The sequence below is a fragment of the Serratia sp. EC4 genome (genome assembly GCF_059652115.1).
Genome location: NZ_JBNIDE010000001.1, coordinates 1,027,430 through 1,084,694, shown reverse-complemented (window position 1 = coordinate 1,084,694; position 57,265 = coordinate 1,027,430). Strand labels below are relative to the sequence as shown.

General features: G+C 59.3%; 51 protein-coding genes (1 of these 51 only partly in view). 25 read left to right on the top strand and 26 right to left on the bottom strand.

What is annotated here, in order from left to right:
• On the top strand, positions 1-316 hold the final stretch of the coding sequence (gene fruK, locus ACP39K_RS05075; protein ID WP_015378523.1) for a 1-phosphofructokinase. The gene continues 626 nt to the left of window position 1, outside the view; the window shows 316 of its 942 coding nt (coding positions 627-942); its start codon lies beyond the left edge, outside the window; its stop codon occupies positions 314-316.
• An 11-nt stretch (positions 317-327) separates the two neighbouring features.
• Positions 328-2,013 (top strand): PTS fructose transporter subunit IIBC, encoded by a 1,686-nt coding sequence (gene fruA, locus ACP39K_RS05070; protein ID WP_033639847.1) that lies wholly within the window; start codon positions 328-330, stop codon positions 2,011-2,013.
• Between the two features lie 61 nt (positions 2,014-2,074).
• On the opposite strand, the gene nfo is transcribed toward fruA, so the two are convergent.
• Entirely contained in the window at positions 2,075-2,914 is an 840-nt protein-coding gene (nfo, locus tag ACP39K_RS05065; protein ID WP_049205268.1) for a deoxyribonuclease IV, read from the bottom strand.
• Positions 2,915-3,012: 98 nt separating this feature from the next.
• Entirely contained in the window at positions 3,013-4,086 is a 1,074-nt protein-coding gene (locus ACP39K_RS05060) for a YeiH family putative sulfate export transporter (protein WP_016926989.1), read from the bottom strand.
• A gap of 193 nt (positions 4,087-4,279) precedes the next feature.
• Between ACP39K_RS05060 and ACP39K_RS05055 the strand changes: the two genes are divergently transcribed.
• The 3 genes from ACP39K_RS05055 to ACP39K_RS05045 all read left to right on the top strand — a co-directional run bounded on the left by ACP39K_RS05055 (position 4,280) and on the right by ACP39K_RS05045 (position 7,151).
• Entirely contained in the window at positions 4,280-4,477 is a 198-nt protein-coding gene (locus tag ACP39K_RS05055; RefSeq protein WP_016926990.1) for a hypothetical protein, read from the top strand.
• Between the two features lie 107 nt (positions 4,478-4,584).
• Positions 4,585-5,451, top strand: a complete 867-nt coding sequence (gene yieE, locus ACP39K_RS05050) for a DNA-binding transcriptional regulator YeiE (protein WP_016926991.1) — start codon at positions 4,585-4,587, stop codon at positions 5,449-5,451.
• A gap of 221 nt (positions 5,452-5,672) precedes the next feature.
• Positions 5,673-7,151 (top strand): amino acid permease, encoded by a 1,479-nt coding sequence (locus ACP39K_RS05045; protein WP_033639849.1) that lies wholly within the window; start codon positions 5,673-5,675, stop codon positions 7,149-7,151.
• Positions 7,152-7,197: 46 nt separating this feature from the next.
• Here the strand turns inward: ACP39K_RS05045 and ACP39K_RS05040 are convergent, their stop codons facing one another.
• The gene (locus ACP39K_RS05040; RefSeq protein ID WP_115116746.1) at positions 7,198-8,298 is read right to left on the bottom strand and encodes a GGDEF domain-containing protein; all 1,101 of its coding nucleotides are present in this window, start codon (positions 8,296-8,298) and stop codon (positions 7,198-7,200) included.
• Between the two features lie 364 nt (positions 8,299-8,662).
• Here ACP39K_RS05040 and ACP39K_RS05035 point away from each other — a divergent pair, with 364 nt between their 5' ends.
• Positions 8,663-9,745, top strand: coding sequence for a FecCD family ABC transporter permease (locus ACP39K_RS05035; RefSeq protein ID WP_004935667.1), 1,083 nt, complete (start codon positions 8,663-8,665; stop codon positions 9,743-9,745).
• The gene (locus ACP39K_RS05030; protein ID WP_016926995.1) at positions 9,742-10,530 is read left to right on the top strand and encodes an ABC transporter ATP-binding protein; all 789 of its coding nucleotides are present in this window, start codon (positions 9,742-9,744) and stop codon (positions 10,528-10,530) included. Before ACP39K_RS05035 ends, ACP39K_RS05030 begins: the two co-directional genes overlap by 4 nt.
• Before the next feature lie 33 nt (positions 10,531-10,563).
• On the opposite strand, the gene ACP39K_RS05025 is transcribed toward ACP39K_RS05030, so the two are convergent.
• From ACP39K_RS05025 to puuR, 5 genes are all read right to left on the bottom strand, one after another.
• Entirely contained in the window at positions 10,564-11,517 is a 954-nt protein-coding gene (locus ACP39K_RS05025) for a siderophore ABC transporter substrate-binding protein (protein ID WP_016926996.1), read from the bottom strand.
• Between the two features lie 55 nt (positions 11,518-11,572).
• On the bottom strand, positions 11,573-13,561 hold the full coding sequence (locus tag ACP39K_RS05020) for a ligand-gated channel protein (RefSeq protein ID WP_033639853.1): 1,989 nt from the start codon (positions 13,559-13,561) through the stop codon (positions 11,573-11,575).
• A gap of 243 nt (positions 13,562-13,804) precedes the next feature.
• A complete protein-coding gene (locus ACP39K_RS05015) occupies positions 13,805-14,800 on the bottom strand; it encodes an ABC transporter permease (RefSeq protein ID WP_016926998.1) in 996 nt (331 codons plus the stop codon).
• Positions 14,797-16,308 (bottom strand): sugar ABC transporter ATP-binding protein, encoded by a 1,512-nt coding sequence (locus ACP39K_RS05010; protein WP_497008333.1) that lies wholly within the window; start codon positions 16,306-16,308, stop codon positions 14,797-14,799. Before ACP39K_RS05010 ends, ACP39K_RS05015 begins: the two co-directional genes overlap by 4 nt.
• Before the next feature lie 155 nt (positions 16,309-16,463).
• On the bottom strand, positions 16,464-17,021 hold the full coding sequence (puuR, locus tag ACP39K_RS05005) for an HTH-type transcriptional regulator PuuR (RefSeq protein WP_016927000.1): 558 nt from the start codon (positions 17,019-17,021) through the stop codon (positions 16,464-16,466).
• Between the two features lie 395 nt (positions 17,022-17,416).
• Here puuR and ACP39K_RS05000 point away from each other — a divergent pair, with 395 nt between their 5' ends.
• Positions 17,417-18,835, top strand: coding sequence for a glutamine synthetase family protein (locus ACP39K_RS05000; protein WP_028127730.1), 1,419 nt, complete (start codon positions 17,417-17,419; stop codon positions 18,833-18,835).
• Between the two features lie 535 nt (positions 18,836-19,370).
• Entirely contained in the window at positions 19,371-20,738 is a 1,368-nt protein-coding gene (locus ACP39K_RS04995; protein ID WP_004935642.1) for an APC family permease, read from the top strand.
• 71 nt (positions 20,739-20,809) lie between these two features.
• Here ACP39K_RS04995 and sbcB read toward each other — a convergent pair whose 3' ends face one another.
• From sbcB to ACP39K_RS04980, 3 genes are all read right to left on the bottom strand, one after another.
• On the bottom strand, positions 20,810-22,237 hold the full coding sequence (gene sbcB, locus ACP39K_RS04990) for an exodeoxyribonuclease I (RefSeq protein ID WP_016927002.1): 1,428 nt from the start codon (positions 22,235-22,237) through the stop codon (positions 20,810-20,812).
• A 90-nt stretch (positions 22,238-22,327) separates the two neighbouring features.
• A complete protein-coding gene (locus ACP39K_RS04985; RefSeq protein ID WP_016927003.1) occupies positions 22,328-22,516 on the bottom strand; it encodes a DNA polymerase III subunit theta in 189 nt (62 codons plus the stop codon).
• 54 nt (positions 22,517-22,570) lie between these two features.
• A complete protein-coding gene (locus ACP39K_RS04980) occupies positions 22,571-22,777 on the bottom strand; it encodes a hypothetical protein (RefSeq protein WP_072270915.1) in 207 nt (68 codons plus the stop codon).
• A 258-nt stretch (positions 22,778-23,035) separates the two neighbouring features.
• Here ACP39K_RS04980 and ACP39K_RS04975 point away from each other — a divergent pair, with 258 nt between their 5' ends.
• Positions 23,036-24,145: an SDR family oxidoreductase gene (locus ACP39K_RS04975; protein ID WP_033641387.1), complete on the top strand. Its 1,110-nt coding sequence runs from the start codon at positions 23,036-23,038 to the stop codon at positions 24,143-24,145.
• Positions 24,146-24,179: 34 nt separating this feature from the next.
• Here the strand turns inward: ACP39K_RS04975 and ACP39K_RS04970 are convergent, their stop codons facing one another.
• A complete protein-coding gene (locus ACP39K_RS04970; RefSeq protein WP_019453597.1) occupies positions 24,180-24,926 on the bottom strand; it encodes a S24 family peptidase in 747 nt (248 codons plus the stop codon).
• 175 nt (positions 24,927-25,101) lie between these two features.
• Between ACP39K_RS04970 and ACP39K_RS04965 the strand changes: the two genes are divergently transcribed.
• From ACP39K_RS04965 to araD, 10 genes are all read left to right on the top strand, one after another.
• Entirely contained in the window at positions 25,102-25,869 is a 768-nt protein-coding gene (locus ACP39K_RS04965; RefSeq protein WP_089184811.1) for an N-acetylmuramoyl-L-alanine amidase, read from the top strand.
• A 94-nt stretch (positions 25,870-25,963) separates the two neighbouring features.
• Positions 25,964-27,031, top strand: a complete 1,068-nt coding sequence (locus ACP39K_RS04960; RefSeq protein ID WP_197818290.1) for an FUSC family protein — start codon at positions 25,964-25,966, stop codon at positions 27,029-27,031.
• A gap of 160 nt (positions 27,032-27,191) precedes the next feature.
• Positions 27,192-27,509 carry a PTS system regulator TmaR gene (gene tmaR, locus ACP39K_RS04955; protein WP_004935612.1) on the top strand — a complete coding sequence of 106 codons (318 nt, stop codon included), beginning with the start codon at positions 27,192-27,194 and terminating at the stop codon, positions 27,507-27,509.
• Positions 27,510-27,863: 354 nt separating this feature from the next.
• Complete coding sequence (locus ACP39K_RS04950; RefSeq protein WP_016927009.1) at positions 27,864-28,931, top strand: erythritol/L-threitol dehydrogenase; 1,068 nt, start codon at positions 27,864-27,866, stop codon at positions 28,929-28,931.
• A 135-nt stretch (positions 28,932-29,066) separates the two neighbouring features.
• The gene (locus tag ACP39K_RS04945; protein WP_016927010.1) at positions 29,067-29,984 is read left to right on the top strand and encodes an ABC transporter substrate-binding protein; all 918 of its coding nucleotides are present in this window, start codon (positions 29,067-29,069) and stop codon (positions 29,982-29,984) included.
• Between the two features lie 53 nt (positions 29,985-30,037).
• Entirely contained in the window at positions 30,038-31,528 is a 1,491-nt protein-coding gene (locus ACP39K_RS04940; protein ID WP_497008332.1) for a sugar ABC transporter ATP-binding protein, read from the top strand.
• Entirely contained in the window at positions 31,525-32,514 is a 990-nt protein-coding gene (locus tag ACP39K_RS04935) for an ABC transporter permease (RefSeq protein ID WP_079452223.1), read from the top strand. Before ACP39K_RS04940 ends, ACP39K_RS04935 begins: the two co-directional genes overlap by 4 nt.
• Positions 32,515-32,522: 8 nt before the next feature.
• On the top strand, positions 32,523-34,010 hold the full coding sequence (locus ACP39K_RS04930; protein WP_497008331.1) for an FGGY-family carbohydrate kinase: 1,488 nt from the start codon (positions 32,523-32,525) through the stop codon (positions 34,008-34,010).
• The gene (locus ACP39K_RS04925) at positions 33,997-34,866 is read left to right on the top strand and encodes an L-ribulose-5-phosphate 3-epimerase (protein ID WP_497008330.1); all 870 of its coding nucleotides are present in this window, start codon (positions 33,997-33,999) and stop codon (positions 34,864-34,866) included. Before ACP39K_RS04930 ends, ACP39K_RS04925 begins: the two co-directional genes overlap by 14 nt.
• Positions 34,860-35,552 (top strand): L-ribulose-5-phosphate 4-epimerase, encoded by a 693-nt coding sequence (gene araD / locus ACP39K_RS04920; RefSeq protein WP_074055871.1) that lies wholly within the window; start codon positions 34,860-34,862, stop codon positions 35,550-35,552. The genes ACP39K_RS04925 and araD overlap by 7 nt, the downstream gene beginning before the upstream one ends.
• Positions 35,553-35,558: 6 nt before the next feature.
• Here araD and ACP39K_RS04915 read toward each other — a convergent pair whose 3' ends face one another.
• Entirely contained in the window at positions 35,559-36,563 is a 1,005-nt protein-coding gene (locus tag ACP39K_RS04915) for a LacI family DNA-binding transcriptional regulator (protein WP_004935582.1), read from the bottom strand.
• Between the two features lie 556 nt (positions 36,564-37,119).
• Here ACP39K_RS04915 and ACP39K_RS04910 point away from each other — a divergent pair.
• Both ACP39K_RS04910 and ACP39K_RS04905 read left to right on the top strand, forming a co-directional pair.
• Positions 37,120-38,694: an AAA family ATPase gene (locus ACP39K_RS04910; RefSeq protein ID WP_497008329.1), complete on the top strand. Its 1,575-nt coding sequence runs from the start codon at positions 37,120-37,122 to the stop codon at positions 38,692-38,694.
• Entirely contained in the window at positions 38,694-39,584 is an 891-nt protein-coding gene (locus ACP39K_RS04905; protein ID WP_164100255.1) for an HNH endonuclease, read from the top strand. Before ACP39K_RS04910 ends, ACP39K_RS04905 begins: the two co-directional genes overlap by 1 nt.
• Positions 39,585-40,206: 622 nt before the next feature.
• Here ACP39K_RS04905 and ACP39K_RS04900 read toward each other — a convergent pair.
• Positions 40,207-41,133, bottom strand: a complete 927-nt coding sequence (locus tag ACP39K_RS04900) for a LysR family transcriptional regulator (protein ID WP_497008328.1) — start codon at positions 41,131-41,133, stop codon at positions 40,207-40,209.
• Positions 41,134-41,240: 107 nt separating this feature from the next.
• Here ACP39K_RS04900 and ACP39K_RS04895 point away from each other — a divergent pair, with 107 nt between their 5' ends.
• Positions 41,241-42,548: a serine hydrolase domain-containing protein gene (locus tag ACP39K_RS04895; RefSeq protein WP_497008327.1), complete on the top strand. Its 1,308-nt coding sequence runs from the start codon at positions 41,241-41,243 to the stop codon at positions 42,546-42,548.
• 66 nt (positions 42,549-42,614) lie between these two features.
• On the opposite strand, the gene ACP39K_RS04890 is transcribed toward ACP39K_RS04895, so the two are convergent.
• The 8 genes from ACP39K_RS04890 to ACP39K_RS04855 all read right to left on the bottom strand — a co-directional run bounded on the left by ACP39K_RS04890 (position 42,615) and on the right by ACP39K_RS04855 (position 50,056).
• A complete protein-coding gene (locus tag ACP39K_RS04890; RefSeq protein ID WP_043143064.1) occupies positions 42,615-43,364 on the bottom strand; it encodes a glycosyltransferase family 2 protein in 750 nt (249 codons plus the stop codon).
• Positions 43,365-43,467: 103 nt separating this feature from the next.
• The gene (lptG, locus tag ACP39K_RS04885) at positions 43,468-44,547 is read right to left on the bottom strand and encodes an LPS export ABC transporter permease LptG (RefSeq protein ID WP_497008326.1); all 1,080 of its coding nucleotides are present in this window, start codon (positions 44,545-44,547) and stop codon (positions 43,468-43,470) included.
• Positions 44,544-45,614: an LPS export ABC transporter permease LptF gene (gene lptF, locus ACP39K_RS04880; RefSeq protein WP_016927022.1), complete on the bottom strand. Its 1,071-nt coding sequence runs from the start codon at positions 45,612-45,614 to the stop codon at positions 44,544-44,546. The genes lptG and lptF overlap by 4 nt, the downstream gene beginning before the upstream one ends.
• 28 nt (positions 45,615-45,642) lie before the next feature.
• Positions 45,643-46,209 (bottom strand): YtfJ family protein, encoded by a 567-nt coding sequence (locus ACP39K_RS04875; RefSeq protein ID WP_497008382.1) that lies wholly within the window; start codon positions 46,207-46,209, stop codon positions 45,643-45,645.
• 20 nt (positions 46,210-46,229) lie between these two features.
• Entirely contained in the window at positions 46,230-47,099 is an 870-nt protein-coding gene (locus tag ACP39K_RS04870) for a hypothetical protein (protein ID WP_016927024.1), read from the bottom strand.
• Positions 47,096-48,433, bottom strand: a complete 1,338-nt coding sequence (locus tag ACP39K_RS04865; RefSeq protein WP_004935553.1) for a lipopolysaccharide biosynthesis protein — start codon at positions 48,431-48,433, stop codon at positions 47,096-47,098. The genes ACP39K_RS04870 and ACP39K_RS04865 overlap by 4 nt, the downstream gene beginning before the upstream one ends.
• A 72-nt stretch (positions 48,434-48,505) precedes the next feature.
• Positions 48,506-49,300 (bottom strand): nucleoside/nucleotide kinase family protein, encoded by a 795-nt coding sequence (locus ACP39K_RS04860; RefSeq protein WP_048794863.1) that lies wholly within the window; start codon positions 49,298-49,300, stop codon positions 48,506-48,508.
• A gap of 30 nt (positions 49,301-49,330) precedes the next feature.
• A complete protein-coding gene (locus ACP39K_RS04855) occupies positions 49,331-50,056 on the bottom strand; it encodes a nucleoside/nucleotide kinase family protein (protein ID WP_033639870.1) in 726 nt (241 codons plus the stop codon).
• 371 nt (positions 50,057-50,427) lie between these two features.
• Here ACP39K_RS04855 and ACP39K_RS04850 point away from each other — a divergent pair, with 371 nt between their 5' ends.
• The gene (locus ACP39K_RS04850; protein WP_015378484.1) at positions 50,428-51,159 is read left to right on the top strand and encodes a nucleoside/nucleotide kinase family protein; all 732 of its coding nucleotides are present in this window, start codon (positions 50,428-50,430) and stop codon (positions 51,157-51,159) included.
• A 70-nt stretch (positions 51,160-51,229) separates the two neighbouring features.
• Here the strand turns inward: ACP39K_RS04850 and spt are convergent, their stop codons facing one another.
• From spt to ACP39K_RS04830, 4 genes are read right to left on the bottom strand one after another with little or no spacing between them, the layout of a single operon-like run.
• Complete coding sequence (spt, locus tag ACP39K_RS04845; protein WP_033639871.1) at positions 51,230-52,402, bottom strand: serine palmitoyltransferase; 1,173 nt, start codon at positions 52,400-52,402, stop codon at positions 51,230-51,232.
• Positions 52,389-52,649: an acyl carrier protein gene (locus tag ACP39K_RS04840; RefSeq protein ID WP_015378483.1), complete on the bottom strand. Its 261-nt coding sequence runs from the start codon at positions 52,647-52,649 to the stop codon at positions 52,389-52,391. Before ACP39K_RS04840 ends, spt begins: the two co-directional genes overlap by 14 nt.
• Positions 52,650-52,680: 31 nt before the next feature.
• Complete coding sequence (locus ACP39K_RS04835; RefSeq protein WP_497008325.1) at positions 52,681-53,595, bottom strand: NAD-dependent epimerase/dehydratase family protein; 915 nt, start codon at positions 53,593-53,595, stop codon at positions 52,681-52,683.
• Positions 53,592-55,331, bottom strand: coding sequence for a fatty acyl-AMP ligase (locus ACP39K_RS04830; protein WP_033639872.1), 1,740 nt, complete (start codon positions 55,329-55,331; stop codon positions 53,592-53,594). Before ACP39K_RS04830 ends, ACP39K_RS04835 begins: the two co-directional genes overlap by 4 nt.
• 735 nt (positions 55,332-56,066) lie before the next feature.
• Between ACP39K_RS04830 and ACP39K_RS04825 the strand changes: the two genes are divergently transcribed.
• A complete protein-coding gene (locus ACP39K_RS04825) occupies positions 56,067-57,191 on the top strand; it encodes a hypothetical protein (protein WP_016927031.1) in 1,125 nt (374 codons plus the stop codon).
• Positions 57,192-57,265: the final 74 nt, after the last annotated feature.

Genomic DNA, 57,265 nt, shown 5'->3' with positions numbered 1-57,265 from the left:
GCATGCGCTGCGCGAGCAGGGCATTGCCCACGTGGTTATCTCCCTTGGCGCGGAAGGCGCGCTGTGGGTTAACGCATCCGGCGCCTGGATCGCCAAACCGCCGTCCTGTGAGGTGGTCAGCACCGTGGGCGCCGGTGATTCGATGGTAGGCGGTCTGATTTACGGCCTGCTGATGCGCGAATCCAGCGAACACACTCTGCGTCTGGCCACGGCGGTAGCGGCGCTGGCGGTCAGCCAGAGCAACGTCGGCGTGACCGATCGTCCCCAGTTGGCCGCGATGATGGCGCGCGTCGATCTGAAACCTTTCAATCAATAGCAGGAGGCAGAATGAAAACGCTGCTGATGGTAGACAGTTCGCTGGGGCAGGCCCGTGGCCACCTGGCGAAACGCATGCTGGAGGCCGCCGCGGCCAAAACCGGCCTGACGCTGGTCGAGTCGCTGCAGGACGCCGAACTGGTGGCGGTGGCGGGGCAGGCTGCCCCTGCTGACGCCGGGCTGAACGGCAAATTGGTGTATGTGGGCGATGTAGAACAGGCGGTGCGTGAACCGGACGCTTTTCTGGCGCGCGCCAGGGCCGAAGCTGAAACCTATCAGGCGCCGCAGGCGGCGGCGCCGGTGAAAGCCGATGGGCAAAAACGCATCGTGGCGATCACCGCTTGCCCAACCGGCGTGGCGCACACCTTTATGGCGGCCGAAGCCATTGAAAGTGAAGCGAAGAAACGCGGCTGGTGGGTGAAAGTGGAAACGCGCGGCTCCGTGGGCGCCGGTAACGCCATCACCCCGGAAGAAGTGGCGGCGGCGGATCTGGTGATCGTCGCGGCGGACATCGAGGTGGATCTGGACAAGTTTGCCGGTAAACCGATGTATCGTACTTCCACCGGCCTGGCGCTGAAGAAAACCGCGCAGGAACTGGACAAGGCGCTGGCCGAAGCTGAAGTGTTCCAGCCGCAGCAGCGCGGCGGCGCGGCGCCGGCGGCGAAGAAGAAAGAGGGCAACGGCCCGTATCGTCACCTGCTGACCGGCGTGTCCTACATGCTGCCGATGGTGGTGGCCGGCGGCCTGTGTATCGCGCTGTCTTTCGTGTTCGGCATCAAGGCGTTTGAAGTCAAAGGCACGTTGGCGGCGGCGCTGATGCAGATCGGCGGCGGCTCCGCCTTCGCGCTGATGGTGCCGGTGTTGGCCGGTTTCATCGCCTTTTCCATCGCGGATCGTCCGGGCCTGACGCCGGGCCTGATCGGCGGCATGCTGGCGGTGAGCACCGGCGCCGGGTTCCTCGGCGGCATCATCGCCGGTTTCCTGGCGGGTTACGTCGCCAAGGCGATCAGCAGCAAGCTGCGTCTGCCGCAGAGTATGGAAGCGCTGAAGCCCATCTTGATCATTCCGCTGGTGGCCAGCCTGATCACCGGTCTCATCATGATTTACGTGGTCGGCACGCCGGTGGCGAAAATCATGGAAGGCCTGACCCATTGGCTGCAATCGCTGGGCACCGCCAACGCCGTACTGCTGGGGGCAATCCTCGGCGGCATGATGTGCACCGATATGGGCGGCCCGGTGAACAAAGCGGCCTATGCATTCGGCGTGGCGCTGCTCAGTTCCTCGGTGTATGCGCCGATGGCGGCAATCATGGCGGCGGGCATGGTGCCACCGCTGGCGATGGGTCTGGCGACGCTGCTGGCGCGCCGCAAGTTCCCGAAATCCGAACAGGAAGGCGGCAAGGCGGCGTTGGTGCTGGGGCTGTGCTTCATCACCGAAGGGGCGATTCCGTTCGCCGCCCGCGATCCGATGCGCGTGCTGCCGTGCTGCATCGCCGGCGGGGCGCTGACCGGCGCGCTGTCGATGGCGTTCGGCGCCAAACTGATGGCGCCGCACGGCGGGCTGTTCGTGCTGCTGATCCCGGGCGCGATTTCGCCGGTGCTGCTGTACCTGGTGGCGATCGCCGCCGGCACGCTGTTGGCCGGGGTGGCTTATGCCCTGCTGAAACGTGCTGAAGTACCGGCGGCCAGCGTGGCGTAACGGCGATCCAGCCATAAAAAAACCGGAGCCCAGGCTCCGGTTTTGTCGTTTGGGCGCCGCGTTACTGCTGCGCCTTCAGCCAGGCGATCTCTTCCGCCCAGATGTCCGGGTTTACCGTTTCCAGAATCAGCGGGATATTGTCGAAACGCGGATCGCGCATGATGTAGCTGAACACCGTTTTGCCGATGTTGCCTTCCCCCAGGCTGTGGTGGCGGTCGACGCGGCTGTTGAACTCGCTCTTGGCATCGTTCAGGTGCATGCCGCGCAGGTAATTGAAGCCGACGATGTCGCCCAACTGCTTGAAGGTATGCTCGCAGTCTTCTTCGGTACGCAGATCGTACCCGGCGGCGAAGGCGTGGCAGGTGTCGATGCAGACGCCGACGCGGCTTTTGTCTTCCACGCCGTCGATGATCGCCGCCAGGTGTTCGAATTTGAAGCCCAGGTTGCTGCCCTGGCCGGCAGTGTTCTCGATCACCGCCGTCACGCCGGCGGTTTTGTCCAGCGCGATATTGATCGATTCGGCGATGCGCGCCAGGCACTTGTCTTCATCGATTTGCAGCAGGTGGCTGCCGGGGTGGAAGTTCAGCAGCGTCAGCCCCAGCTGTTCGCAGCGCTGCAGCTCGTCGATAAACGCCTCGCGCGATTTTTCCAACGCCTCGGCCACCGGGTGGCCCAGGTTGATCAGGTAGCTGTCGTGCGGCAGGATCTGCCCCGGCCCGAAGCCGTACTGGGCGCAGGCGCTCTTGAACTTATCGATAACGTCGGCGGCCAGCGGCGCGGCCTTCCATTGACGCTGATTTTTGGTGAACAGGGCGAACGCGGTCGCCTCCAATTCGTGCGCGCGGATAACCGCCTGATCCACGCCGCCTGACGCGCTGACATGTGCACCGACAAACTTCATCTTCATTCTCCTGTGTTATCGGTGACATTATGGCATTGATGGCGGGCGGATTGAATGGCGAAAAGCGGCGGCCCGCCGAAGCGGGCCGCCGAGGGCGATTACAGCAGGTGTTGCACCAGTTGGTTTATCGCGCCGCCGCCGACCAGCAGCCAGACGAACAGCAGCGTCGCCAACAGAATCGGTTTCACCCCGGCCTGGCGCACGGCGCTGATGTGGGTGGTCAACCCCAGCGCCGCCATCGCCATCGCCAGCATCCAGGTGTCGGCGGTGATCAGATGGCGCACCAGCGTGGCCGGCAGCAGGTTGAAGGAGTTCAGCCCGGCGACGGCGATAAACAGCACGGCGAACCACGGAATGGTGATGGCGGATTTTTCCGCCTTGCCTGCGCTGCCGCGGCTGATGTAGCCCGACAGCAGCAGCAGGAACGGCGCCAGCATCATCACGCGGATCATCTTGGCGATCACCGCCGCATTTTCGGCGTCCGGCCCGATGGCGTGCCCGGCGGCGACCACCTGAGCCACTTCGTGAATGGTGGAGCCGGCGTAGATGCCGAAGGTTTCCTGGCTGAACGGCAGCCACTGGAAGTGTTCATTCAACTGATACAGCCACGGGTAAACGAAGATAGCCAGGGTGCCGAACACCACCACGGTCGAGACCGCTACCGCCACTTTGCTGGAATCGGCCTTCAGCACCGGCTCGGTGGCCATCACCGCCGCCGCGCCGCAAATGCTGCTGCCGGCGCCGATCAGTATCGCGGTCTGGCTGTCGATGCCGAACACTTTCTTGCCGAGCCAACAGGCCAGCAGGAAGGTGGTGATCAGGGTCAGCGCGTCGATGATAATGCCGCTGGCGCCCACGTCAGCGATCTGCTGAAAGGTCAGCCGGAAGCCGTAAAGAATAATCCCCAAACGCAGCAGGCGCTGTTTGGCCAGCTGCACGCCGCCGTGACAAACGGTTTGCCAGCGGGGGTACAGCGTGTTGCCCACCAGAATGCCGAGCAGGATCGCCAGCGTCAGCGCCCCCAGCCCCAGCTCCGCCACCCAGGGAATATCGCCGGCCCAGACGGCCAGCGCGGTGAGCGCGCCGGTCAGCGCCAGCCCCGGCACCAGCCGCGGCAGGCCGAACAGCGGAAAGCGTCGCTCGGGGTAAGTGTGAGTGGTATCAGTCGCCATAAAAGTCAGTCCTTCAGTCTGTTTCTTGCTGCTAAGAGTACGTTTGGGCTGAATAAAAGAGAAATTGATTATATATTTATAACCTATCTGAATAAGTGGTATTGCGTCAGGCATTGGCATAAAGTCGCATTGCGGCTAGGGTGAGGTGGAGCGGCAAGCCGCCGTCAACTTTCCAACTGAACAGGAGCAGGCGATGGATACCGACGATCAACGCAGAGAGCAGGTAGATCAGGAAGTGGGGCGCGCGGTGCGGCGGTTGATTGAAGAAAACAAGGCGATCGACCGCGACCATCTCGTGGCGATGCTGCAATTGATACAGCGGGACGAAGCCGGCACGCCGCGCGAGGCGGCGCTGGCCGCGGCGGCGCAGCTGGTCGCCTTGGGCAAGTAGCGCGTCGAACTGGCCGCAAACGGGGTAGCCTGGCCGGGCTACCCACATCATGTTGACATTAATTTTGCGGTTCTCTGGCAGAACCCTTTTTCAATACCGGGACGACTATGCATATCACGTTGCGTCAACTGGAAGTCTTCACCGAAGTGCTGAAAAGCGGTTCGACCACTCAGGCCTCGGTGGTGCTGGCGCTGTCGCAGTCGGCGGTCAGCGCGGCGCTGGCGGATCTGGAGGGGCAACTGGGCGTGCAGCTGTTCGATCGCGTCGGCAAACGGCTGGTGATCAACGAACACGGCCGGTTGCTGTATCCCAAGGCGCTGGCGCTGCTGGAGCAGGCGGGGGAGATCGAGCAGCTGTTTCGCCATGACGGGGGGGCGCTGCGCATCGCCGCCAGCAGCACCATCGGCAACTACATGCTGCCGGAGATGATCGCCCGTTACCGCCGGGACTTTCCGGCCACGCCGCTGGAGCTGAACGTTGGCAACAGCCAGGACGTGATCGTGGCGGTGGCGGATTTCCGCGTCGATCTGGGGCTGATCGAAGGGCCTTGCCATATGCCGGAGCTGGTGACGCAGCCGTGGCTGGAGGATGAGCTGGTGGTGTTCGCCGCGCCGGACAATCCCTTAACCCGCCAGCCGCCGACGCTGGAGGCGCTGGCGAATGCGCCTTGGATCCTGCGCGAGCGCGGTTCGGGCACCCGCGAGGTGCTGGATCACCTGCTGCTGGCGCACCTGCCGCACTTCCAGCTGGTGATGGAGCTCGGCAACTCGGAGGCGATCAAGCATGCGGTGCGGCACGGTATCGGCATCAGTTGCCTGTCGCGGCGCGTGGTGGCGGAGCAGTTGGCCAGCGGCGCGCTGGTGGAACTGCCGGTGCCGCTGCCGCCGCTGCGGCGCACCCTGTACCTGATCCGCCATCGGCAAAAGCACATTTCCAACGCCTTGCAGCGTTTTCTCAGCTATTGCGCGCTGTAATCGACAGCGCGTCACGTCTTCTATCGCCGCGCAGGCAAAAGAAAGCATAAAAACCTGCGCGCGCTCACATTAATGAGAGTAAGTAAGGCCATAAGGGCCGCGGCTAATAATTGCCTCTGAATTATGAAGCTATCTTATATCGGTGCAATGTTGCTAGTTCACCGGCGGGTATTTGTTACAATCCGCCCTCATTTTTCGAAGAGCAGATAGATAGGGAACGAATGGCTCAGCAGGATATAAAAACATCGGGGCAGCAAGCTCCCGGATTGCGCCGCGAGCTGAAAGCCCGGCATTTGACCATGATCGCCATCGGCGGCTCCATCGGCACCGGCCTGTTTGTCGCCTCGGGCGCCACGGTTTCTCAGGCCGGCCCCGGCGGGGCGCTGCTGTCTTACGCTCTGATCGGTTTGATGGTGTACTTCCTGATGACCAGTCTGGGCGAACTGGCGGCCTTTATGCCGGTCTCCGGTTCATTCTCCACCTACGGCGCCAAATACGTGGAAGAAGGCTTCGGCTTCGCACTGGGCTGGAACTACTGGTACAACTGGGCGGTGACCATCGCCGTTGACCTGGTGGCTTCGCAATTGGTGATGAGCTACTGGTTCCCGGACACTCCCGGCTGGGTTTGGAGCGCGCTGTTCCTCGGCCTGATGTTCCTGCTGAACTACATTTCGGTGAAAGGGTTCGGCGAGGCGGAATACTGGTTCGCGCTGATCAAGGTCAGTACCGTGATTATTTTCATCGCCGTCGGCGTGCTGATGATTGTCGGCATTCTGAAAGGCGGCGAGCATGCCGGCTGGCAGAATTGGACCATTGGGGATGCGCCGTTCGCCGGCGGCTTCTCGGCGATGATCGGCGTGGCCATGATCGTCGGCTTCTCGTTCCAGGGCACAGAACTTATCGGCATCGCGGCCGGCGAATCGGAGAATCCGGGTAAAAACATCCCGCGCGCAGTGCGTCAGGTGTTCTGGCGTATCCTGCTGTTCTATATCTTCGCCATTCTGATCATCAGCCTGATCATTCCGTACACCGATCCGAGCCTGCTGCGCAACGACGTGAAAGACATCAGCGTCAGCCCGTTCACCCTGGTGTTCCAGCATGCCGGCCTGTTGTCGGCGGCGGCGGTCATGAACGCGGTGATCCTGACGGCGGTGCTGTCGGCCGGTAACTCGGGCATGTACGCATCGACCCGCATGCTGTACACCCTGGCATCGGAAGGCAAGGCGCCGCGCATTTTCGCCAAGCTGTCGAAAGGCGGCGTGCCGCGCAACGCGCTGTATGCGACCTGCGTGGTGGCCGGCCTGTGCTTCCTGACGTCAATGTTCGGCAACCAGTCGGTTTACCTGTGGCTGCTCAATACCTCGGGCATGACCGGTTTCATCGCCTGGTTGGGCATCGCTATCAGCCACTACCGTTTCCGTCGCGGTTACATGCTGCAGGGGCGCGATCTGAACGATTTGCCGTACCGTTCCGGGTTCTTCCCGCTGGGGCCGATCTTCGCCTTCGTGCTGTGCCTGATCATTACCCTGGGCCAGAACTACCAGGCCTTCCTGCAAGATAAGATCGACTGGTATGGCGTGACCGCGACCTACATCGGCATTCCGCTGTTCCTGCTGATTTGGTTTGGTTACAAGCTGTCGCAAGGCACCCGTGTCGTGAAGTACAGCGAGATGGAATTCCCGAAGATGGACGTGAAGTAATTTTCGGTGAGTGACACGCGGCGGGGGGCTCCCGCCGCGTTTTGTTTTACTTTTTCCCGCCTTTGGCTTCCGCCAGCGCCTGCTGCGCCGAGCTCATCAAACTCTCTACCGTCGTGTAATTCTGCGTCAGCGCCACAATGCCGGCGTTAAGCCGCATGTTCACCTCGCCGAACGCGCCAAAATCGTAGGGCGCCTCCAGCGGTGGCACAATGCGCGCCAGGAACTCGCTTTCCGCGCCGTAGGGCAGATCGTGCACCAGAATCAGAAACTGGCCGCCGGTGTAGCGGCAGACGTAGTCGCTCGGGCGGATCAGCGTTTTGAGGCGCTCGCCGACGGTGCGCAGCACGTCGTCGCCGATCTGGACGCCGTGGCTTTGGTAGAGCGCCGCCAGCGGGCCGAATTCAAGAATGAACAGGTGGGAGATCGGCTGCGCCGTTCCGGGACGGCAGATGCTGCGCATCACCGTCTCGCCGCCTGCGCGGTTGAGAAAGCCGGTCAGGCGATCGCGGTGCGACGCCTGCTGCTTCTCCCACGCCAGCGTGACGTGCTGCACCAGCTGGCGGTGGTAGCGCGCGATCATGCCGTGGGCCAGCACCAGCCACAGCGGCGCGAGGTCCGCCAGGACAAACAGGTTTTGCACGCGCGACAGCGGCGCCGCCAGCAGGTAGGGCAGCGTCAGCGCGATCACCTCAAGCAGTGCGAAGCGCGGGGCGGCGGCGTGGCGCTGCATCAGCCAGCAGGCCAGGGCGGTAATGGTCAGGCCGGCGAACAGGATCAGCACGAAGCGGCCCGACAGCATCGCCAGCGCGGCGCTGGCGCCGACCAGCAGCGCCCACAACAACACTGTCACCAGCATGGCGTTCGGCCAGGCGGGTTGGCGCCTTTGCGCCAACCTGGCGCGCCCGGCGGTCAACAGCAGCAACAGCAGCAGCAGGCCGATACCGACCAGCGGTTGGTTCAGCCAGGCGTACCCCGCCAACAGCGCGGCCGGCCCCACGGCATTCAGCCAGGGGGTGAGAGGAGAGGGCGTCAGCGTGAGACGCAGCTGGCGTTGAAACGGTTCGTCATCGGCGTGCAGCGGGCTGTGCAACAGCCAGTTCAGCAGCGCCGGGCGTTTGGGCGTTACCGCCGGAGATGGACTTCTCATTACAGCCTCGTCAATAAGGCCGCTCTTGCGGCGGCCTGAAAGTTTTTTGCACGCGCGGTGCTGTGGTTTTGGATTCTATGTGGTTTTGCCGCTATTTGTCAGAGTCTGGTCGGATCAGGAATAATTTTCAGAATAATTAACCTACTGGCCGTTGGCGGGGGAAAGCGTGGTGGTTTGAAAAATGGCGAGAAAAAACAAATTATTACATTTCGACAACGCTGTTTTCACCTATTGATATGATTGATAAGTATTATCGTTTGCTTTATTGTGGGCGGCTGCGCACAGGCGGTCGCCGCGCGCTTTCCGGTTTACGGCGGACGCCTTCGCGCCGCTGTCATGATGGTTGTAACAGGTATCTTAACGAATGAGCGTATCCACCGATCCCATGACTGACGCCAAGGGGCAACCCAACGCCGGCGTGATGGGGCGTTATCAGCATATTCTTCGCCATCGCCTGTTGATGATGGGCGTGTTGGCACTGGCGATCCTGGGCTCGCTGCTGCTGGATTTCACCATGGGGCCGTCCGGCCTGTCGCTGTCCTCCTTATGGCAAACGCTGCTTGACCCCGCCGCGGCCGATGCCGGCACGCGGGTGATCGTCTGGGACATCCGCTTGCCCTATGCGCTGATGGCGGTGGTGGTGGGCTTTGCGCTCGGCCTGGCCGGGGCGGAAATGCAGACCATCCTGAATAACCCGCTGGCCAGTCCCTTCACCCTCGGGGTGTCTTCCGCCGCGGCCTTTGGCGCCGCGCTGGCGATCGTGCTCGGCATCGGCATTCCGGGCATTCCCGATCAGTGGTTCATCTCCGCCAACGCTTTTATCTTCGCGCTGTTCGCCGCGCTGATGCTCGACGGCATCACGCGCTGGACGCGGGTCGCCACCTCCGGCGTAGTGCTGTTCGGCATCGCGCTGGTGTTTACCTTCAACGCGCTGGTCTCGATGATGCAATTCATCGCCAGCGAGGACACGCTGCAGGGGCTGGTGTTCTGGACCATGGGCAGCCTGGCGCGCGCCTCGTGGGACAAGCTGGGCATTCTGTTCGGGGTGTTCGCCGTGCTGCTGCCGCTGTCGATGATGAGCTCGTGGAAACTGACCGCGCTGCGTCTGGGTGAAGACCGGGCGGTGAGCTTCGGCATCGACGTGCGTCGTCTGCGGCTGACCACGCTGCTGCGCATCAGCATGCTCTCGGCGCTGGCGGTGGCTTTCGTCGGGCCGATCGGCTTTATCGGCCTGGTGGCGCCGCACATCGCCCGCATGATCTTCGGCGAAGATCACCGTTTCTACCTGCCGGCCAGCGCGCTGATTGGCGCGCTGGTGCTGTCGATGGCCTCGGTGGCGTCGAAAAATCTGGTGCCCGGCGTGATCATTCCGGTGGGCATCGTCACCTCGCTGGTCGGGGTGCCGTTCTTCCTGAGCATTATTCTGCGCCATCGGGGGAACGTATGAACCAGGGCTTGCGCATAGAACACTTCTCGGCGGGCTACCCGAAACGCCAGGTGATCGACGATCTCTCGGTGCCGATGCTGCCGCGCGGGCAAATCACCGTGCTGCTGGGGCCGAACGGCAGCGGCAAATCGACGCTGCTGCGCTCGCTGGCCGGGCTGAACCCGGCGCAGGGCAAGCTGTGGCTGGACGACGGCGATCTGATGCAGATGCCGTTCGCCCGTCGCGCGGAGAAAGTGGTGTATCTGCCGCAGTCGCTGCCCGCCGGGGTGCACCTGCACGTGCTGGAGTCGATCATCGTGGCGCAGCGCGCCTCGGGCGGCCGCAGCAACGCCGGCAGCGAAGCGGAGGTGATGGCCCTGCTGGAGCAACTGGGCATCGCCCATCTGGCGTTGAGTTATCTCGATCAGCTGTCCGGCGGCCAGAAACAGCTGGTGGGGTTGGCGCAGTCGCTGATCCGTCAGCCGTCGCTGCTGCTGCTGGATGAGCCGCTGAGCGCGCTCGATCTCAACTATCAGTTCCACGTGATGGATTTGGTGCGCCGTGAAACCCGCAAGCGCAATATCGTGACGGTGGTGGTGGTGCATGACATCAACATCGCGCTGCGTCACGGCGACCACGTGCTGATGCTGCAGGATGGCGATCTGATCGCCGATGGCGCGCCGGATCAGGTGATTACGCCGCAGAGCCTGGCGCGGGTCTACGGCGTGCGCGGGCGCATCGAACGTTGCTCGCAGGGCACGCCGCAGGTGCTGATAGACGGTTTGGTAAACCAGCCGACGATTTAACCCAAGAAAAAGCCCGGCATCGCCGGGCTTTCTTTATCGCGCAGTGTGATTCAGCGCCTCGCTCACGCGTTCGACGACGTGTTGGGCGGTGACGATGCCGCCGGACAGATAGACCTCGGCCGCCGGCAGGTAAACCACCTGGCCTTTTTTCACCGCCGTGGTTTTCTTCAGTGCGGTGCCGGTGAGGATTTTCTGCGGCGCCACCGCGTTCGGCCGCCCGGTCGCGGCGTCTCTGTCGATGACGAACAGCCAGTCCGGATTCAGCTTGGCCACCTGCTCAGGCGTCAGCTTGTTGCCGCGCACGTCTTTTTCATCGGACTGCAACGCGGACGCGAAGCCGAGGGCGTCATAGACGAAGCTGAAACGGCTCTTGGGGGCGTAAGCGCTGATCTTGCCGCCGGAGAACAGCACCACCAGCCCGCGTCCGGCCTGGGCGGCCTGCGGTTTGACCGCCGCGATCTGCGCATCCAGCTTGTCGATCGCCGCCTGCGCCTGTTGCTGCTTATCAAACAGCTCGCCCAGCTGCAGGGTGCGCTGTTTCAGGCTGCCCAACTGATCCTGCTGATCGACGGACATGTTCAACGTCGGCGCCAGCGTGTTCAGCTCGTCATAGGCTTTGGACGCCCGGCCGGCGATCAGGATAAGATCCGGTTTGGCGGCGCGCAGCACGGCCATATCCGGTTGGAACAGGGTGCCGGCATTGAGGTATTTGTCATCCTGATAGCGCTTCAGGCTATCCGGCAAGTTCTTGCGGTTGCCGGGCAGCGCCAGCGGCTCGACGTCCAGCAGCTGCAGCGTTTCCAGCGAGGCGTAATCCAGCACCACGATGCGTTGCGGGTGCTTCTTCACCTCGGTGCTGCCATTCAGGTGCTGGACGTTGACGGTAGCCGGGGTAGCGGCTACCTGCGTATCGGTTTTGCTGTGGCAACCCGCCAGCGCCATCGCGGCCAGCAGGGCGATCATCAGGGGGGAGCGGCGTAATTTCATGGAGCTTCCTCACGGTGATGGAATGAAAAGGGCGCGCGGCGCGCGCCCAAGGGCATCAGAAGTTGTAGGTCATGCCGACGGTGTAACGGCGGCCGTCCAGCGTGGTGTTGTAGTGATCGTAATCCACGGTCTTGTCGAGGATGTTGTAGACCCCGCCGGTCAGCTGCAGGTTTTTCGCCGCCTGGTAGCTCAGGCCCGCATCGACGAAGGTGTAGGACGGCGTGCTCTTGGCCATCGAGGTACGGCTCAGATACTCAGACGTTTTGCTGCGGAAATTAACGCGCGACCACAGGCTGAGGTCCTGCGTGGCGCGCCAATCCAGCACGGTGTTAACCATGTGCTTCGGCATCTGGTTGAGCGCCTTGCCCTGGAACTCGCCGCTCTTCTGCTCGGAAGAGGTGTAGGTGTAGTTGGTGTTCCACTTCCAGTCTTTGTTGATCTGCCAGCCGAAGGTGGCTTCTACGCCGCGCATATTGGCTTTGTCGACGTTGACGCGATCGCTGATAAAGTCGTAGACGTCATTGCCGATCTTACAGTCCGGCGTGTCTTCACAGCGGCGCACTTCGGTGATCTTGTTCTTGAAGTCGGTGTTGAAGACGGTGACCCCGGCGTTGACGCCTTTCAGGCTATCCCACATCAGGCCGATCTCTTCGCTCAGGCTCTTCTCCGGCTGCAGATCCGGGTTGCCGACGATGATGCCTTTACGCACGCCGCCGCCGGTGACCTGGCCCCAGTTGGCGGAGGATTGGCGCAGATCCGGCGAACGGTAGCCGGCGGAAACGCCGCCTTTCAGCGTCCACTGCTCGGTCAGGTGCCAAACGCCGTACATGCGCGGCGACCAGTGGCTGCCGAAGTTCTGATCGCGGTCCATACGGATGCCGCTGGTCAGGCTAAAGTCATTGGTCAGCGCCCATTCGTCTTCGGCGAACAGCGCCCAGCTCCAGCGCGTCAGTTGATTGACGTCTTGCGCCGAGCTTAGCTGGTTGCCACTGTCGCCCAGTTTCTCATAGCGGTATTGGCCGCCGAGGTTCAGCATGTGGGAACCCAGCTCGAACTGGTTCTGGGTGTTGAAGATGGTGTTGTACATCTTCATTTTGCGGCCCGGGTTGTTGGTCTCTTCCCGCTGAACGTAGCTGGTGGAGTTGCCGAAGTCGTAATAACCGTTGTGGGTCAGCGAGTAGTTGGTGCGGGTGTAGAGATCTTCGCTGCGGGAAGTTGGGGTGCATTTGCCTTTGCTGCAGCGCTCCGCCACCACCGATTTGCCCGGCGTGCTGTTGCGATCCTGCAGCGAGCGGCCGATTTCGAAGTCGAATTCGTTTTTCTCGTCCGGGGTCAGGGTGAACACCGCAGTGCCGCTGCGCATGCGCTGTTCGTTGTAACCGTTGACGATTTTATCTTCCGCGCGGCGTGAGAGCAGGCCGTTGACCCGCAGGCCGAGCAGGCCTTCAACCAGCGGGCCGGACGCGTAGGCGTTGGTCTGGAACAGGTCGCCGGAATCGCGGTTTTCCTGAAGGGTGGCATCGCCGTGCAGCGAGCCTTTCCACTCGGTGCGTGAGGTTTTGCGGGTGATGACGTTGATCACGCCGCCCATGGCGTCGGAACCGTACAGCGAAGACATCGGCCCGCGCACCACTTCGATGCGCTCAATGGCTTCCAGCGGCGGCAGCCAGCCTTGTTCGATGCCGGCGTTGTCGCTGTTCGGGCGGGTGCCGCGGGTGTCGACGCGCTTGCCGTCCACCAGGATCAGGGTGTACTTGGAAGACATGCCGCGGATGCTGATGTCGCTTTTACTGCCGCCGTCGGTGACCACCACGCCCGGCACGTCTTTCAGCGCGTCGGTGATGTCGCGGTAAGCCTTGTCTTCGATTTGCTGGCGCGGGATCACCGAGATGGAAGCGGCGGAGTCCTGAATTTTTTGCTGGAAGCCGGAGGCGGTGACGACCATGGTGTCCTGGGTGTCGTTCTGCGGCGCGGCCAGTGCGGCGGTGGCGCTGAGTGAGGCAATCACCAGAGCGGCGAGCTTGCTGTAACGTGGCGTTTCCATGAGGTGAACCTTTCCTGGATTGAAGTGAAAGTAATTAACCAATTGAATTTCTAATGAAATTATTCATCGTTCGCTGAGAAATACTTCGCTTCGTCAGCGTTGCGTGAGGGTATTGTAAGGATTTTTTACTGAATGTAAACGCTAATGATAATTCATATCATTTGTATGCTTGTTCTGCTAACGGGAAAGGGTAACCGGATGAATTAAAGGGAAAAGCGGCGCAGCGGGCGTGCGCCGGGGTGATCAGCGTTTCTGGATGTAGGTGATGGCCAGCGCCAGCGCCAGCACCAGGCCTTTGATAATGTCCATGGCGTAGTAGGGCACCGACAGCATCACCAGGCCGTTTTGCAGCACGCCGAGGATCACCGCGCCGATCAGGGTACCGAGCGCATTGGGTTTGCCGGAGCCCGCCAGCGAGAAGCCGATATAGGCCGCCGCCACCGCGTCCATCAGATAGCCGCCGCCGGCATTGACCTGCGAAGAGCCGATACGTGACGCCAGCAAGATGCCGCCAAGCGCCGCCAGCCAAGAGGAAATGACGTAAGCGGCAACCCTGTAACGCACGGTGCGGATGCCCGACAGACGCGCCGCCTCGGGGTTGCCGCCGATGGCATACATCCGGCGGCCGTGCTTGGTCAACGACAGAAACAGCTGCACCGCCACGGTGACCGCCAGCATGATCAGCACGATCACCGGCACCTGGCCGAGGGCGGAAAACACCTCCGGGATTAGGCCTTCCGCCATGTCGCCATTCGGCAGCACCATGTTTTGGGTGATGGAGCCGCCGTAGCTGTAAGTCATCGCCACGCCCTGGATCACGAACAGGCTGGCCAGCGTCGCCAGCATATCGGGAATTCTGAACACCACGATCAGCAGGGCGTTGAACAGGCCGACCAGTGTGCACAGCAGCAGCGTCACCACGATGGCGCCGGTGGTGCCGAACCCGTGCCAGACGAACAGTGAAATCACCAGCGCGTTGGCCAGTGAGGCGGTTGAGCCGACCGACAGATCGAAACCGCCGACCGACAGCGAGATGGAGACGCCGATGGCGATCACCGTCACGATGGCGATCGAACGCAGGATATTGATGATGTTGTTGGCATCGAGAAAATTGTCCGACGCCAGGCCAAACAGGGCGATCAGCGCCGCCACGGTCAGCAGCATGCCCCACTTATAGAGGAAATCGAACAGCTGTTGGCGCCAGGGCAGCGCAGGCCGCAAGGCAAATTCTTTACTCACGCAGGGGTTCCTCCGGTGGAATAGAGCAATAAGGTTTCTTCGTCGATGTCGGCAGCGTTCAACTCCGCCACGATGCGGCCGTCCCACAGCACGCAGATGCGATCGCACAGGCCAATCAGCTCGGCGAACTCGCCGGAGGCGTAAATCACGCCTTTGCCGGCGCGGGCCAGGCCGTCGATCAGGCTGAACAGCTCCTGTTTGGCCTTGATGTCCACGCCCTTGGTCGGCTCATCGAAGATCAGCACCTCGGCGTCGCCGCGCAGCCATTTGCCGATCGCCACTTTTTGCTGATTGCCGCCTGACAGGCGCGCCAGCCGCTGTTGCGGGCCGGAGGCGCGAATGTTCAGACGCTGCATGATCTCGCGCGCCCAGCGCAGTTCTTGCCGCCGGTTGAACAGGCTCCAGCGCGAGAAGCTGTCGTCGGCGCTGACGCTCAGGTTCATCGGGATCGCCTCGTCGATGAAAATGCCTTCTTTGCGGCGTTCTTCCGGCACCAGCGCCAATCCTTGTTCGACCGACAGGTGCGGCGCGTGTGGCGCCCAGGGCTGCCCGCGCAGTTCGCCGCGCTCGAGCTGCACGGCGCCGGCGCCGAACAATGCCTTGCACAGTTCGGTTTTGCCCGCCCCGGCCAGCCCGGCGATGCCGAGGATCTCGCCCTCATGCAACCGCAGCGAAACGTCGCGCAGCTTATGGCGATCGCGCAAGCCCTCCACCTGCAGCAGCGTTCGCTCTGGGTGCGGCGGGCGCGGCGGCGGGAAAATGTCGTCCAGCCGATGGCCGAGCATCTTCTCGACGACCTGTTCGCCGTTCAGCCCGCGCATGGCGTCTTCGCTGACGCGCCGGCCGTCGCGCAGCACCGTCAGCCGATCGCAAATGTCGCTCAGTTCGTGGATGCGGTGGGAAATAAACACGATGCCGATGCCTTCGGATTGCAGGCGGCGCACCACGTTAAACAGGCGCTCGCTCTCGGCGCGATCGAGCGGCGCGGTCGGCTCGTCGAGCACCAGAAAACGGCAGCGGTGCGACAGCGCGCGCGCCAGCAGCACCTGCTGTTTTTCCGCCAGCGTGCAGTCCGCCAGGCGTCTGCGCGGGTTGAGCGGCAGCGCCCATTGCTGCAGCAGCTGCGCGGCGTGGCGGTGCAGCTCCGCCCAGTTCAGCCAGTGGCCCGGCTCGTTCAGCCAGTCAAGCATGATGTTTTCCGCTACCGACAGCGTGGGGATCAGCGCGACGTCGACCTCTTGCTGCACCACGTGAATACCGTGACGGCGCGCCTGCAGCGGGGAGTGGATCGCCACCGGCTGGCCGTCGATCAGGATCTCGCCGCGATAATGATCGTGGGCGCCGGAGAGGATCGCCATCAGCGTCGACTTGCCCGCGCCGTTGGCGCCGACCAGCGCATGGATTGATCCGCCCTGCAGCGTGAAGTCCACGTCCTGCAGCGCGTTGAAGCCGGCGAAGGCGATCGAGATATTGCGCATCTCGAGGCGTGAAGGCGTTACGGTTGACATAGGGTAGTAAGGCCGTTTAGATGTTTAGATGGCTGTTTTGCTCTGTTGTAACACAGATTGCGCCGTTGGCAACCAACAAAATGGCATAACGGCGATGAAAAACGTGGAGAGGCAGGGGCGCAACCCGCGTCAGGCTGCGCCGGTGCGAGAAGCGGTCAGAAGGTGGTAGGGGTGTGTGCGCTGACGATGCGGCAAATGCGCGCCGACGTATTGCTGAAGCTGTGCGGAATGCCGGTGTTGATGGCGTAACTCTGACCGGCGGTCAGGCAATAGCTCTGGCCGTTGATGGTCAGCACGATCTCGCCCTCCAGCAGGGTGCCGATCTCTTCGCCCTGATGCTTGATCTTTTCGCCGGTGGTGGTGCCGGGCTGGTAAGTTTCCAGCATCATCGCCAGGTTGCGCGTCGGGCTGCCGTTGTGCACCAGCTTCATCGACACCCCCTGGCTGCCGATCTCAATCAGATCTTCGGCGTCGATCACCACGCGCGGTTCGTCGACGGCCTCCGGTTCGGCAAAGAATTCAGACAGCGACAGGCCATACACCTTCAGCAGCTTTTGCAGCGTGCTGATGGCCGGGCTGACCTTGTCCTGTTCGATGGTGCTGATCGCACTGTGGGTTAACCCGGACAGTTCGGCGACCCGGCGCTGCGACAAACCCAATTGCTGACGGATCTGTGACAGGCGTTTGCCCGGTGCCAAGCTGGCTTCGCTCATAGCGGTACTTCCTTCTGGTAAGGGCGACAGGTAGAAATGAAGATCGCTATCGGGTGCCTGTCTGGTCGATAACGATGCTGCATGATATCGGTAGTTAGGGTGGGTTTGGAAAATATATTGCCCATATTCACTCTCGGTGCGTTGGACGAAATAGTTGACGTAAAAATGGCAGCAAGGCCTTTTCGGTCAATATTTTATCAATTTAGCAGTCGGTGATGAATAATCAAACAGGATTGTAACATTTGCAAACCCATTCTGTTAATACTATGTTTCATATTGTGGATGTTATTTTGAGCGCCCGGCAGCGGCGCGACCTGGCGAGAAATCCAATCATGTGTTGAATCGAACGGCGGACGGGCGCTAACGCGCCTTAAGAGCATAATGGCGGGTGACGTATGCAAACCAATAGCGCAGCAGTTGAACATTTTGCACAGCATCATGAAGAGAGGCGAAGTAGCGCGTTCCAAAATGAGGTTGCTCATTATTTGGAACGCCATCCCGCCACGCAGTATGTCGATATCCTTCTCACCGATCTCAATGGTTCCTTCCGCGGCAAGCGCATACCCGTCTCAGGGTTGAAAAAACTGGAAAAAGGCAGCTACTTCCCCGCGTCGGTGTTCGCCATGGACATCCTCGGCAACGTGGTGGAGGAGACCGGTCTTGGGCAGGAGCTCGGCGAGCCTGATCGCATTTGTCTGCCGGTGCCCGGCTCGCTGACGCCGTCGGCCGCCGATCCGGAGCATATCGGCCAGGTGTTGCTGACCATGCTGGATGAAGATGGCACTCCCTTTGACGTTGAACCCCGTAATGTGCTGAACCGCGTGTGGCAGGCGCTGCGACAGCGCGGCTTGTTCCCGGTGGCAGCGGTAGAGCTGGAGTTTTATCTCATCGATAGGCTGCGCGACGCGGAAGGCGATTTGCAGCCGCCGTGTGCGCCCGGCACCCAGGAGCGCAACACCCAAAGCCAGGTGTATTCCGTCGATAACCTGAACCATTTCGCTGAGGTGCTGAACGATATCGACGCGCTGGCGAAGCTGCAGGGGCTGCCGGCGGACGGCGCGGTGGCGGAGGCGTCGCCGGGGCAGTTCGAGGTCAATCTGCGTCATACCGACGATATTTTGCTGGCCTGCGATCACGCGCTGGCGCTGAAGCGGCTGGTGCGGCTGGTGGCCGAGAACCACGGTATGCACGCCACCTTTATGGCCAAACCCTACGAGGATTACGCCGGCAGCGGCATGCACGTGCATGTCAGCATGCAGGACGGGGCGGGCAACAACCTGTTCGCCGACGGCGAAGGCGAGGATTCACCGTTGCTGAAACAGGCGCTGGCCGGAATGATCACCCTGATGCCGGCGTCGATGGCGCTGCTGGCGCCGAACGTCAATGCCTATCGGCGTTTCCAGCCGGGGATGTATGTGCCGATCCAGGCAGCCTGGGGCCACAACAATCGCACCGTGGCGCTGCGCATCCCCTGCGGCGAACCGGAGAATCATCGGGTGGAGTACCGCGTGGCCGGCGCCGACGCCAATCCGTATCTGGTGATGGCGGCGATCCTGGCCGGCATGCTGTACGGGTTGGACAACGCGCTGCCGTTGCCTGAGCCGGTGACCGGCAACGGGCTGGAGCAGGAGGGGCTGCCGCTGCCGATCCGCCAGAGCGATGCGCTGTACGAGTTTGAACATCAGCACGCGTTGACCCACTATCTGGGCGAGCGTTTCACCCAGGTGTATCACGCCTGCAAGACGGACGAATTGCTGCAGTTTGAACGGCGGGTGACGGAAACCGAGATCGACTGGATGTTGAAAAATGCCTGAATGGGCGTATAAAGTAAGAAGTATGTGCGGGCGACCGGCCTGCCGGTAGCGGATTAATTCGCCTGCCGGGCTGGTTTTCCGTTCGATCGACAAAAAGAATTTGTATTTGAGGGCTTCCGGATCTTGTCATCCGGAGGCATTCTGGTGCAAAATATCTCAAATGCAGATAGCCGACGTTTTGAAAGCGTCGGTTATTTTTTTTGCATTTAGTTTTACCAACGTAGCGTTTCATACACCAAGCGAGGCCGGACACCGATCCGGATAGATAAATAGTTTCGTGCACGATCAAACAAAACTTTATGGTCGTGACTCATGAGGATTAGAAAGATGGGGCAATTTTTCACTTTAGCGCCGGTGCCCGCCGGTTTCCGCTGTGGCCGCAGCGACTATGGAGCAGCCGAGGTTACCTCGACCCGTTATCCAGCTTACAATCCCCTTCTTTTAGAATTAAGTCGCTCGTTGCGAAGTTTCCCCGCAACCTTAAGTCTTGGCGTGTCCGCCATCCGCAAGGCTCAAGGTAAGGGGGGGCTGAACAATGTCCGATAACACCCTTAACGCCGCTCCGGCTCAGCGCACTCAGCTGCGTAAAACCCTGACATTGGTTCCGGTAGTGATGATGGGTCTGGCTTATCTGCAGCCAATGACCATCTTCGATACCTTCGGCATCGTATCCGGCCTGACCGATGGTCACGTCGCGACCGCGTACGCCTTCGCTCTGCTGGCGATCCTGTTTACCGCCCTGAGCTACGGCAAGCTGGTGAAGAAGTTCCCTTCCGCCGGTTCCGCCTACACCTACGCCCAGAAAGCCATCAGTCCGCACGTCGGCTTTATGGTGGGCTGGTCATCGCTGCTGGACTATCTGTTCATGCCGATGATCAATATTTTGCTGGCCAAGATTTACCTGGAAGCGATCTTCCCGGGCGTCCCGTCCTGGATCTTCGTGGCGGTGCTGGTCGGGTTGATGACGATTTTCAACCTGCGTGGCATCAAGCTGGTGGCTAACCTGAACTCCATCATCGTGGTGGTGCAGGTGGCGATCATGATCGTGTTCCTGGGCCTGGTGATCAACGGCGTTTACCACGGCGAAGGCGCCGGTACGCTGGTCAGCAGCCGCCCGTTCTGGTCCGATAACGCTCACGTGGTGCCGATGATTACCGGCGCGACTATCCTGTGCTTCTCGTTCCTGGGCTTCGACGGCATCAGCTCGCTGTCCGAAGAAACCAAAGACGCAGAGAAAGTGATCCCGAAAGCCATCTTCCTGACGGCGCTGATCGGCGGCATCATCTTTATCGTGGTGTCTTACTTCGTGCAGCTGTATTTCCCGGACATCTCGCGCTTCAAGGATCCTGACGCGTCGCAGCCTGAAATCATGCTGTACGTGGCGGGCAAGTTCTTCCAGTCGGTGATCCTGGTGTTCTCCTGCGTGACGGTATTGGCGTCAGGCATGGCGGCGCACGCGGGCGTTTCGCGTCTGATGTACGTGATGGGCCGCGACGGCGTGTTCCCGACTCGCTTCTTCGGCTATGTGCATCCGAAGTGGCGTACCCCGGCGCTGAACGTGCTGCTGGTTGGCGCCATCGCGCTGTCCGCAGTGTCGTTTGACCTGGTGACCGCGACTGCGCTGATCAACTTCGGTGCGCTGGTGGCCTTCACCTTCGTCAACCTGTCGGTGATCTCGCAGTTCTATATTCGCGACAAGATGAACCGCACCGTGAAGGACACGTTCAACTACCTGATCTTGCCGGTGATGGGCGCACTGACCGTCGGCGCGCTGTGGATCAACCTGGAAGCCAGCTCGATGACGCTGGGCCTGGTCTGGGCGGCCATCGGCCTGATCTACCTGGCCTTCGTCACCCGCAGCTTCCGTCTGCCGGTGCCGCAAGCGAGCGAAGACGCCGCCTAAGCGCGAGCCGTCTCCTCAGCCACAAAAAAGGCCGCTTTCGCGGCCTTTTCCTTTTCTGCTTGCTGCGGGTTTTATCCCACCAACTCTTTGCCGTAATCGAACAGCGCTTTCAGCAGGGCGGTTTTCTCTTTGTCGCCTTCGTGCAGGTTATACAGCGATTCGAGCTGCAGCAGGTAACTCTGCACGCGCTCCGCGCTCAAGGCTTCCTGACGGTGTTGCAGCCAGCGGCGCTGCTCGGCGTCGTCCAGCGTATTCGGGTAGTTGCGCGCGCGGAAGCGGAACAGCAGCTCTTTCATGCGGCCGTCGCTGAAGGCCAGATCCAGCGCCGGCAGGTTCTGCGGCTTGGTCTGCTGGATAATCCTCATCGCCGCCTTGTCGGCGTCGCTGAAGAAACCGTCGTACAAGCGGGCGTCGACGTCGTCGGCGCCTTTGAACGGCTCGGCTTCGGCGAACAGCGCGACCACTTTCTCGCGCACTTCCGGATGCTGTTTCAGCAGCTGCAGATTTTGCAGACACGCCTGACGATCGATGCCCAGCCGCTCGGCGTTCTCCGGCAGCAAGGTTTTGGCCGGCGCCAGCACCGGACATTTGTTGATGTGCACCAGCTTGATCGGCACCGGCGCCTGATCCGGCGCCAGATCGTCGCGGCGGGTGTACAGCCGTTCACGCAGTTGCTCGGCGCTCAGCGTCAACAGCGGCGTCATGTCGCCGGCCAGATCGCACATGATCACCGCGTTCTTGTTGTCCGGGTGCCAGGCCAACGGCGACACCCAGCTGGTGTTGCCGCGCGCCGCGCCGAACATGCCGGAGACGTGCACCAGCGGCGTCATGTCGGCGACGTCGATCAGGGCGTTCAGCTTGTGCTTGTTGCGGTGCTGCAGCAGGAAATCGAACAGCCGCGGCTGCGCCTGCTTGACCAGCTTGGCCATGGCGATGGTGGCGTAAACGTCCGACATCGCATCGTGAGCCTGCGTGTGTTCGACGCCGTTGGCGCGCGTGAGGTGTTCGAGGCGGAAGCTGGGGAAACCGTCTTCGTTTTCCGGCCAGACGATGCCGTCCGGACGCAGGGCGTAGCAGGCGCGCATCACATCCAGCAGATCCCAACGCGAGTTGCCGTTTTGCCAGCTGTAGGCATAGGGATCGTAGAAGTTGCGATAGAAGATATTGCGGCTCACTTCGTCATCGAAACGGATGTTGTTGTAACCGAGAATGCAGGTGCCGGCCACGCTGAAGGCCTGATGGATTTGGCGGGTGAACTCGGCCTCGTTAACGCCTTTGGCTCGCGCCACCTGCGGCGTGATGCCGGTGATCATCACCGCCTCGGGTTCCGGCAGGTAGTCGTCGGCCGGGGCGCAGTAGATGACCAGCGGCTCTTCGATAATGTTGAAATCCATATCGGTGCGCACGCCGGCGAACTGCGCCGGGCGGTCCAGCGACGGGCTCTTGCCGAAGGTCTCATAGTCGTGAATGTAAAATGTGGCCGTTGCCTTGCTGCTCAAAATCGCGTCTCTTCAGTGGCGGATACAATATGCCCCTATTGTAACGGCGTGGGGAGCGATGCCAAGCGGCGGTTAGCGAAATGCGCGCAATTACGCACGGCGATAGAAATCCAGCCGCTGATGAAAGTAGGGGAGCAGGTGATCGGGGATCTGTCGTTCTGTTTCCGCCTGGGTCGAGGCGATGCCGTAGCGCTCGTTGTAGATCACGCTGATGGCCAGCAAATCGGTTTCTATTTTCTCGCGTTGCGCCTGCGGTAAGCTATCCAGCTTTCGAACCATCGTTATCTCCCTGTTAACCTTAGGGTATAATAGGATCGTTAGCGGGTCTTGTCCCTACCCATTCCGAGGGGAGGTGGACGCCTGAGCGCTTTGCTGTGAGCTGGGAGTCAGACTGTGACGCGCGGCGAACTCGCTCTGCGCCTGGTGAGCATTGAGGCGATCCGCCCGGTTATACAGCGAACAGGCGCCGCTTATCACCGCCCCCCAAAACAGGGTGCACAGCAGTAAAACCCCCAACCAGATTTTTTGGTTATAGGTCATAAGTCCTCCACGGACAAAAAGAGAAATAACATTGACCGTTAAATTAAATCAGGCACTACATCAATGGTATTTAAACGGCGGAGATTAATCATGGAATCTACGCGGTTCTTTTGTTACTAAACCCAGGATGGATGTTTCAAAAGATTCCTTAAGATAATATTAAGAAAAGTGAGTCTGGGCGCCGTAATTCTATTTAATATTTGTTTAAATATCCGCAGATACAATCTCCCACATTCAATGCCAATGTGGGTGACAATGATGAAAACGCTACTGTTGACCGGCGCTACCGGCTTTCTCGGTGGTGCAGTTCTTGAAAAATTATTGATTGAAAATCAGTCTATTAATTATCTTTTGCTGGTGCGCGCCGATGATGCGCAGCAAGGGCTGGCCCGTATTCGCGCGAATATGGAAAAGTTTAATATCGACGCGAATCTGCTGTCTAAAATTACGATGGAAAATATATTGTTGGGCGATCTTTCCGAGCCGGCCGACTTTTTAACTGACGCACGTATTAACAATGTCACGCACGTTATTAACTGCGCGGCCGTTGCTTCATTTGGTAATAACCCGCTCATTTGGAAGGTAAACGTAGAAGGCACTCTGGCCTTTGCTGAAAGAATGGCGCAGGTGCCGGGATTAAAACGCTTCCTGCACGTCGGCACCGCCATGTCCTGTTCGCCGGAGCCGGGTTCGCTGGTGGCGGAGAGCGGCGAGTTTGAGGAGGACGCCGAGCACCTGGTGGAATATACCCGTTCCAAATCCACCATCGAACAGCTGATGCGCCAGCGCTGCCCGCAAATGCCGTTGACCATCGCTCGTCCGTCGATTGTGGTGGGGCACACCCGCCTGGGCTGCCAGCCTTCCAGCAGCATTTTCTGGGTGTTTGGCATGGCGCTGATGCTGCGCAAGTTCATGTGCTCGCTGCAGGACAATATCGACGTGATCCCGGCGGACTACTGCGCGGATGCGCTGGTGATGCTGATGAACAGCGAAACACTGGAGAACGACGTTTATCACATCTCCGCCGGTGAGGAGAGCAGCGTCAGCTTTGCTGAAATTGACAACGCCATGGCGGCGGCCCTGGAAAAAGCGCCGGTGGGCGATGAGTATGCGCAGGTGACCTATGACGCGCTGGTGAAAATGCGCCGTCAGCTGAAAGACATTTTCGGCCCGTGCAACGAGCGGCTGATGCTCAAAGCGATGCGCCTGTACGGCTCGTTCGCCATGCTCAACGTGCGTTTCAGCAACGAGAAGATCCTCAAGCTGGGCATGCCGAAACCGCCGCGTTTCACCGACTACATCGCCGGCTGCGTGCAGTCGACGCGCGGGCTGTCTATCCAGCAGCAGATGGTGGTGGACTTCAAATAACCGCCGGGCGCAACGGGCGCCCGAGGTTGCTCTGCTACCAGGACGAAGACGACCAGAAGACGCGGCCGAGCACCACCAGTTGCTCCTTGCGCTGCTGATAGCTGAGATGCTCGTCCTGGTACTCTTCCCGGTTGAGGGAGCGGATGATGACGCCGCCGTCCGGCTGCTCGATCAGCACCTTCACCCGCAGCAAATTGCCGTGGCGGATGGCGTAGGTCTTGCCCTCGCGGATGCGCGTGTCGTCGGTGTTGATGCCGACCACGTCGCCGTCCTGCAGGCGCGGTTCCATGCTGGAGCCGGAGATGCGGATAATGCGCGCGGCGTTGACCGCCACCCCCATCTTGTGCAGATAGTAACGGCGGAAGATCAGCGAAAACTCCTCGCGATCGACGATTTCGTAGCAGCCGTCGCCGGCGGAAAAATCAATATCCAGCAGCGGGATCTCCACAAACTCTTCCTTGTCTTGTTCGGTATCTTCCCATACCACCGGTTTCAAACGGGCGGGCTGGAAGTCCGACTCCGCCGCCACGTTGTCAAACGGGCGCACCAGCTGCTTTTCGTGAAACACGTCGAACCAGCCTTTGGGCAAATTCAGCCTGGCCTCGATCCGCCTGGCCAGATTGTCGCCAAGATTGCGGGAGGATTTTTCCCCGATGATTTGGCTCAGCGTTGGCGCGGAAGACTCAACCAGCGTGGCGAACTCATTCTGGTTGACGCCTTGCCGGGCGTAGCGGGCCATCAATTCGCGCAGATTGTTGCGCCTGATTTCTTTAGTTTCCATCGTGCAATGATCGCACTCTTTAGCAAAAAGGTAAATAACGATTTTGCTAAAAAACACTTGCGCATAATTTAGCAATTAGCTAAAACAAAAGGGTGGACCAAGGGTTCACCCGTGCGGGGCGGCCTGTCATGATGAGGGGCCGCTCAGTGAAATCAAACGAGAGAGGGACTTTACGATGTACAAGATTGATTACAATAGCTACCGATCGGTCGCCAGCTTCGGCCACCGCGTGCGTTTTCTGGTGCTGCACTACACGGCGCAAAACTTCGCCGACTCGGTGACGTCGTTGACCGGAAAATCGGTCAGCGCGCACTACCTGGTGCCGGATCCGACCGAGGCGACCTATCAGGCGGCCGGCTTCAGCGGCGTGCGCATCTTCAACCTGGTGGACGAGAACGAGCGCGCCTGGCATGCCGGCACCAGCCAGTGGGGCACCCGCAGCAATATCAACGACACCTCGATCGGCATCGAGATCGTCAACCTGGCGAGCGGCGACGGTGAAAACATCACCTTCCCGCCGTTCAATCCGCAGCAGATCGAGGCGGTCACCCAGTTGGCGCAGAACATTCTGCAGCGTTATCCGGACATCTCGCCGGTGAACGTGGTGGCGCACTCCGACATCGCGCCGGGCCGCAAGAGCGATCCGGGCCCGCAGTTCCCGTGGCAGCAGCTGTATCAGGCCGGCGTCGGCGCTTGGTATGACGAAGCGACCAAGCAGCAGCGTCAGCAGGAATACTGCAGCCAGGGCCTGCCGGCGCAGGCCGATCTGCTGAAACTGTTCGCCCAATACGGCTATGACACCTCGGCGGCGAACACCGCAGAAGGCTATCGCCAGCTGGTGCGCGCGTTCCAGTTGCACTTCCGTCCGCAGAAGTATGACGGCGTGATGGATGCCGAAACCGCCGCCGTTCTGCGCGCGCTGGTCGACAAGTACGCCGCCTGAGCCTGACCGCGAATGGGGGACGCCTCATTCGCCTTTTCCTCGCCGGGCTTCCTCCGCTAAAATAGCGGCCTGGCTGGTCTTTATCGGAGGCATCGTGCGCCTCGATCGAAAAATCTCTCCCCTTGAACTGCTGACCTATCGCCACTATCGCGTCGTTCACGGCGTGCGCATCGGGCTGGCGTTTATCCTGACCTTTCTGCTGATCCGCCTGCTGGCGGTGCCCGAAGGCACCTGGCCGCTGATCACCCTGGTGGTGGTGATGGGGCCGATCTCGTTTTGGGGCAACGTGCTGCAGCGGGCGCTGCAACGCATTGCCGGCACGGTGTTCGGCGCCGCGTCCGGCCTGATCGCCCTGTATCTGGAACTCTATTCGCTGCCGCTGATGCTGGTCTGGTGCGGCGTGGTGATGTTCGTCTGCGGTTACCTGACGCTCGGCAAACGGCCGTATATGGCGCTGCTGGTGGGGATCACGCTGGCGGTGGTGTGCGGCGCGGGCGCCGGCGATATGCACACCGCGCTGTGGCGCAGCGGCGACGTGATCTTCGGCTCGTTGCTGGCGCTGCTGTTCACCAGCATCTACCCGCAGCGCGCCTACATTCTGTGGCGCATGCAAATGGCGGACTGCCTGCAAACCGCCGCCCGAATTTACGGCGCCTACTTTTCGCCGAACGTCATTGAGCGGCCGCGGCTGGAGCCGCAGCTCAAGGATCTGTTGAATCAGGTGGTGAAGCTGCGCAGCCTGATCATGCCCGCCAGCAAGGAAACCCGCATCCCCAAAGCGGTGTTCGAGGCGGTGCAAACCCTCAGCCGCAATCTGGTGTGCACGCTGGAACTGATGGCCGACGCCTACTGGGCTTCGCGCGAAACGCACTTCATCATGCTGAACGCCCGCACGCTGCGCAGCACCCAACTGCTGACGCTGAGCTCGCTGGAATCGCTGGCGCTGCTGATGCGCGAAGGGCCACAGGCGCAGCGGCAGGCGGCGGCGGGGCAGCTGGCGGAGATCGCCGGCGAGCTGAAAACGCTGATGCAGGAGGTCAGCCTCGGCCAGCACGGCGAAGCGCCGATTTACGGCTATGTCTGGCTCAGCATGGAGCTGGCGCAGCAGCTGGAAGAGTTGGGGGATCTGCTCCAGGTCTGCACCGCCGCCGGGCGTGAATAAGGGGTCAGATCATGAAGGCGGCGCTTTGGGTTTTGGCCGCCGGGGCAAAGTGGGTAAGATAAGCCAATCACTGTTGTGCCGGACCGCCACAAACCTGTATCTTGGTGCCATGTGGCCGTAAGCAAATGAATCTGTGTATTACTAAAGCAAGGGTATAAAGATGGATAATGCAAATAAGCCGAGTTTCCAGGACGTGCTGGAGTTTGTGCGTATGTTCCGCCGCAAAAACAAACTGCAACGCGAGATCGTCGACAACGAAAAGAAAATTCGTGATAACCAGAAGCGCGTGCTGCTGCTCGACAACCTGAGCGAGTACATCAAGCCCGGCATGAGCATTGAAGACATTCAGGGCATCATCGCCAACATGCGCAGCGACTACGAAGATCGCGTTGATGACTACATCATCAAAAATGCCGATCTGTCCAAAGAGCGCCGCGAGCTGTCCAAAAAGCTGAAAGCGATGGGCGAAGTGAAGTAACCCGCTTTTTCGGGCCGGGCGCGATGCCTGGCCCGCATTCCTGCCAATCATCTTCTTCCTGGCGTTTCGATCATCTCCCGATCCTCATCGATCCCGTAAATGGGATCGCGATCCGCATTTGTAGCATTTTTAGCCGCAATGTTAACGAACTGTGATTTTGCTCAAACAATTCTTTTTGCAGCTTTGGTTATATGTCGATCAATGTTCACGTTGTCATTTTTAGTTTTCGAGATGTTTTATGATTAATTTATTGAAATTTAACATGTTGTTTCGTTGCTCGTTTTTTGTTGAATAAAAATGACAACGTCAACATTTAGAATTTTCAAGCGTTTAACGAGTGTATTGGAGGAAGAGATGAGCCAGTTGCCGGAAAAAATGCGCGCGGTCGTTTGCCACGGCCCGCAGGACTACCGTTTCGAACAGGTGCCCACGCCGCTGCCGAAGGCGCGCGAGCTGGTGATCAAGGTGGAAGGCTGCGGCATCTGCGCCGGCGACTGCAAGTGCAAGAACGGCGCGCAGATGTTTTGGGGGGAGAACCCGTGGGTCAAACCGCCGGTGGTGCCGGGACATGAGTTCTACGGCCGCATCGCCGCGCTGGGCGAGGGCGCGGAAGGCAAATACCGGATCGGTGAGCGGGTGATCGCCGAGCAGATCGTGCCGTGCTGGGAGTGCCGTTACTGCAAATCCGGCAGTTACTGGATGTGTGAGACGCATAACATTTACGGCTTCCAGAAAGACGTGGCGGAGGGCGGCATGGCGGAATACATGCGCTTTTCTGAGAACGCCATCGTCCACAAGATCCCGGAAAGCCTGAGCCATGAAGACGCGGTGCTGATCGAACCGATGGCCTGCGCCATCCACACCGTGGCGCGCGGCGACATCCAACTGGACGACGTGGTGGTGTTGGCCGGCGCCGGGCCGCTCGGGCTGTGCATGGTGCAGGTGGCGCGCCTGAAGACGCCGAAGAAACTGATCGTGATCGACGCCATCGACGAGCGGCTGGCGCTGGCGAAGGAATTCGGCGCCGACGTAGTGATCAACCCGCTGAAGGAAGATGCCGACCAGATCGTCAAATCGCTGACCGGCGGCTACGGCTGTGACGTGTATATCGAGGCCACCGGCGCGCCGATCGGCGTCACCCAGGGGCTGCAGATGATCCGCAAGCTGGGCCGCTTCGTGGAGTTCAGCGTGTTCGGCAAGGAAACCACCGTCGATTGGTCCATCATCGGCGATCGCAAGGAGCTGGACATTCGCGGCGCGCACCTGGCGCCCTACAGCTATGAAATCGCTATCGATCTGTTCGAACGCGGGCTGGTGACTTCCAACGGCGTGGTCACCCACAGCTATTCATTGAACGACTGGGACGAAGCCTTCGCCCTGGCGGACTCGACCGACTCCATCAAGGTGATCCTGGTTCCCTGATTTTCCCGCCGTACCGCTGTTGCAGTCACGACCGCCGGCCCGTTCGCAATGGGGGGCCGGTTGGTCGGCCAAACGTAAAGACATGCTGTTGCTCTGATAACCACAACAAGAAGCTTCCCTACAGGAGAATTGGCTATGTTTTCATTATTCAAAAAGACCCTGCCTTTTATCGTCGCCGGTGGAATGTTGGCGGCCAGCCAAGTGGCGCTGGCCAAGCAAATCACTATCGGTATGTCGTTCCAGGAAATGAACAACGACTACTTCGTCACCATGAAGCAGGCGCTGGATCAGGCGGCGGCGGATATCGGCGCCAAGGTGTACGTGGCCGATGCGCGCCATGACGTCGCCAAACAGATCGGCGACGTGGAAGACATGCTGCAGAAGAAGGTGGATATCCTGCTGATCAACCCGACCGATTCGGTGGGGGTGCAGTCGGCGGTGATCTCCGCCCATAAGGCCGGCGCGGTGGTGGTAGCGATCGACGCGCAGGCGGAAGGGCCGCTGGACTCGTTCGTCGGATCGGAAAACTACGACGCCGGCTTCCAGGCGGGCGAATACCTGGCGAAAGCGCTGGGCGGCAAAGGCAAGGTGGCGATCCTCGACGGCATCCCGGTGGTGCCGATCCTGGAGCGTGTGCGCGGCTTTGAAGCGGCGATGAAAAAATACCCCGACATCAAGATCGTCACCAAGCAAAACGGCAAGCAGGAACGCGACACCGCGCTGACCGTGACCGAAAACATGCTGCAGTCGGCGCCGGATCTGGCGGGCATCTTCAGCGTCAACGACGTCGGCGCGCTCGGCGCCCTGGCGGCGATCGAAAGCAACGGCGCCAAGGTCAAGCTGGTGAGCGTCGACGGCCAGCCGGAAGCCATCAAAGAGATCCTCAAGCCGAATTCGCCGTTTATCGCCACCTCGGCGCAGTTCCCGCGCGACCAGCTGCGCATCGCGCTCGGCATTGCGCTGGCCCGCTACTGGGGCGCCACGGTGCCGAAAACCGTGCCGGTCAAAGTGAAGCTGATCGACCGCAGCAATGCGGCCGGCTTTAGCTGGTAACAGCGGCCGGTTCGCCCCGCTGCGGCGGGGCGTTCGGCGCGGAGGGCAATGCGGTGACACCTTTACTGGAACTGAAGCGAATCAAGAAAAGCTTTCCCGGCGTGAAGGCGCTGGACGGCATCGATCTGGCCATTCAACGCGGCGAGGTGCACGCCCTGCTGGGCGAAAACGGCGCCGGCAAATCGACGCTGGTGAAAATCATGTGCGGCATCTATCAGCCGGACGAGGGCGATATTTTTATCGACGGCGAGCAGCGCCGCTTTAACAACTATCGCCAGGCGATCGAGGCCGGGGTCGGCATTATTTTTCAGGAATTCTCGTTGATTCCCTACATGAGCGCCATCGACAACATCTTCCTCAACCGGGAGATCAGGAACCGCTGGGGCCTGCTGGATCGGCGGGCGATGCGGCGCAAGGCCGAGGCGATCTTCAAGCGGCTGACGGTGGCTATCGATCTCGATTGCCCGGTGGAGCAGCTGAGCGTGGCGCAGCAGCAGTTCGTTGAAATTGCCAAGGCGCTGTCGCTGGAGGCGCGGGTGCTGGTGCTGGATGAACCGACCGCCACGCTGACGCCGGGCGAGGCCGAGCACCTGTTCAGCGTGATGAACGATCTGCGGATGCTGGGCGTCGGCATGGTGTTTATCTCGCACCACCTGGACGAGATCTTCACCATCTGCGATCGCATCACCGTACTGCGCGACGGCGCCTACATCGAAACGCTGGCCACCGGCGACACCAACGTGGAAGAGCTGGTGCGGCTGATGGTCGGGCGCAAAATCGAGAACGCCTTCCCGGCGAAACAGCACCCGGTCGATACCGCGACGGTGCTGCTGGAGGCGGAGATCCAGCGCGAGAAGCACGGCGCGACCGACCGCTTCCACCTGCACAAGGGCGAGATCCTCGGCTTCGCCGGGCTGGTGGGTTCCGGGCGCACCGAGACCGTCTCGGCGCTGATCGGCGCCAGCCGCTGCCACCGCAAACGCGTCAGCCTCGGCGGCCAACCGGCGGCGCTGCGCTCCCCGGCGCAGGCGCTGGCGCAGGGCATCGGCCTGCTGCCGGAGAGCCGCAAAACCGAGGGCCTGGTGCTGCCGTTCTCGGTGGCGCAGAACATCACCCTCAACCGGCACCACCGGCGCGGCAAGATCTTCGTCAGCGCCCGCAAGGATCGCGACGTGGTGCAGCGGCTGATCCGCGCCGTGGGGGTGAAAACCCCGGACGCCGAGACCGCCGTCAACACCCTGAGCGGCGGCAACCAGCAGAAGGTGGTGATCGTCCGCTGGCTCAACAACGACTGCAACATCCTGATCTTCGACGAGCCGACGCGCGGCATCGACGTGGGCGCCAAGGCCGAGATCTACCAGCTGATGCAGCAACTGACCCAGCAGGGCATCTCCATCATCATGATTTCTTCCGAACTGCCGGAGATCATCGGCGTGTGCGACCGCGTGCTGGTGTTTCGCGGCGGCCACATCGTCGCCGAGCTGACCGGCGACGACATCGAATCCAACCACATCATGCTTCATGCGACCGGGAGTGCCTTATGATCGGAATTGAACAACCCGCCGTGGCGCGCCGCGCCGCAGGCCCCAGCCTCGGCAAGCGCTGGGAAAAACTGCTGCATCACCCGGCGGTCTTGCCGTTTATCGGCTTTGTGATCCTGTTCGTGCTGATGAGCCTGTTGAACGACAGCTTCCTCAGCGTCAACAACCTGACCAACGTGGCGCGCCAGGTGTCGATCAACGCCATCATCGCGGTGGGCATGACCTGCGCCATCCTGACCGGCGGCATCGATCTCTCGGTGGGGCCGGTGATGGCGCTGGCCGGTTCGGTCGCCGCCGGGCTGATGCTGGCGGCGGTGCCCATTCCGCTGGCGATGGTGGCGGCGCTGGCGCTCGGCGCGCTGTTCGGCCTGGCCAACGGCGCCTGCATCGCCTACCTGCGCATGCCGCCGATCATCGTCACCCTGGCGTCGATGGGCATCGCCCGCGGCCTGGCGCTGCTCTATACCGGCGGTTACCCGATCTCCGGCCTGCCCGACGTCTTCTCCTTCTTCGGCCGCGGCACGCTGCTGGGCATTCAGGTGCCGATCCTGATCATGCTCGGCGTGTACGTGCTGGCCTGGCTGATGCTCAATCAGCTGCCGTTCGGCCGCTACGTCTACGCGATGGGCGGCAACGAAGAGGCGGCGCGCCTGAGCGGCATCCGTGTGCCGCGTTACAAGATGCTGGTGTACGTGATCAGCGGCCTGACCGCCGCGCTGGCCGGGCTGGTGCTGACCTCGCGCCTGATGAGCGGGCAGCCCAACGCCGGCGAAGGCTTCGAGCTGGACGCCATCGCCGCGGTGGTGCTGGGCGGGGCGGCGATCTCCGGCGGGCGCGGCGCCATCGTCGGCACGCTGGTGGGGGCGATGATGCTCGGGGTACTCAACAACGGCCTCAATCTGATGAACGTATCGCCGTATATCCAGAATGTGGTGAAGGGCGGCATCATCCTGGCCGCCATCTACCTCAGCTCCGTGCGGCGCAAATAGGAGGCGCGATGTCAGTCTTTCTTGGCATAGACGTCGGCGGCACGGTGATCAAGGCCGGGCTGTACCGGGCCGATGGCGAAGAACTGGCGATCGCCGAGCGCGACGGCGCGGCGATCGCCGCTCAGCCGGGCTTCAGCGAACGCAATATGGACGCGCTGTGGGATGACGTTTGCGCGGCGATCCGCCAGACGCTGCACGCGGCGGGGCTGGAGGCCGGGCAGGTGCGCGGCGTCAGCTTCTCGGCGCACGGCAAAGGGCTGTACGCCATCGACCGCCACGGCAAACCGGTCGGCAACGGCATCCTCTCTTCGGACAACCGCGCGGCGGCCACGGCGGCTGAGCTGCGCCGCGCCGGCGTGGACGCGCAGACCTACCCGCGCAGCCTGCAGCCGCTGTGGCCCAGCCACCCGGCGCTGCTGCTGCGCTGGCTGAAGCAGCGGCAGCCGGCGCAGTACGCCGCCGTCGATCGCATCCTGATGGCGCACGACTACCTGCGCTTTCGCCTCACCGGCGAGGCGGCGGCCGAGGTGACCAACATCTCCGGCAGCAACCTGTTTAACCAGCGCAGCGGCGCTTACGATCCGGCGCTGATGGCGGCCTTCGGCCTCGAAGAGGCGCAGGAGAAGACCGCGCCGGTGATCGGCTCGGCGCAGCTGGCCGGGCGGGTGACGGCCGCTGCGGCGGCGCAGTGCGGCCTGCGAACGGGCACCGCGGTATACGGCGGCCTGTTCGACGTGGTGGGCGCGGCGCTCAGCTCCGGCGTGGCCGACGATCGCACGCTCAGCGCGGTGGCGGGCACCTGGTCGATCGCCACCTGCGTGACCGAGCGCATCATTCCCGCCGATTACCCCTATGCCTGGGGGCGCTACTGTATCGACGGCCGCTATTTCGCGCACGAAGGCAGCCCGACCTCGGCCGGCAACCTGGCCTGGTTCCTGCGCCAGTTCTGCGCCGACGACCGGCAGCGCTACGCCCAGTTCAACGATTGGGTGGCCGAGCGCCGCGAGCAGCCGAGCGGGCTGCTGTTCCTGCCGTATCTGTACGGCTCCAACCTCGGAGGCAACACACCGGGCGGGCTGATCGGCCTGAGCGCCCACCACGAGATGGCGGACGTGGTGCAGGCGATCTACCAGGGCATCGTGTTCTCGCACCTGATCCATCAGGAGCGCATGGTGCAGTTGAACCCGCGCATCGAACGGGTGCGCATGACCGGCGGGCCGACGCAGTCTGAGGTCTGGATGCAGATGTACGCCGACGCCGGCAACCTGCCGCTTGAGGTGGTGGAAACCCGCCAAAGCGGCTGCCGTGCCGCCGCCCTGTGCGCCGCCGTCGGCGCCGGGGAGTATGCCGGGTTCGCCGAAGCGATCGCCGCCGCGCCGCCAAAATTGCGCTGTTATTATCCCGCGACCGCCGCCCACCGGCGCCTGCGCGCCCAGCAGGCGCGCTATCTGGCGGTCGCCCAGGCTTTGAGTGAGGTGACTGATGCAAACGACTAACGCCGCCTGTCTGGGGCTGTATGAAAAGGCGCTGCCCGCCGATCTGAGCTGGCCGCAGCGGCTGGCCACCGCCGCCGAGCTGGGCTTTGAATTTGTGGAGATGTCTATAGACGAACAGCCGGCGCGCCAACAGCGGCTGGACTGGGATCGCCGCCAGCGGCTAGCGTTTATCCAGGCGCGGCTCGACAGCGGGGTGACGGTGCCGAGCCTGTGCCTGTCGGCGCACCGGCGCGATCCGTTTGGCAGCCATGACGCCGCCACCCGCGAACGGGCGCGGGTGCTGATGAGCAAGGCGCTGGAACTGGCAACGGATCTTGGCATCCGCAACATCCAGCTGGCGGGCTACGACGTCTATTATGAACCCGCCGATCGCCACAGCCGCGAGCGCTTTATCGAGGGCATGCAGTGGGCGGCGGCGCAGGCCGCCAGGGCGCAGGTGATGCTGTCGGTGGAGGTGATGGACACGCCGTTCATCAACAGCATCAGCAAATGGCGCGACATCGCCCGCCACGTCAACAGCCCGTGGTTCACGGTGTATCCCGATCTCGGCAACCTTAGCGCCTGGGGCAACGACGTCGCCGCCGAGCTGGCGCTGGGCATCGGCAGCATCACCGCCATACACCTCAAAGACACCGTGGCGGTGGGGCCGGGCAGCGCCGGGCAGTTCCGCGACGTGCCGTTCGGCGAAGGCTGCGTGGATTTCGCCCACGCCTTTTCCGTGCTCAACGCGCTCGGCTATCGCGGCCCCTACCTGCTGGAGATGTGGGCGCGCGAAGACGGGCAGGATAAGCAACGCATCGCCCAGGCCAAGGCCTGGCTCGAACAACAAATGAATGATGGAGGCATCGCATGCTGAACGAACTCAAGCGGCAGGTGCTGGCCGCCAACCTCAGCCTGCCGGCATACGGGCTGGTGACCTTTACCTGGGGCAACGTCTCGGCGATCGACCGCCAGAGCGGGCTGGTGGTGATCAAGCCTTCGGGCATCGCCTACGAGGCGATGACGTTGGAGGATCTGGTGGTGGTGGATCTGGAGGGCCAGGTGCGCGAAGGGCACCGCAAGCCCTCATCCGACACAGCCACCCACCTGGCGCTGTACCGCGCCTTCGCCGACATCGGCGGCGTGGTGCACACCCACAGCCGCAACGCCACCATCTGGGCGCAGGCCGGGCAGCCGATCCCGGCGCTGGGCACCACTCACGCCGACTACTTTTACGGCGACATTCCCTGTACCCGGCCCATGAGCGAGGCGGAGATCGCCGGGGATTACGAGGGGGAAACCGGCAAGGTGATTATTGAGACCTTCAGTCAGGCGGGGCGCGATCCGCAGCAGGTGCCGGGGGTGCTGGTTTACTCCCACGGCCCGTTCGCCTGGGGCAAGGACGCGGCGGATGCGGTGCACAATGCGGTGGTGCTGGAAGAGGTGGCGATCATGGCGATGGCGACGCGCCAGCTGGCGCCGGCCATCGCCCCGATGCAGCCGGAGCTATTGGACAAACATTTCCTGCGCAAGCACGGCAAACACGCCTACTACGGGCAATAGCGCCCGTCAGCGATTCAACAGCGAGCCGGTGAAGAACTCTCTGCGCACCGGCAACTCGCCGCGTGGGCTGTTAATGGCGCTGAACAGCAGCTCCGCGGCGATCTCCCCCAGTTTCTGCGTATCGTGATACACCCCCGGAATGTGCAGGCCGTAAGCGCCGGCGCGCGGCGGCTCGTCTATCGAGAAGAACTTCACCTGCTGATAGAGCCCCATCTCGTGGCAGATGGCGATGGCGCCCAGTGTGATGATGCCGTTCAGGCCGATGATGTAATCCGGGCGGTTCTCCGGCTGCGCCAGATAGGCGCGCACTTCGCTCTCTTGCGAGGTGAAATCATAGTCGCCGTTGATGATATGAATCTCACGGCCGCTGCCCTGCAGCGCCGCGACGATGCCGGCAGTGCGCGTTAAGGTGATCTCCGAATCCGCCGGGCCGCCGATAATCAAAAGCTTCTGCTCCGGCTGCTCCGCCAGATAACGCCCGGCCAGCACGCCGATCTCGCGGTTATCGAGGAACACGCCGCTCAGCTGCTGATCGTAGAGATCGCGGTCGATCAGGATCAGCGGCACGCCGTACACCTCGGCCAGCTCAAGATAGGCGGGGCGGTAGCGCTTGTCGTCGCGCACCGCCGACAGCAGAATGCCGCGCGCCTTGTAGCCGAACAGCGCCTGGATGGCGCGCATTTCCGCCTCTTCGCTGCCGTCGGTGTCGAACAGCATGATCTGGTAGCCCTGCTGACGCGCAATGCGCGACACGGTCTTGATCAGGCCGGAATAGAACGGGTTGTACATGCTGCTGGTAACGATGCCGATAATCTGGCTGCTGCTGCTTTTCAGCCCCTGCGCGAAGGCGTTGGGCACATAGTTCAGCTCTTTGGCGATGGCGTGAATGCGCTCACGGGTTTCCGGCTTGACCAGCTCGGGCTTATTGAAGGCGCGGGAAACGGTGATATTGGTCACCCTGGCGCGGCGGGCGATATCCACGATAGTGGCATTGGGATTGGCTTTCGACACCGTCTTTCCTTGCGTTATGCCTCAACAGATCCCTTATTGTAGGGAAAGGGCGGGGGCGGTGCTAGGGGGGAGTTGGGGGGAATAAAAAAATCCAAGGTGATTAATAATAAAATTAATTAATTTTTTATAATTTAGTGTGATATGTATTTTGTAGAAGTGGCGTTCGGTAAGGTATGGTCCACAGGAATTAGTTAATCATTAGTCAATTGAAATACGGATGAGTTGATAGAGCAATTACGTGTTTGTATTTTTGGATTGGTATAGTGTATGCAGATTACTTAGTGGTAGACACTTAAATAGCTAGTTTTTCTGCTGTTCGGCTAACTAGAGATGCGCAACTAAGTACTGTGCCATCTGAGGGGATGTTATAGGCCTCGAAAGCGCAACAAACTCTTCCATGCATTCTATTATGTATCTGGGGAAGAAAAACTAGTGCTACTTACGTCCGTACTCTACCAAAAACAACATAGGCAAGTTGAACGAAATAGAATCAGCTTGCTAGAATGTTTGATTTAAAATATAATTCTTAAAACTATATATTATAATTGGTTAAAAAATGCTGAAATTCATAGTTGCAGACAGGAGTGTATATACCCCTTCATCTGGGGTAAATTCAGGATTCCTTCGCGCAGATAAGTGGAATGACTTTTCATTTGTCACAATGTTCCATTTAACTGTGTTTGATGAGAACGGAGTGAAGCACGAAATCGGCAACGTTAAAATAGGTTTTAAAGGTCAGACTGAGGATGTGTCCACATTTTCCACCTTGAATAAAAAATTCACCGTCCTTTCTAAGGATTATTTTTCTTTAGGGGATGGTTTAGAATACTATCAAAATATAAGCAAACTAAGTGATAGTCTAAAACAGGATGTACTTACATCATTGAATGATTTGGTACATGGTCCTGATAGATTAAATGAAATAGAGAATGAGGTTGTCCTGAATAAATCATTATTCAGAGGGGTGACTCTTTCTGAGATTCATGGCCAATTTAATAGGGTTTTAAATGGGTTGAGTGAGTTGTCAGATTTTTATTTTTCCTTCAATCGTGTGGGTTTAAAAGGATATAGCGATCTAGAATTACCTTTTGAAGTTGAGGTTGATTCGATGCCTAGCACAAATATTCATGCTTGTATCGGCCGAAATGGATGCGGTAAAACTACGATATTGAATGGAATGATTGAAGCCATCACTGACCCAAGTAATGATGTTTATTATTTTACAGACAGACAAGGATTCAGTAAATCAAGAATACCTAAAGGTTATTTTCGCTCACTTATTTCAGTATCTTTCAGTGCTTTTGATCCTTTCTCACCTCCTCAAGAGCAACCTGACCCCGCAAAAGGAACACAATACTTTTATATTGGATTAAAAAACTCAGAGAATCAGAGTTTAAAATCGCTTGATGATCTACGCATTGAGTTTGTTACAGCCCTGATTGGTTGTCTAAGAACTGATAAGAAAAAAGTACTCTGGATTAAGGCTATTGAGAAGTTAGGCAGTGATAAAAATTTTTCTGATATGGAGCTGAGCGCACTAATTGATAGATACGAAATGCTAAGGGGTAAACAAAAAGACATTCAGGTGGATAATAAATCATTCAGGGATTTGTTCTATGCCAGTATTAAGAAATATCTATCCAGAATGAGCTCAGGGCATGCCATTGTTTTATTCACTATAACTAGATTGGTTGATACTGTTGGGGAAAAATCTCTTGTATTGCTTGATGAGCCTGAAGTGCATTTGCACCCTCCTCTACTGTCAGTTTTTTTGCGTGCTTTGAGTGATTTACTGGATGTGCGAAACGGAGTGGCGATAATTGCAACACACTCTCCTGTTGTCCTGCAGGAAATTCCAAAGTCTTGTGTATGGAAAGTATTGCGCTCTAGAGATGCCCTTAGGGTAATTCGTCCAGATATAGAAACATTTGGTGAAAATTTAGGAGTGCTAACAAGAGAGGTATTTTCACTAGAGGTGGCTAGCTCAGGGTATCATGATTTATTACGGGACTCTGTGGCATCGGGTAAATCATACAAGAGTATTTTAAATGAATATAGTAATCATATTGGTTTGGAAGGTAGAGCAGTATTGAAAGCAATGGTATTGAGCAGGGATGCAGGTAAAGAGTAATGAAAAAAATATCTCTTCCGACTAAAACTTTTGACGAAATGCTTGAGAAGTGTGCAGATGGGATGAACCAGCGAAGGGTTCGAGACAATTTTCTTTCTCACATCCAGACCTTTCTAGATATGGAGCAGCAATATAAGACGCTAAGTTCGAGAGGAAATTTATTCTTATACCCTAGAACCCAAAATCTCACCGATACTACACCAGTTATAGGTAATTTAACTAGGGCAAAATTGGATAATCTCTATGAAAATAATTTGCGTAACAAAAAAAAGCCAGCTAGGGATTTCTATGATGAATTAATGGTCTCATCTGGAGAAAAATGCCCATTCTGTGGCGATATTGGTCAGACAAAAAATCTTGATCATTTTCTTCCAAAGGCACATTTTCCTGAGCTTTCTGTTATGCCTCTCAATCTGGTGCCATCCTGCCGAGATTGTAACATGGGGGAAAAAGGAGCTAGTTTTGCGATAATAGAAATAGAGCAGACTATCCATCCGTATATTGATAAAGCTATTTTTTTTCAGGAGCAATGGGTCTTTGCAAACTACATTGATGAGGATACAGGCGCTCTGGAGTATTATGTTAAGTGTCCGATTGAATGGCGACAAGAGGATAAAGATAGGGCAAGTAATCATTTTAATAATTTGAATATTGCACACAGGTATAGCCTCGAGGCTGGCAAGCATCTCAGTGAAGTCATTGATCAAAAGAATGCTTTCAAAACAATGATCCGCAATCTTATTCCAGACATATCATCAGAAATGATAATAAGAGGATTTGTCGATGCTACCCTTCAGCCAGTAATTAATTCACATCAGTTCAATAACCACTGGAAAAGAGTTATGTATAATTGCCTGAAAAATTCTGATGAGTTCTTCAGTGATATCTGATAAAAAAGAGTGCGCTTAAATCATAAGTGTTACTCTTTCAAAGAGTAGTTTTTATTTTAAAAACTAGCAGGGCTAGGGATGGCTTCGTAAATTTTTTAAAAATTGACTTAAGGAACCGTAGCATAGAATACTTAGATTGCTGTCAGTGTATATTGAGTAAAGGGGCGTGAAATGAGTCTCTAAGGAGGACCTTTAAATTACATAAATGTTTGTATTTTTTATCGATTGCCCATCAAGTTCTCTTATCTGAAAACTTAATTTTATCGCCTGATTTATTTACAGGTTTGCTTATTGGTTAGAGCAGGGGTATTAGCATTATAGATAAAGAGAACTAACTGCGCCCTGTGGTCCATTAACCTGATTTCCTCAGTGACTTAAACGTTCCATATTGCTTTTATGGTAACTTTACGCTCAATAATGAACAGGGGCTCGTGAATCACTGACGTAAAAATGGTGTTATAATATTTTTATATTTTCCCCCTGATATTGCTAGGCACCATATCTCCTTGAATCAAAGCAATAAACTTGTACTGGAATTAGTTAAGTGTTCTATAAATACCTACCTAAGATAACACTGTCAAACTACCCACTATCTTTCCCTAATCCTAAAAGACCCAGCTACCTAACACCGTTTTCTAGCAAAACTAGTCCCATCTTCACCCCCAATCCCCCGCCACAACCCCGGCAACAACCCCAGCGTCTCATCAATCAGCGCCCGTCGGTCATTACCCGGTTTCCAGATGGTCACCATGGTTTGGCTGATACCCTGGCTGCCCACTTCGGTGCGCAGCGTGTTGACGCTTTTCCACTGTTCGGCATGCATATGCGTCGGCAAGAATCCCCAGCCGCAGCCTTGTTCAAGCAGGGCGCGCAGCATTTCCAGCTCGTTGGTAAATATGGTATGCCCTGAAATTTGCAGGCGGCGCGCCACCGGCTCGTCAGAATCCGGGTGCATGATCACCTGCGGTGTTAGCGAAAGTTCCAGCAGCGAAAGCGGCTGTTCCGCGTTGGGGAAAAGCGTTTCGGCGGCGTAAAAATCCATCTCTATCGCCCCTAAGGCGCGCCACTCCATGGCGTCGCCCACGCTGCGGTGGCGCGCCTGACAGATCCCCAGATCGGCCTGGCCGTTTGCCAGCAGCCTTTCCGTTTCGTCGCGTGAGGCGTTAATCAGGCTCAGCCGCGTGTTGCGTTGGGCCATGGCGGCAATCAGCGCTTGCAACAGCGCGCGGGGTGTAAAGGGATCGTAGACCAGCGAGATTTCCTGCGCCGCGCTCTTCGGCACGTCTTTGGCAAACGCCTCAAACGCTTTCACCTGGCGCATCAGCAGGTGCGCCTGGCGCTGCAGCTGTTCGCCTTCCGGCGTCAGGTGCAGGCTGCGCCCCTCGCGCAGAAACAGCGCATAGCCCAAGCCATCCTCGAGAAAATCAATCAAATCGCGCAGCGTCGTGCGGTCTTTGCCCTGCTTGAGCGCGGCTTTCGCCAGGCTGCCGTGCTCGGCGACGGCGGTGAAGGCTTCCAGTTGGGCAAAGGAATAAATCAGGCTCGGCACGCGGTTCTCCCGTCGATTTTTCGGGGGATTTTCCCCCATCAGGCGTTTTTTATTATAGGCCGCGTTTTTTTAAGCTGAACGCCTTCCTGAGCTAAGCGAGAAAAAATATGAAAAGCAAAGTGTTTAACCGCAGCCTGCTGGCGGGCGTTGTCATCAGTCTCTGTAGCGGCCTGTTGGCGCCCGCCGCGCTGGCCGTCTGTGCGGGCACCGAACTCAGCGCCTGTCCGGCGCCTTTCGATGCGCAATTGCCGGACACGCACAAGATGCTCACCTGGAGCCAGAGTGACCGGGTGGTCGGTTTTCGTAACGACTACCGCAATTATGCCGGGGATGTGTTTCATCACGGTAACGCTGCGCCGCTGCTTACTGCCGCTAAACAGCTAACGGACGCCAGTTATCGGGTGAATGGCAAAACCTACCACCTGCAGGACTATCTGCAGCGCCAGAACGTCAGCGGCATGCTGGTGCTGAAAGACGGCAAAATCGCCTGGAAATATCTGGGGGAGGGCAATACCGACGCCACGCTGTGGACGTCGCGCTCGGTGGGCAAATCCGTGGTCGCCACGCTGGTGGGCGTGGCGATTAAACAGGGCAAAATCCGCTCGCTCGACGATCTCATCACGCAATACGAACCCGATCTGAAAGGCACCGCGTGGGACGGCGTGACCCTCAGGCAGCTGATCACCCACACCTCCGGCGTGGCGTGGAATGAGGATTACACCAACCCGAAATCGGACTTCGCGCAGCTGACCGAGTGTGAAGCCAGGCCCGGCACCTACGCCTGCGTGCGCAAGCTGGTGGCCGGCTTGCAGCGTGCGCACCCTGCCGGGCAGAACTGGTCTTACTCCTCCGGCGGCGCGTGGCTGCTGGGCAACGTGCTGGAGCGCGCCACCGGCATGCCGCTGGCGGCCTATCTGCAGCAAAGCATCTGGCAGCCGTACGGCATGGCGAGCGACGGCGTGTGGCATGCCTACGCCAAAGGCCAGCACGACGTGGGCGCGCACGGCTTTAACGCCACGCTGGAAGACTGGGGGCGCTTCGGCGAGTTCATTCTGCATAATGGGACGTTGCCGAACGGCAAACAGATCTTGCCGGAAGATTGGGTAGCCCAGTCGTCCAATTGGACTCAGGCGGTGGGCTCGGTGTCGGCGGCGCATCCCAACGGCATTTACGGATTCCAATGGTGGAACAACGAAGTGCCGGTGAATGCGACCAACGTTGAGCCTGTTCCGCAGGCCTCCCTCAAGCATTCCCTGTGGGCGCTGGGGATCTTCGGCCAGATGATTATGGTCAATCAGGCGGAGAATCTGGTGATCGTCCAGTGGTCCACCTGGCCGCAGGCGGAGCCTTCTTTCAGCGCGCAACCGCTGGAGGCGTCGCTGATGTTTAGCGCGATAGCGAAGGAACTGCGTTAAGCCCGCGGAGCGAGCAGGGGCTGGATGGCGGTTGTCATTCAGCCCCTATTTCTGCCCTTAACGCTATCAATCTTTGCCATACCAGGATTTAAAATACTTTAGGAAACTGTAGGCCACGGCATAAAACCCAGTAACGGCGCCGACTTTGCCTTCCTTCCATGCGCCGCTCAGTACGTACCATTTGAAAAACGCGCCGATCGCGCTTACGACGCCACGAAATATCGAGGGCCTGATGTCTCTGTATTTGACTACCCTTGTCGTATAGCTATTGAGCTTATTGAGTATTTCATGGAGAGAATAAAAAGTATCGTGCTTAACATTGCCCGGAATGACCGACGTGTGAATATAGCCTTCAGCGGCATCATCTACCGGAGCATCATTGAACCTGACCTGTGTTCTATTGAACAGTCGAACGGGGTAGTCCGGTGAGGAGATGGGATAAATCGTTCTGACTGGCTGCCCGAGTACAAACCAATTCCTTTTTATTCTATAGGCTTGCTGTGGTGGCGGGTTTGCCTGCGATTTGAATGTTAAAATGGACGCTATGGTTTCGGCATCAAGGATTTCGTCGCTGTCCAGGCACAGTACCCAATCATGGTGAGATTGAGAAATCGCAAAGTTCATTTGTCGTCCATGCGTTTCGAAACGATGGTAAATAGGGCTTATTCCAAAGCTTTGGCAAATAGACAGCGTTTTATCCGTACTGCCGGAGTCCACCACAATCCACTCATCCGCAATGCCCATGAGTGGAGAAAGCACCTCGTGTAATAAACGAGAGGAGTTAAAAGTCAGTATACAAACAGCTATCTTTGCCATTAACTAACATCCTTAAAAATCGCTGAGCAGGTGAGCGCGTAATGTTTTCTCTGGAATGGAAATTGCGATTCTCTTCTTATCCCTTATCAACCTCGGAAAATGCCTAACCCCGCCGATCAAACCGATAAACCAGCGCCAGCGACAATGCCAGGAGTAAAAGCGGCGGGGCGAGGGCGGTGAAGGGCGCGTTGAGGGCGAACAGCAACCCCAGATTGAGGACGATCTGGTAAGCGATGTAGGTCAGCAGCCCGATGATGACGCCGAGCGCTAATCGGCTGCCCATGCCGGGCGCGCGCGGGGCGGTGAAGGTAAACGGGATGGCCAGCAAAATCATCGCCAGCACCAGCAGGGGCTGGCCGAGTTTTTTCCACAGCGCCAGGCGGTATTCGGTGCTGGGTTGCCCCGAGCCCCGCAGGTAATCGATATAGCGATCCAACTGTTGGAGCGAGAAACTGCCGGCCGGCAGGGTCAGCTCTTTCAGGCTCGGCACCGCGAACAGCGAGCGCCACGGCAGGCTGTCTTGCCGCTGAATCGTCTCCTTTCTGCCTTGCCAGCTTTTCTGCATCACGTTGTGCAGCAGCCAGCTGCCGTCGGCGGCGGTGCTGGCGCTGTCGGCGTAAATGTAAGACTCCAGCGCGCGGTTGGCCTGATAACGGAAGATCTCAATGCCGTGGGGCTGGTCGTTCTCATCGACGGTTTTTACCGTCACAAACTCGTTGCCGCGCCGCGCCCACAGCGGGTTCACGGTGACGTCGTTACTGTTCGACTGCGCCAGCGCGTTGTTTTTCATCTGCAGCGCGCGTTGTTGCAGCGGCGAGGCGACCCATTCATCGAGAGCGCCGAGCGAGAGGTTCATCAGCAGCCCGGCGGCGAGCATCACCAGCGCGATGCGGAATATCGACATCCCGGCGGAACGGATCGCCGTCAGCTCCAGGCTTTTAGACAGCTGCCCCAGCCCGACGATGCCGCCGAGCAGCGCGATAAACGGCCCCAGATCGACCAGGCTGCGCGGCAGCGTCATCACGGTCACCAGCAGCGCCTGCTGCCAGCGGTAGCCGCCCGGAGTGACGTCCTCCAGCTCGTTGATCAGCGTAAAGGTGGTGAACAGCGGGATGAGCAGCCCGGCCGCGGCGGCGAAGCCGATGAACACGTTGCGGATCAGGTAACGGCTAAAAATAGTCATCGGGAGGGTTTCCGCAGCAGGGATAAGTCGCGCGCCAGCAGCAGGGCGATGCCGACAGCCATCGCCAGCGGCACCAGCCAAACGCCGGGGATCGTCGGCAGAGAGCCGTTGGCCACCAGCGTGCGGCAAATGTTGCCGCCATAGAAAATCACGGTAAACAGCACCGTCAGGGGCAGCAGCGCGGCGTAGCGCCCCTGCCGCGGCTTGATGCGGCTAAAGGGGATCGCCAGCAGCACCATCAGCACGGTGGTCAGCCCACGGCTCTCGCGCCATTGCAGTTCGGCGGCGTCGCCCGGATCGGCGGAGCGCGCCAGTTCCGCCGGCGAGGCCGACTTGTGCCGGCTCTCGGCGCTGGGCACGAACGGTTTAAGCGCGATGTCAAAGTTGTCGTAATTCTGGCCGTTGTCGTCGGCGCCCTGGCGATCCAGCACATAGGCGGTGCCGGTTTTCAGCCGCACGGCGGGGCTGGCGGGAGAGGCGTCGAGCACTTCCACCGACTGCGCGCGGTACAGGTTGGTGTGATGGCCGCCGCGCACATAAATCAGGGCGTCCGTCAGGTGGTTGGCCGTTTTGTCGACGTGATTGGCGAGGATCATGCGGCCGTTGCCGCTGACGTTGAATTTGTCGGCCTGCAGGTGGCTCACGTCCAGCACCGATTGCGACTGTTGCTGCAGCTGATAAATATTGGCGTACGCCCAGGGCCTGCCATACAGCGACAGCAGCGTGACCGCGATCGCCAGCGGCACGGCGAGCAGCAGCACCGCCTTGTACAGCCGCAGCGGGCTGGCGCCGGCGGCCAGCATGGCGGTGATCTCCGCATCGCTGTACATCTGGCTCAGCGCGACCGCCACCGAGACATACAGCGCGACGGGCAATATCATCTCCAGCGCGATCAGCGATTTATAGAAAACCACGTCGGCCACCACCCGCAGCGCCAGCGTGCCGTTGGCGGCGTCGGTCAGGTAGCGCTGGGCGGAGTAGCTGGCGAACATGAAGATCAGAAACCCGGCGATCATCATCACCAGGCGGCGGATCTCAACCGTGATATAGCGTTCAATCAAAGACATGCGTTATCGGTTCCCGGCAGCGTGCGCTTCATGGCGTCTCCTGCGCGATCAGCGCGCGCAGCAGGGCGATCACCTGGTCAACTTCCTGCGGGGTGAGTGCGCCGTCCTTCGCCCACTGCACGCGCCCGGCCTTGTCCAGCACTACGATGGTGGAGCTTTCCTCCGGCAGCCGCCAGGCCATGCGCCCCAGCCCGTCGCTGTCGACGATGAATTGCGCCCAGGGATAATGCCGCTTGTTTTTCTCGATCTTGCCGCGCACGAAGAAGCCGGAGCCCGGTATCGCATCGTCGGTGTTGACGATGGTGGTCGGCTGGAAGCGATCGCCCGGCAGGTTCGCGTCCTTAACGGCGTTGATCAGCAACGAGTTCTTCTTTTTGGCGGAGGTGCGCCCGGCGATGTACTGGATCACCCGCACCTTGCCCGCCAGTTTTGCGCTGTTCCACGGCCGGTAACTGAAATCGCCGTTGCGCAGCAGCAGCTCGCCGCGGTCGGCGATGGCGATCGGCGCCACCGGCCGGCCATGCACGAAGTTATGCGCGGATGCCGCCAGCGGCGTCAGCAGCAGGGCGAGGGTCAGCAAGCGAGGTAACGTCATCATGGCTACGGGCAATGCGCTTATCTGCCCGCCGCGATGGCCGGCTGGGAAAACGACAGGGGAAAGCGCGCCAGCAGCAGCTCCAGGCGCTGGCGGATGTCGATATCCAGGATCGCCGGCCGATCATAGATATCGCCGCCGGCCAGCTTGTCCGCCACCATCACGTCATGCCGGTCACCCATCAGGCCGTTAATCGCCGCCAGGAAGCGTGAGATCTGCCGGGCCTCGCGGTTGTCGGGATCGATCGATCTCAGCGTGTCGTAAAACGAGACCTGGCGGCTGACGATTTTGCGCACGTCGTGGAACTGATGCCCGGTCAGCGCCGGGCCGGCGATCAGCGTTTGCAGCTGGCGCATCTGCTCCTGGCGGTAGGTGATAAAGCCCTGTGCGCTTTCCAGCCGGGTGTGGCGCAGCGCATAGCGCACGTAAGACCACACCGGCTTGCTGAGCAGCAGCCGCAGCAGGTTGCCGTACAGCGTCAGGTTCTTCTGGTTGCCGTTGCGAAACGCGTCCTGAAAATGGCCGAGCACCACGGTGGTGGTGTGGAACAGGCGGTTGGCGCGGTGGGGGGCGCCGTACAGCTGCTGGGCGAAGCGCAGGTGCTTATAGCGGGCGCGGATATATTTGTAGCGCATGCGGGTCGCCGCCGCCAACTGCGGGTCTTGCAGGAAACCGTTCACCAATTGCAGCAGCTCGCGGCGGGAAAAGCCGTCTTCCCAAAACTGCAGGCACAGCGCGTAGTTGTCCCGAATGCTTTCGGGGGAGCATTCCAGATCGATCTGCTGCGGCAGGCTGATATTCGCCTCAACCAGGTCGTCCTCTTCCACCGCGACAAACAGCGCCTGGGTGGTTTCGGCGGAGAACTTTTTCCAATTATTGCTAGCGGTCATTGATTACTCTCTTTGGGCACATTCAGCCCCAACATAAAGCGATTGCGGTAGGCGCCGATCGTCGGTATCAGGGATAACAGAACGTCTAAACATTGCCCCAGTAAATAAGCGAAGGCGGCGCCCTGCACGCCGAAGGCATACGCCATCGACACCAGCAGCGCAATGTAGGCCGCCGAGGCCGTCGCCTGCGCGATCAGGAAAGCGCGCTGCTTGCCCGCCATAAACAGTAAGGATTCCTGCGGGAAGCCCATCATCGAGACGATGATCGCGCCCAGCATGATTTGAATCAGGTCATAGGCTTCCAGGTATTGCTGCCCGAAGACCGCGGAAATAAGCGGCTTGCCCACCAGCAACATCAACACCGCGACGGCCAGGCCGATGCCGCCGGCCAGCAGCGAGGAGCGCAGGCCGAGCAGCCACGGGGTCTTGGTGCGCGGATCCAGGCGCATGATCTCGGGATAGAAGCTTTTCTCCAGCAGCTTGGCCGGGGTGCCCGTCGCATCGAAGAAGGTCATGGCGATCTTGAACAGCCCGGCGGCGGCCGGCCCGAGCACCACGCCCACCAGCACGGTGGTGCAGGAGTTGCGCGCAGCCCAGATGGTATGGGCGATGTTGGTGGTCCAGACGAAGTTCCAGGCGCCCTCAATGCGGCGCGCGACGTTGAACAGGCGCGGCCTCAGCGCGCCGTGGATATCGCGGCGGCGCAGTTCGCGCGCAGTGAACCACCAAAACAGCGTGCCGCCGATCAGGTTCGAGGCGTACCAGGTGACGATAAAGCCGGGGAACCCCAGATCGAAATAATAGGAGATGACGCTGCCCACCGCCTGCAGGAACGGCTTGATCGCCTGCTGGATGGCGATGAGATCGAAGCGGTTGAAGGCGCGCAGCACGCCGGTCGGCGTGGACGAGGTCATCGATGGGATCAGGGTGCAGTACAGCATGGCGAGCCAGAAGCTTTCGCTGTCCAGCCCCAGGGCGTGAGACAGGAACGGCAGCATGATCATGCCGCCCAGCACGGCGATGACGCCGCTGGCGATATCCAGGCCGAAGGAGAAGGCGACGACGTCGCGGAAGCGCCCGGTATTTTGATGCTCCAGCGCCGGAGTGCCGAATTGCACCACAAACTGCCAGGTCTGGAATTTGATGAAATCGCTGACCGCTTTGGTATAGGCCTGGATCACCACCAGCACGCCGAACATTTCAGGCGACATGCCTTTACCGGCGCAGGAGAGCGCCAGCAGGCCGAGCAGCGCGCTGGCGACGCTGCCGGAGCCCAGGTAGGCGGCATTACGTAAAATGGAACGAAACGCGCCGTCGGAAAACCACCGTTTCATAGCCCAAACCAGCCGTTATCGTTGTTTTGCTGCATTTTGTTTTCCGCAGTCATGCGCTTGCCCTGTATTCGTTTAATAAACCTGAGTTTCTTTACCGGCGTTCTCGCCGGGTTGCCCGAGATCGCTCTGCGGGCGCTTCGCGGGGTTCACCACGGCGGAAATGGCGTTGAGCGCATTGCTCAGCACCTCGTCGTAAGGGGCTCTGGCGTCCAGTTCGATGATGCGCGAGCCGTTGTATTGCAGGCGCACCATGGCGGCGATCTTGTCTTTCAGCTCTTCGTAACTGTGATCGGGCTTGCGGGAAAAGGCCGTATCGACGTCGATATCAAGGCGAATGATCAGCGCCGGCCGATAGACGGCCATGCGTTGATATAAACGGCGTTCGCGCGCCGCCAGGCGGCTCAATAGCCACCCTTTTGCGCGCTCCACGCCGATGCCGGGCCCATCGTAGTAAAAACCTGAGATTTCCGCCTGCGGGTAGCGATCGCTGATCACCAGAACGCCGCTCTGCGCCAGCCGCCGCACCTTGCGCAGGTTGGATGCGCGCCAGAGCGAAAAACCGTACATGATCAGCGCCGCCCACAGCGCCGGCGGCCTGTTGCTCATGCGCTGGGTTTTGTCGGATTTCGCCGCCAGGCGCCGTTCCAGCCACACGCCGATGAACGGCAACTTTTTGATTTTGTCGCCGTCTTCGCCGGAGATCAGCCCCAAATAGCGCCGCTCCGTGGGGCGATGTTGCTGCAGGTTTTTCACCAGGTCGGCGGTCAGCGTGGACTTGCCCGTGCCGTCGCTGCCCACCACGGCAATCAGCCCGGTGATGCAGACGGGAGAGGTATCCTGTTCGGCGGTGAGTTTATTTTTTTTCATCTGTTTCGGTACGAAAAGGTTATTTGTCGGCTAGGCATTGGCGGCCCTCAGCGATATTTTAACGGCGCGCAGCGATGCGTCGAAAATACGGTCGGCGGGTTCACGGCCGTCTAAATCCAATATGTTAGCGCCGTTAAACGTCAGGTGCGGGATGACGGCGATCTTTTCACGCAACGCCGCCAGCGAGTGATCGGGTTTGCGTGAATAGGCCGTTTGTTCGTCAATATCCAGCCGAATTAATAATAAGGGCTGATAAGACGCCATCCATTGGTACAGGTTTTGTTCGCGCTTTCTCAACCCGCGGATCCAGCGATTGCCGCCGGCGGTTTTCGCCAACTGCGGGCCATCGAAACGAAACCCCGCCACTTCGGCCTGCGGATAACGATCGGTGATCAGTAATGCGCCGCTGCGGCTTTTCTTCAGCATGCGACGGAATTTATAAACGCGCCAATAGGAGAGTAAAAATATCACCAGCGCCGTGGCATTATCCGGCGGTGTGGAAGGGCGCTCATGCACGCGTTCCGATTTCTTCAGCAAATAACGCCCGAAGGGCGCACCAATAATCGGCAGCGAACTGATCCATTCGCCGATGCGTCCGGAAGACTGGCCGAGATACAGCAGTTCGGCAGGTTCTTGTGCCGATAACGCGTTGACCAGGCTGGCGGCTAATGTGGATTTTCCCGAGCCGTCACAGCCGGTTATCGCTATTACGCGCACGGGCGAGCGATCAGATGAAGGTCTTATCTGCTGACTCACAATAATTGATCCAATGCGAAAAAAACTATTGTATTCCAATACGCCTTGGGTTCAAGATATTTATTGTGATTTGCTGCGATAAAATAATGAGATCGGCATTCTTCTTCGTTATTTGAATTGATATTCATGGCGTTTGTTCTTGTTATTTTGTGCTAATTGTTCGTGCGTGGGCCGGTTTCGCTTTTTATGTTAATTTTCGGCATGGCTCACGGCGAAAAAAGAGCAGAGGTTTTCAATTTTCGCTTAATGTTTTGTGCTTTTTGGCGCTGCGTATGGCAAATTTTTTTCACGCAGCCGCCGCGGCAATGATAAGCGAACGTTCGCTTCAAATATGGCACGCCGTTTCTGGTGTATTGAAAGAGAGTCTTATTATGAGTGCAAAATTTCCGCCGCTGATTGCGGTTATCGGCAGCGACGGATCGGGTAAGTCCACCGTTTGTGAACATCTGATCGAGTATGTGAAACATTATGGCCCGGCGGTGCAGGTGCATCTGGGCAAACAGGCGGGCAACGTCGGGCGCGCGGCGGCGAAATTGCCGCTGCTCGGGCGCTCGGTGGGCAAGGCTATCGAGAGCAATACCAAAAAGGTCAAAACGAAAAAATCCCGGATTGGCCTGTTGCCGTCGGCGGTGATCATCGCTTTCGTGGGGCGGCGGCTGCTGCGTTTTCGCCGCATGCTGGCGTATCGCCGGCAAGGGTTCATCGTGTTGACCGACCGTTTTCCGCAGGCGCAGATCCCTGGCGCTTACGACGGCACGGTTTTTCCCGTCGACGTTGAAGGCAGCCGTTTCGTCCGTTGGCTGGCGGCGCGTGAACGGGCGGCGTTTCAATGGATGGCGGGGCAAAAACCGGATCTGGTGCTCAAGCTGAATGTCAGTCTGGACGTGGCCTGCGCGCGCAAACCCGATCACCGCAAAGCGGCGCTGGAGAAGAAGATCGCCGTCACGCCGCTATTGACGTTCGAAGGCGCCGACATCGTGGATCTCGATGCCGATCGGCCGATCGAGGAGGTGCTTTCGGCGGCGGAAAAAGCCATCGCGGAATTTATGGCGGCGCAGGGGTATCGCTATTCGGCTGATGGGGTATCAACGGCTGCGCACTGAGGCGCGCATCGGTTCGGCTGGGCGGCGAGGCCATTTTCGGCACCGCCGCCGCGGCCGAGAGGGAAAGGCTTTATTTTTTCAGCGCCGCAAAGGCGCGCACGATGGCGTCGATTTCTTCATCGCTGTGCGCGGCATTGACGCTGCAGCGCAGCAGGGTCACGCCCGCCGGCGCGGCCGGTGGCAGCACCAGGTTAACATAGACGCCGTGGGCGATCAGCTCGCGCCAGAAACGCAACCCTTCTTCCTTTGAACCGATCATGACCGGCACCACCGGGCTGATGCGCGGCCCCAGGGTATAGCCCAGCTCGGCGAGGCCATGGTACAGACGGTGCGCATTGCTCCACAGTTTTTCCCGCAGCTCGGGATGGCGGGCGATTTTTTGCAGCGCCGTACGCACCGAAGCGATGCTGGACGGCGACGGCGAAGCGGTAAAAATATACGGCCGGCTGCTGTAGCGCAGCACGTCCATCCCCTTGCCGCCGACGGCGAAACCGCCGATCGAAGCCAGGCTTTTGCTGAAGGTGCCCAGGATGATATCCACATCTTGCTCGACGCCCAGCGCTTCGGCCAGGCCGCGGCCGCGCTCGCCCATTACGCCGAAGGAGTGCGCTTCGTCCACCAGCAGATACCCGCCCAATCGCCGCTTGATGTCGACGATTTCCACCAGCGGGGCGACGTCGCCCAGCATGCTGTAGATGCCTTCCACGATAATGATCGCCTCGCGGGCGCGTTCGCCCAGGCGCACCATGCGGCGCTCCAGATCGGCGGCGTCATTGTGGCGGAAGCGAATAATTTCCGCGCCGCCGAGGGCGCAGGCGTCGTAAATGCTCGCGTGGCTGTCCGCGTCGATCAGCACCACGGCGCCCGGCCCCGCCAGCGTGCTGATAACGCCCAGGTTGGCGGTATAGCCGGTGGAGAACACAATGGCGCTTGGGCGATCGAAGAATTCCGCCAGCTCCCGTTCCAACGTCAGGTGCGATCCGTAACTGCCGTTCGCCATGCGCGAGCCGGTGGTGCCGGTGCCGAGCGCGGCCAGAGCCGCCTGGCCGGCGGCGATCGCCTGCGCATCGAACGTCAGGCCAAGGTAATTATTGGTGCCGGCGAGGACAATCTTTTGATCGCCGATGCGCCCCTGGGTGGCGGAATACACTTCGTCGATACAGGTGCCGAACGGATTCAGACCGGACGTTTGAAATTGTTCACGGTCATTGGCGAGCCGCGCAAACTTATCATACAGTCCCATGGTTTTTCTCCAGATAAGGGCGCAGCGCGTCAAGCAGTTGCTCAGGCGTTCTGACATCAAGCAATATATTGATAGGAATGGAGATATCTAATTCATCTTCCAGCATCATCAGCAGATCCAAGACTCTGATGGATTCCAGGCCAAGATCATTGACGAGATCGCTATCAGGTTTGATTTCCACTCCGCCTTCGACGATACCTTGCAAACACGTCAGGATATAATCCATTACAGCATCGCGATTTAGCATAAGAACGTTGACACACCTCTACTTGGAATAATTAAAACAGCCCTTCACGCAGCGCGCGTTCCAAACTCACCTGTGGAAACCAATTAATCTGTTGCGACAGCGCCTGATTATTGGCGGACCAGTCGCGATGCGTTAATTCGCGTATTTTGCTGCGCGTCAGCATCGGCTCTTGTTTTACCAGGCGGTTCCACAACACGCTGATATCCGCCAGGGCTTTCAGCAGCGGCAGCGGAATGCCCACCAGACGCACCGGCCCGTGACGCACGGCGGCGCCGATGTCCCGCAGGCGCAGCCAGTTATAGCCTTCGGCCACGCCGTCGCACAGTTCGTAAATATTCGGCTGCGCGGGTTCGGTCTGCACCCATTGACTGACCGCCTTTGCCAAATCGCTCACGTGCAGAAAAGAGAGCCTGGCGTCAGGCGCGCCCAGCCGGGGCAGCACGCCGCGCAGCAGGCCGTTGAACAGCGGTTTCAGCTCTTTATCGCCGGGCCCGTAAACCGCCGTCGGGCGGAAAATCCCCAGCGCGATATCGCCCGTGGCGGCGATGAGTTGCTGCTCGGCGGCCTGTTTTGAATGGGCGTACCAGGACAGCGCCGGATGGCGGGCCGCCAGCGACGACATGAACAAGAAGCGATTGCAGCGGCCGTTCTGTTTGGCCGCCTGCATCAAATTCAGGCTGCCGGTGACGTTGCAGCGGGTGAACACCGCTTCCGCATGCCCGCGCACCTGGCCCGCACAATGCACGACGCACTCCGCGCCGCGCACCAGTTCGGTGAGCGAGAGCCGATCTTCCAGCGCGCCGGGGATCCACTGCAGGTTGTCTACGGCGGATTTTCCGGCTTGCCGCGTCAGGGCGCGCACGCTAAACCCTTGCGCCAGCAGTTCCTGGACGATATGCCGGCCGATAAAGCCGGTCGCGCCCGTCACTGCCACGGTGCCGCTCATTGCGCGAAACCGGCCAGCTGCGGCATTTGCGGGTAGAGCGAAGCGCTCAGCCAGCGTTTCTTGGCCTCCGCGCGCGCGGGTTTGCCCGACGACGTGCGGGGAATGCTGTGCGGCGGCAGCAGCTCGATGTCCACCGCGATGCCGAACTCGCTTTGAATGCGCGCGCTCAGCGAATGCACGATTTGTTCACGGCGCTCTTCCGAACTGACTCGGCACTGGATCTGCAAAATGATCCTGGCCGCTTCGTCGTGTTCTTCGGTCACGAAGGCAATCGCATCGCCGGAACGGATTTCCGGTTCGGATTCCGCGACGTACTCAATATCCTGCGGCCAGATATTGCGGCCGCGAATGATGATCAAATCCTTCTTGCGGCCGGTGACGTACAGATAGCCGTCCAGCAGATAGCCGAGATCGCCGGTGTCCATCCAGCCGGTCACCTGGATCTGCTGCTGGGATTCATCGTCGCAGAAATAGCCGTTCATCAGGCTGGGGCCGGATATCGTGATATGGCCGACCTGGCGCTCCGGCAGCGGTTGCCCGGTTTCGCTGCGGATCTCGATGCGATGGCCGGGCAGCGCACGGCCGCAGTTGACGAAGGTCGAGACGGCGCGGGTCTTCTTGCCCGGCGCGACCGCTTTACCCTCGTACTCCAAAATATCGCGGTCAACCGCGTTGGTTTGCGGGCCGGAGCTGGGGTCGGAAAAACTCACCGCCAGGGTGTTCTCGGCCAGGCCGTAGCACGGCATGAAGGCTTTGCTGTCGAAGTTGATGCTGCTGAAGTGTTCGCCAAACTGGGCGAGCAGCTCGGCCGGGATCGGCTCGGCGCCCACGCCCGCAACCCGCCAGCTGGAAAGATCCAGATCGGCCAGCTCTTTGGCGTTGCTGCGGCGCAGACACAGATCGTAGCCGAACGGCGGGGCGACGGACACCGTGCCGCGATTCTTGGCGATCAGTTTCAGCCACTGCATCGGGCGCATGGCGAAATCTTGCGTGCGCAGGTAGTCGACGGACAGCTGGGTCGCCACCGGCGTAAGCAGGAAACCGACCAGGCCCATATCGTGATAGAAGGGCAGCCACGAAACGCAGCGGTCGCCGGCGCGCAACTTGATCCCGTCGCGACTGATCGCGTTCAGGTTCGCCATGGCCGCCCGCTGGGTAATGATCACGCCGCGCGGAAAGCGGGTGCTGCCCGAGGTGTATTGGAGATAGGCGATATCGTCGGGCGAAGGCGCCGGCAACGCGATCTCCGGCTCTGGCAAGGCGTTAAAGTCCGCGTCGCTGAGGATGTGCATCGCCGACGAGTTTTCCGTGGCCGACGCGATGAGCGGCGTCCACTCTTCGCTGCTGACGATCGCCGCGGGGTTGCAGCTGGCGATCAGCCCTTTCAGTTTAGCGGTGTAGGAGTCGCGCTGGCCAACGCCCATCGGGATCGCCAACGGCACCGCCACCAGGCCGGCATATTGGCAAGCGAAAAAGGCTTCGACGAAGCCCGGGCTGGTTTCGGCGATAAGCGCCACGCGATCGCCTTTCTTGAGCTTCAGGGACAATAAACGCCGCGCGCCCGCGATCGCTTTTTGCTGCAGCGTGCGATAGTCGAGAACGGTCACGAGTTGATTGCGACGGTCGTAAAAATTCATTCCCGTATTACCGAGCGCCGCGTAATCCAACGCGTCCACTAACGTGGGGAAGTCCGCATAGCGCATGGGAAGAGAATGAACGGAACTTGTTTCAGACATAGACAAACTTAGCCATAGATTAAAAATCACCAAAAGAGAGAGCACTCTTGGCGAGGTAATTGATGTTTTACTATGAATAGGTTTTGAATAAGTTTGTTATTCAACCATCTTCATTCCGCGAACAGCGTATATTGCCGTGCTCGAGCGGCATGCCGGTTATTAACCGGGCAGAACGTAAGTAGCCCGAGTCATCAGCCTTGAGCGGCACCCTGGCGAGATATGAGAGACTATTGTAATATCCGGACTTCGCCGTTCTTTAGTCTGCATCTGTCGGGCAGGAAATAACTGTCGGCTCATAGGTTATGACCTCATGCATGGCTATCTTGGAACTTAAACACTTCCTAAACAGTATGCCGCAAGAAATTCAAAAGTGAACGATTCATTTAAGGCTAATCTTAAAAATAGCATTAAGTGGTAAAAATGGCGGCGCACCTCCTGATTAAAGTCGGTACACTAAAAGCGGCGAGTTTCTTTTACCATAACAGCACGAAATAATAAAAGAGCACTATTAGCGTAGCCTGGCTGCGCCGCTTTCTGTTTCCTTTTTTTATCAATTATGGACATCACAGGGTGAATGTCAGGCAACACGTTGCTGATTCGCCGGGGGGAATATTCGGTTTTTCTTATCATTGAGCCAGAGGCAATACACAATTCAATAAAAGGGAACCGTATAAAAAATGCTAAAGACGTTGTCGCGTGCTTATTTAATTATTTTATTAAAACGTAAGGCTATTTATGATCCGTATTGAGAAAGTTCTGGATAAACGCGAACTTAAAGAATTTATTGCTTTCCCCTCGCAACTGTTTCGCGATGATCCGAACTGGATTGAGCCGCTGCATGTAGAGCGCGAAGAGCACCTGTCAAAGAAAAATCCCGGAACCGACCATATTGAATGGCAGGCATGGGTGGCCAAAAAACAGGGCAAAGTGGTTGGGCGTATCACTGCGCAAATCGATTCTCTGCACCGGGAGCTGCATGGCGAGGATACCGGCCACTTCGGCATGATTGACGCCGTTGACGATCCCGCCGTGTTCAGCACCTTATTCACGGTAGCGGAGGAGTGGCTGAGGTCGAAAGGCGCGCGTAAAATCACCGGGCCATTCAGCCTTAATATCAATCAGGAAAGCGGCCTGTTGGTCGAAGGGTTCGATACCCCGCCTTCCGCCCTGATGACGCACGCGAAACCCTACTACGCGGCCCAGATAGCGCAGCAGGGCTACAGCGAGGGGATTGATTTGCTGGCCTATTGGATGAAAAGAACCGACCTGCATTTTTCGCCGTCATTAACCCGGATGATGGATCAGGTGCGTAAAAAGGTGACCGTCCGCCGTCTCAATCGCAAGCGCTTTCGCGAGGAGATGCAGGTGCTGCGCGAGGTGTTCAACTCCGGATGGCAACATAACTGGGGGTTTGTCCCGTTCACCGAACATGAGTTCGCCACCATGGGGGATCAGCTGAAGTTCCTGGTGCCCGACGATATGATCCATATCGCCGAGGTGGATGGCGCGCCCTGCGCCTTTATCGTCGGTCTGCCGAACATTAACGAAGCGATTGCCGATCTGCAGGGGCGCTTATTGCCGTTCGGCTGGGCGAAGCTATTGTGGCGCCTGAAAGTCAGCGGCGTGCGCACCGCGCGCGTGCCGTTGATGGGCGTACGCCAGGAATATCAATTCAGCCGCATCGGGCCCATTATTGCGCTGCTGCTGATTGAGGCGCTGCGCGAGCCTTTCGCGAAGCGCAATATCGATGCGCTGGAAATGTCGTGGATCCTGGAAACCAATACCGGCATGCGGACGATTTTAGAACGCATCGGCGCGGTGCCGTACAAGCGCTACCGCTTGTACGAGAAAACGCTTTAAGCGGCTGATATCGCGTCCTCTTTTTACGCTCCCAGAATAATAACCGCGCCAGGGCATTTTCGGGCGGTGCCGTT

What these genes read in the sequence shown, in the direction of transcription:
- araD (WP_074055871.1), top strand. Translation starts at nt 34,860, where the DNA reads ATGCTGAACGAACTCAAGCGGCAGGTGCTGGCCGCCAACCTCAGCCTG.
- ACP39K_RS05010 (WP_497008333.1), bottom strand. Translation starts at nt 16,308, where the DNA reads ATGTCAACCGTAACGCCTTCACGCCTCGAGATGCGCAATATCTCGATC.
- tmaR (WP_004935612.1), top strand. Translation starts at nt 27,192, where the DNA reads ATGGATAATGCAAATAAGCCGAGTTTCCAGGACGTGCTGGAGTTTGTG.
- ACP39K_RS04930 (WP_497008331.1), top strand. Translation starts at nt 32,523, where the DNA reads ATGTCAGTCTTTCTTGGCATAGACGTCGGCGGCACGGTGATCAAGGCC.
- ACP39K_RS04865 (WP_004935553.1), bottom strand. Translation starts at nt 48,433, where the DNA reads ATGAAACGGTGGTTTTCCGACGGCGCGTTTCGTTCCATTTTACGTAAT.
- ACP39K_RS05000 (WP_028127730.1), top strand. Translation starts at nt 17,417, where the DNA reads ATGCAAACCAATAGCGCAGCAGTTGAACATTTTGCACAGCATCATGAA.
- ACP39K_RS05055 (WP_016926990.1), top strand. Translation starts at nt 4,280, where the DNA reads ATGGATACCGACGATCAACGCAGAGAGCAGGTAGATCAGGAAGTGGGG.
- ACP39K_RS04950 (WP_016927009.1), top strand. Translation starts at nt 27,864, where the DNA reads ATGAGCCAGTTGCCGGAAAAAATGCGCGCGGTCGTTTGCCACGGCCCG.
- puuR (WP_016927000.1), bottom strand. Translation starts at nt 17,021, where the DNA reads ATGAGCGAAGCCAGCTTGGCACCGGGCAAACGCCTGTCACAGATCCGT.
- ACP39K_RS04825 (WP_016927031.1), top strand. Translation starts at nt 56,067, where the DNA reads ATGATCCGTATTGAGAAAGTTCTGGATAAACGCGAACTTAAAGAATTT.
- lptF (WP_016927022.1), bottom strand. Translation starts at nt 45,614, where the DNA reads ATGTCTTTGATTGAACGCTATATCACGGTTGAGATCCGCCGCCTGGTG.
- ACP39K_RS04860 (WP_048794863.1), bottom strand. Translation starts at nt 49,300, where the DNA reads ATGAAAAAAAATAAACTCACCGCCGAACAGGATACCTCTCCCGTCTGC.
- ACP39K_RS04895 (WP_497008327.1), top strand. Translation starts at nt 41,241, where the DNA reads ATGAAAAGCAAAGTGTTTAACCGCAGCCTGCTGGCGGGCGTTGTCATC.
- ACP39K_RS04965 (WP_089184811.1), top strand. Translation starts at nt 25,102, where the DNA reads ATGTACAAGATTGATTACAATAGCTACCGATCGGTCGCCAGCTTCGGC.
- ACP39K_RS05030 (WP_016926995.1), top strand. Translation starts at nt 9,742, where the DNA reads ATGAACCAGGGCTTGCGCATAGAACACTTCTCGGCGGGCTACCCGAAA.
- ACP39K_RS05060 (WP_016926989.1), bottom strand. Translation starts at nt 4,086, where the DNA reads ATGGCGACTGATACCACTCACACTTACCCCGAGCGACGCTTTCCGCTG.
- ACP39K_RS04870 (WP_016927024.1), bottom strand. Translation starts at nt 47,099, where the DNA reads ATGACCGCTAGCAATAATTGGAAAAAGTTCTCCGCCGAAACCACCCAG.
- ACP39K_RS04835 (WP_497008325.1), bottom strand. Translation starts at nt 53,595, where the DNA reads ATGAGCGGCACCGTGGCAGTGACGGGCGCGACCGGCTTTATCGGCCGG.
- ACP39K_RS04935 (WP_079452223.1), top strand. Translation starts at nt 31,525, where the DNA reads ATGATCGGAATTGAACAACCCGCCGTGGCGCGCCGCGCCGCAGGCCCC.
- ACP39K_RS04850 (WP_015378484.1), top strand. Translation starts at nt 50,428, where the DNA reads ATGAGTGCAAAATTTCCGCCGCTGATTGCGGTTATCGGCAGCGACGGA.
- ACP39K_RS04985 (WP_016927003.1), bottom strand. Translation starts at nt 22,516, where the DNA reads ATGGTTCGAAAGCTGGATAGCTTACCGCAGGCGCAACGCGAGAAAATA.
- ACP39K_RS04970 (WP_019453597.1), bottom strand. Translation starts at nt 24,926, where the DNA reads ATGGAAACTAAAGAAATCAGGCGCAACAATCTGCGCGAATTGATGGCC.
- ACP39K_RS04945 (WP_016927010.1), top strand. Translation starts at nt 29,067, where the DNA reads ATGTTTTCATTATTCAAAAAGACCCTGCCTTTTATCGTCGCCGGTGGA.
- ACP39K_RS05040 (WP_115116746.1), bottom strand. Translation starts at nt 8,298, where the DNA reads ATGAGAAGTCCATCTCCGGCGGTAACGCCCAAACGCCCGGCGCTGCTG.
- ACP39K_RS04995 (WP_004935642.1), top strand. Translation starts at nt 19,371, where the DNA reads ATGTCCGATAACACCCTTAACGCCGCTCCGGCTCAGCGCACTCAGCTG.
- ACP39K_RS04875 (WP_497008382.1), bottom strand. Translation starts at nt 46,209, where the DNA reads ATGACGTTACCTCGCTTGCTGACCCTCGCCCTGCTGCTGACGCCGCTG.
- ACP39K_RS04905 (WP_164100255.1), top strand. Translation starts at nt 38,694, where the DNA reads ATGAAAAAAATATCTCTTCCGACTAAAACTTTTGACGAAATGCTTGAG.
- ACP39K_RS04840 (WP_015378483.1), bottom strand. Translation starts at nt 52,649, where the DNA reads ATGCTAAATCGCGATGCTGTAATGGATTATATCCTGACGTGTTTGCAA.
- ACP39K_RS05020 (WP_033639853.1), bottom strand. Translation starts at nt 13,561, where the DNA reads ATGGAAACGCCACGTTACAGCAAGCTCGCCGCTCTGGTGATTGCCTCA.
- ACP39K_RS04975 (WP_033641387.1), top strand. Translation starts at nt 23,036, where the DNA reads ATGAAAACGCTACTGTTGACCGGCGCTACCGGCTTTCTCGGTGGTGCA.
- spt (WP_033639871.1), bottom strand. Translation starts at nt 52,402, where the DNA reads ATGGGACTGTATGATAAGTTTGCGCGGCTCGCCAATGACCGTGAACAA.
- yieE (WP_016926991.1), top strand. Translation starts at nt 4,585, where the DNA reads ATGCATATCACGTTGCGTCAACTGGAAGTCTTCACCGAAGTGCTGAAA.
- ACP39K_RS04830 (WP_033639872.1), bottom strand. Translation starts at nt 55,331, where the DNA reads ATGTCTGAAACAAGTTCCGTTCATTCTCTTCCCATGCGCTATGCGGAC.
- ACP39K_RS04890 (WP_043143064.1), bottom strand. Translation starts at nt 43,364, where the DNA reads ATGGCAAAGATAGCTGTTTGTATACTGACTTTTAACTCCTCTCGTTTA.
- lptG (WP_497008326.1), bottom strand. Translation starts at nt 44,547, where the DNA reads ATGACTATTTTTAGCCGTTACCTGATCCGCAACGTGTTCATCGGCTTC.
- ACP39K_RS05045 (WP_033639849.1), top strand. Translation starts at nt 5,673, where the DNA reads ATGGCTCAGCAGGATATAAAAACATCGGGGCAGCAAGCTCCCGGATTG.
- ACP39K_RS04910 (WP_497008329.1), top strand. Translation starts at nt 37,120, where the DNA reads ATGCTGAAATTCATAGTTGCAGACAGGAGTGTATATACCCCTTCATCT.
- nfo (WP_049205268.1), bottom strand. Translation starts at nt 2,914, where the DNA reads ATGAAGTTTGTCGGTGCACATGTCAGCGCGTCAGGCGGCGTGGATCAG.
- fruA (WP_033639847.1), top strand. Translation starts at nt 328, where the DNA reads ATGAAAACGCTGCTGATGGTAGACAGTTCGCTGGGGCAGGCCCGTGGC.
- ACP39K_RS04925 (WP_497008330.1), top strand. Translation starts at nt 33,997, where the DNA reads ATGCAAACGACTAACGCCGCCTGTCTGGGGCTGTATGAAAAGGCGCTG.
- ACP39K_RS05025 (WP_016926996.1), bottom strand. Translation starts at nt 11,517, where the DNA reads ATGAAATTACGCCGCTCCCCCCTGATGATCGCCCTGCTGGCCGCGATG.
- ACP39K_RS04980 (WP_072270915.1), bottom strand. Translation starts at nt 22,777, where the DNA reads ATGACCTATAACCAAAAAATCTGGTTGGGGGTTTTACTGCTGTGCACC.
- ACP39K_RS05035 (WP_004935667.1), top strand. Translation starts at nt 8,663, where the DNA reads ATGAGCGTATCCACCGATCCCATGACTGACGCCAAGGGGCAACCCAAC.